Source organism: Carnobacterium maltaromaticum DSM 20342 (assembly GCF_000744945.1).
Taxonomy (GTDB): Bacteria; Bacillota; Bacilli; order Lactobacillales; family Carnobacteriaceae; genus Carnobacterium; species Carnobacterium maltaromaticum.
The window spans coordinates 2,710,559-2,768,229 of sequence record NZ_JQMX01000001.1 but is presented as its reverse complement, the minus strand read 5'-3'; the positions used below and the strand labels follow the sequence as shown (position 1 = coordinate 2,768,229).

The following is a 57,671-nucleotide window of genomic DNA, read 5'->3' as shown; positions in this document are numbered from 1 at the left end:
CCCAAATGTCGTGACTGAATGGAATACTTCAATGGTATACAACAGTGGCGATAAAGTTACTTTTAATAAAGTAACGTATCAAGCTAAATGGTGGACACAAGGAGAAAAACCAGGTAACGCAGCCGTTTGGTCTGTAGTTAAATAAATTGATTCTAGAATAAAATAGGTGTACCTAAAGTGAACATTCACTTTAGGTACACCTATTTTATTTCGTCAGCCTACTACTAGGCTTCATTATAGATTCTTCTGAGTTCTTCACTATCTATCTTCATCATCCCATAGACTGCCTGCGTTACAGCAAGCGCTTTTGTTAAATTTTTTCGATCTAACATTGTATCCATATCCCTTGTAACGGTTTGCCAAGCGACACCAAATCGATCACCCATCCAACCACAGGGCATTTCTGTTCCTTTGCTAGTAATAGCTGTCCATAATCGATCAATTTCCTTTTGATTCTCACAATAAACATAAAAGGAGTTTGCCAAAGAAAAAGTAAAATCATGATCAACAGCACTATCCATCGCCATAAATTCTTGCTGATGCAAGGTGAATTTAGCTAATTTAGTCGTTGAATCCTCATTAGAATAATGTTCTAAGATCTCCCCTGATTGGAATACCTCAATCCATTCTGCTACAGCACGACTAGCATTGCCATATTGTTCACCAGAAAACATAAAGCAAGGTGTAATCTTTTGACTAGAGCTAGATTGATCTAAAGAAAACTGCCAAGATATGCCAAAACGATCTTCAAGCCAACCAAATTGTCCTACTCCTGGATAGATAGCCAAGTTCATCAATAATTTCCCGCCTTCACTCAGTTCCTGCCAAAGAACTTGAAGCTGAGTCTCTGACGTACAAGTAACCATATAGGAAATTGACGGTGTTGCCTTAAACTCTGGGCCACCGTTTAACAAAATAAATTCTTGATTCGCTAACTGAACCGATTGTGTTAAAATATCTCCAATCTTACCATGTGCATCTTCCAAAAAATACAATGTCTTTAATGGTTTCCCATTTTCAAAGACTTTTGTATACAATTCTGTCATTTCTTCCACTTGATTATCTACCCATAAACATGGTGCGAACTTATTTTCCATAAAATAATCCCCCTTTGTCTATCTGGACCCGATTCTCCAAAAACACTAGCATTAAACCATTCTTTAATCACCCATAGTATATCCGAATCCGTTTCCATTTGTCCATTATTAAGCTATTTTTAACAGAATGAAAAACCTGATTTAGCTAACTTACTCATTAGCCAAATCAGGTTTACCTTCAAGCAATAATTCAATCTGCTTTTTTAACATTCTGAAATCTTTTTCCGTTGGCTCACTATTCCATAAAAAAATTGGCAGATTAGAGCTTATATTAACTGGATAATAATCAGATAGAATCAAGTCCACATTCAAATGTGCTTCATCAAAATAAACTTCTAAAGAATTAATCAGCTCAATCCTATTTTGAGTAAATTGTTGTAAAAATTTAGCACCTTGCTTTAATTCTTGGCTATATCCCTTTTCAGAAATAATCGTTACTCGAATCACTTTACTAATCCCACGTAATCTTTCTGAAAACTGATTCATCTGAAAAATGGATTTTAATAAATATTGACGATTTACCTTTAAAAAATAAAAATCGGATTTTTCTTCATATTCACTAATTAAGTCTTCAACCTGTTTTACAAGTTCTTTATTTGCAAATAATTGTTCATTTTCTTCATCAGAAAATAGCTTAACAACAGAGATATCTTGATAAAGCTCGATAGCTGAGAACACGGCAAACATATCCAATAAATAGGCAAATCCAAAATAATTGGTTTTAGGATTTTCATGGAATAGAGCAAAAAGTTCTTTGGCAAGTTGATAACTTTCTGGAACCAATGCCTTAATATTTTTAATGCGGCTCATAGCATTTTCATAAGAAGAATAACGGAAAGGTAACTGAATAATACTGTACAGTATATTTATCCGTTCCGCTTCTTCAATTTTTTTACCAATCTTTCTTTCAAAATTTGAAAATGCATTGTTAAAATTGAATTGAGTTTGATAATATTTCCACGATTCCCATTGGCGCTCAGAAGGTTCCCCATGATAATCATTGCAAGAGCGCTGTAAATTAATAGCCACTGCTATACAAAATTGATACTCACAAACGGGGGAAAAATAAATACCTAATTCCTTTGCTAAATCTTGACTTAGCTGGGCAATGGCCTTGACATTATATTTTGAAAAAAGCCACTCTTCATCAATCAATGACGTGTGTTTAAATAATTGGAAGAATAAAAAACGGATTTGGTGTTCAGAACCTTCAATAGTAATAAACTCCCCACCAGTTACTAATTCCAATTTATTTTCTCTTAAAAAAGCGCGTATACTTTTCATTTTACTATAAACATAGGAAGTACTCATAAAATGGTCAAAAGCCCAACTTTCAATGGATACAATTTTTTCAAATAGAATGGAATAGACAAATTGGTATAAAACAGTTTCTTTCAAGATTATAGCTTTTATAAAAGCGTCATTAATGCTTTTTTTTTCTTTTAATATAATTCCATCACTACTCTTTTCAATTGATCCGTATCTGTCAATCAGATTATCTGCCAATATCAAGGTGTTATTTAAAGTTGGTCTGGAACAGTTTAATTCCTTTGATAAGTCATTTTTAGTTAACGGCACTGACGAATTGTGCAATTGTCTCAATAACAAATACTGTCGACTTAACCCTTTACCAATTTCATAAGACAACTACATAACCACCTTATCTTTGTTTACTATCTTTCAACTAACTATTTATACTTATTATTAATTATGAATCATTCTAATTTTAAAAATACCATTAATAACAAAAAAAATCCATAAAAAAAAACACGAAGTTGGTTTTTTTTTTATGGATTTTAATCTTAAAATAATAACAATAACTAGTCGAATAAACTAGTTGTATACCCCATATATCCTGTAAATAAAGCATAGTGATTATCTACCTCATGCTTTTTTTGGATTTTCATATAATCAATTACATCCGCATCTGATATCACTATCTGATTTGATTTTTGTGCATTGATTAAGAACTCAATAACTGTATCATTAAACTTAAAAAAGTTAAGATAGACTTCTTTATAAGGCGTTGACATGGCTGCTCGATCTTCACCAATACCATAACAAAGAGAATTGATATCAGAATCATTAAGCATCGCTTCTTGTTGCGCTTGAAATAAGTACAAGCATTCCCTTTTATATCCTGTTAAGTAGTTTTTTTCATCTATACGTAACTTATGCTCTTCTGTATGAACATAATAAGTATCCACCCAATAATCAACAAATGCAGTAGCGTTATTATATAAAAAGTTATAAATTGTCTCTTTACTCATTCCTTGATCCACCTCCATAATCTTAACGATTATATTTCAAATCCTAAAAATAGGATTGCTTAGTTATTTTACCATTTTAAGATTTACTTTTGTTAAAAATAAAATAAAGTTTTATAAATACCTAATCTTATTTTTTCCATAGAAAATGGAATTTCTCATACACTAAATTTTTTTTTTCAAAAACCTTGTCTGGATTGGTCTATAGCTTTTTTTTCAAAAAAAAGAAACGCGATTAGAATGAAATTTCGCCACAATCTTGTAACATTTCTTTTGTATACTCTAATCAATAATAAAAAAAGGATGGTCTATATGAAAAAAAAATTAATCATTACTCAAAAAAATAAAAAAATCATGTTAAGTCTACTACTATCTGTCAGTATTATAGGAGCCTTTCTGTTTTTAAATCGCCAACCAAAAGAATACGAATATGTTGCAGCTGAAGAATATTCAACAAAGTATCAAACTGTCTTTATTGATAAGATTGCCGATGAAGCTCAAAATTTGCAAGCTCAAACAAACTTATTTGCTAGCATTACCATTGCACAAGCAATTTTGGAATCTGATTGGGGAAATAGTGAATTGGCGCAAGAATCAAATAACTTATTTGGGATTAAAGCACAAGAATCTGATCAAAGTACAACCTTACCTACCGACGAATATGAGGATGGGGAACGAATCACCATTGATGCTGCTTTTAAAAAATACGACACTGTTCAAGAATCTATGGTTGATCATATTGTCTTTTTAGAAGGCGCTAGTTATGCTCCGGTTAAAACAGCAAAAAATTATATAGAAGCTGCTCACGCTCTTAAAGCTGGTGGATACGCGACAGATCCTAAGTATGCAGAAAAACTAATTGAGCTTATCGAACAATTTAAATTAGATAAATTTGACACCATCTAATTTTAGCTTAAGGTGGCTAAACAATTAGCATTGCTGTATAGTAAAAAGATAATAACCCTATTAAAAGGAGCCTCTTAATCATGAATGTTTTAATCGCTGATGACAATCCAGAAATGCTACAAATTCTTTGTGCATACATGAAAAAAGCTGGATTTACTACTTTTACAGCAACTAATGGCGAAGAAGCCTTGGAAGTTTTTTATCAAGAACAGTTGGATATTGCGATTTTAGACTGGATGATGCCTAAGCTGGACGGTTTGGAAGTCGCTGCCCAAATGAAAAAAGAAAGTCCAATCAAAATTTTAATGTTAACGGCTAAAAATCAAGGCGAAGATGAATTTCACTCATTATCTAATGGAGTTGATGAATTTGTAACTAAACCCTTTCATCCTCAAGTACTAATCTTACGTGTCAAAAAGCTACTTAACTTAACGGATTCCATTCACTTAGCCGATTTAACCATTGACCCCATGACTATGAAAGTCTGGAAAAATGAAGTCCCACTAGATTTAACCAAGAAAGAATTTGATTTATTGATGCTACTCTATAAAAATAGAGGCCATATTCTAACTCGAGAACAATTATTAGTCGGTGTTTGGGGTATGGATTACTCAGGTGTCGATCGAACAGTTGATACGCATATTCGACGTTTACGAGAAAAAGTTGGCGATACAATTATTCACACTAAACGAGGAGTTGGCTATAGTATTGAAGCATAAACCTTATAAAATCAGTACCAAACTCCTTCTGATGTTAACAACTCTAATTGTTTCGAGTTTTCTGCTAGTTATTCTAGTAAACACTTTATTTTTACCTCGTTACTATCTGCATCAAATGGAAGATAAAGTTGCTACTGTTACATCCACATTAAAAAAATCAACTAGCACAGAGCGAACACCTGAAAATTTAAAAGAATTGGCTGAAAATGAACAAGTCACCATTATTGCGGCTGATTTCAACGGGTTAAGCACTGATGATTTAAATGAATCCTTGCACATAGCTCTCTTAAGAGAAAGAGTTGCTTTAAATCGTTTTTGGGTAACTGATGATACCATTCAACAGTTGCAAGCCTCACCGAAATCCATTCAAAAACTCTACGACCAGGGCAAACAAAAATCAAGCTTTTTAGTTCATTTACAAATCTTAGACAATCAACTTTATTTGGTCGGAATCTCGCTAGTTGATTTTTCGGAAACTGCAACGATTATCAACACCTTCACCTTTATTTCTTTAGGATTAATTTTAACGTTAGCACTACTTATTATTTATATTTCTACAAAAAAAATTACGGAACCTTTATCCGAACTTAAACGTGTTACAGAGCAGATAGCAAAATTAAACTTTATTAAAGTTGAGGATATTCCACCCAATGAAATCGGTGAATTAGCCATTCATATTAATAAAATGAGTGCTGATTTAGAGCATTATCAAATAAGTCTATTGAATAAAAATCAACAACTAAAACAGTTTACTGCTGATTTAACTCATGAATTAAAAACTCCAATCGCCTTAATTAAAGCATACGGAAATGGAATTATTGACGATTTAGACGATGGTAGCTACCTTGCTACTATTCTAAAACAGGCTGACTTATTAAGTTTAACTGTTGATCAAATGCTTGACTATGCTAAATTAGAGCAACAAGATTTACAAGTAGAAAAAATCGATGTAAAACAGCTATTTAAAGAACGGCTCAGTGATTTTCAACTCGCAGCAGATACGCAAAAAATCACATTCAACCTCACAGATAAAGTTCCAGCACATCGTTTGATTGATGCTGATAGGATTTTACTAGCTCGAGTCTTTGATAACTTGTTAAGCAACGCTTTAAAATATGCGACTGCACCTGAAATCACTATCACTTGGGAAAAAAATGAAACTGGCTTACAATTTTCAATTCAAAATAAAACATCTCTTTCCGATACTTTTGAGCCACGTAAACTTTTGGAAGCTTTTTATGTAGAGGAAAAGTCCCGTAATAAAAACTTAGCTGGTACAGGTTTAGGCTTAGCGATTGTAAATACGATTATTGAACAACATCAATTTGAGCTAGATGTCTCGATAAAAAAACAAATGATTCAATTTAAGCTACTCTTTCCATTAGCTGATTAAATAAAAAATATAGGCTACAATCATGAATAAAAATAGTCATGATTGTAGCCTATATTTTTCTTGCTTGCCCGTATAGAGAAATCTTATTTTTCTGCATATGGATAAATACGAATCTCACCAGAAATATATTCTGCCATATAAATTTCACCCATGCTATAGCCACGCTGGTTTAATTCTCCTTCAATCCACTGTTGGTCTCTTTGAATCAGGTCTAAAACATCCTCATTCACCTGGCCATCAACCACAATTGGATATTTAATACTTTCATCTCCATATTGAATAATGGTAAATTGTCCATTTTGCTCCATAACAGCTTTTTTGACCGTTGAAACTTCATAAATTCCAGCTGCTCTTAACTTAAAAGACAAATCATTAGCCGAGATACCACATCTTAAACATTCCTTGACAGACACTTCTCCATTAGAAATTAAGGTAATTGGTTTTCCATCAATCAGACGTTTAATATACACATTATTATTTTTAGCGAATTTCATTACTAGCACTAAAATCGTCCAAATAACTAACACGAGGAAAAATTGCAAGATTGTTATGCTTTCATTATAAATAACCCCTCCAATAATGCCCCCTAACACATAATTTTGAACTTGATCCATAGCCGAACTAGGAGCTAAATTCCCTTTACCTAATAAATTGATTTGAATAATCAGGCAAATAAAGCCGAGACCTAACTTAATAATAGCTGAATAATATAAATCCATCTGACTTTCCCCCTTTTATTTTTGGTTCGTTCCGTTAATTTTTATATCTGAATCAACAATGTGAACTTTCATTAAACTGTATGCAGAAAAATCCGAATTAAAATCGACCTGATAATACTCGTTCTTTAGTTTAATCACCATTTCATCTGTCAGAGAAGTTGAATTCACACTAATTTCTTTCGTCTCAGTATCTTCATTAATCGCTACTTGAGTAATGAAATGAACCATTTGTCCTGACTGGGATATACTCGATTGACCTTGTGAATAATTGGTAAATTGTACACCAATGATAAAAACTAGACTTAAAAATAAAATTAAACTTAAATCTCGATACTTAGTTTGAATTCGATTTCGCATATATTTAATGATGACAAATGCTAAAAAAAGAAGGATACAAAAAATAAGAGAATACTTTAAATAGTTATTGCTTTGCGATTGATTGACTAAATAATCAAATGTATAAAATTCCATACGCTGCTCTCCTTACTACATGCTCAGTTATTTTATTAATCAACTAATTTTCATTCGTACTTATTTTAACGCATAACTAGAAATTTAGCTAGATTTCAACAAAAAAGAGACTGCTGGTTATTAAACTAGTCAGAGCCTTAAACTAAAAGTTTATAAATTGTTTATAGTTTTTTTAGTTTGTGTTTATGCCTTCTCCGTAAGCTCTATGCTAAGATATTGCTAAGATAACTAAAAAATAAAAAGGAGCTTGACTATGACAAACAAAACTAGCTTAAAAAAGTATTTTAATTTATTATTGGTGCTGATTCTGACGCTACCTTTACTACTTCCAATTGAAGGGCACGCTGATACTAACCGAGCAAACTCAGATGTATTAGGTTCACAAAATTGGCAAGGGACTACCGTTACCGACCAAAACGGCAATGATGTAACAGATTTAAACACAAGCTTTATTGGTTTAGCAAAATATGAAGCTGCTACAAACCGTTATGAATTTTTTGATGCAGCAACTGGTCTTTCCCGTGGTGACAGCGGCATTTACTTCTTAACGCAAGATCAGAAAAAAAGGGTCCTGATTTCCCAAACGCGAAATTACAATGTCGTTGTCGATATTTTGACTCTAAATAATGAACTCTTTACTTACCGTCGGATGGGAAAACTTGCAGATGGTAGCGAAGGTTTAGTCGATGTTGCGCATATACCTTATCAAGGAACTTTAGACTTTACTACGCCATTAACTGATTTAGTTACTGAAACTGGTGAAATTGACAAAAGCAAGTCTGGACGAGATATTTTAGCAGATACTAAGTGGCAAGGTACTGTTGTTTATGATGAAAATGGCTTGGATGTTTCAGCTTATAATGGAGGATTTTTAGGTCTAGCCCGCTACGAGGCTTCAACCAATCGTTATGAATTTTTTGATAAAGTCAGTGGACAAACTCGCGGTGATTATGGGTATTATGATGTTATTCGTGAAAATAAAATAAGAACTCATGTCTCTTTAGGTATGAACTATGCGGCCGCTTTTGAATTGACTGAAATAAACAGCCAACGTTTTACCTATACTCGTATGGGGAAAAACGCTGAAGGAGCAGACATCAAAGTAACTGTAGAACATGAACCTTATTTAGGAGAATATCCTCTTAATTTTACATTTGGCGAAACAAATCCAGAACCTGAGATCCCTGAAATAGAAAAACCTGAAGAAAGCAAACCTGGTCAAGACTTATTAGGTTCTACAAATTGGCAAGGGACTACAGTCACCGATCAAAATGGCAATGATGTAACAGCTTTAAATGCGGGTTTTATTGGTTTAGCAAGATACGATGCGACTACAAACCGTTATGAATTTTACGATGCTGCAACAGGTCTTTCTCGTGGTGACAGTGGCATTTACTTCTTAACGCAAGATCAGAAAAAAAGAGTCTTGATTTCCCAAACTCGAAATTATAATGTTGTTGTTGATATTTTGACCTTAAACACTGACTTATTTACCTACCAACGAATGGGGAAACTGCTTGATGGTAGTGAAGGTTTAGTCGATGTTGCCCATGTACCTTATGCAGGTGAGTTAGAATTTACCACGCCTTTATCAGAACTAGTTACTGAAACTGGTACAATTGACCAGAATCTACCTGGTCGAGATATTTTGGCGAATACAAAATGGCAAGGAACTGTTGTGTATGATGAAACTGGGCAAGATGTTTCTGCCTATAATAGTAGTTTTTTAGGTCTGGCTCGTTATGAAGCAACTTCTAATCGTTATGAATTTTTTGACAAAGCTACTGGGCAACCGCGGGGAGATTTTGGTTACTATGATGTTCTTCGTGGCAATAAACTTAGAGCTCACGTCTCTTTAGGTATGAATTATGCAGCAGCTTTTGAACTGACTGAATTAAATAATCAAAGATTTACCTACTCAAGAATGGGAAAAAATGCCCAAGGCGAAGACATTAAAGTCACTGTTGAACATGAACCTTATCAAGGTGAATTTGCTCTTGATTTTAACTTTGGTCAACCTATTCCAGTTCCTGAAGTTCCTGAAGTTCCTGAAACAATTCTTCCACCGACTGAAACGCCAGAAACTACTGTTCCTGAGACTCAACTACCTAAAGTTGAGCAACTAACAAATGATCCAAAACAAAAACCAGCTACTGACGCAGCTATTTTTCCAAAGCTAGAATCAGGCTCAACTGATGCTAGTGATTTCCCACAAACCGGTGAAAAAGACTCCAATCTGCCTATTCTTTTAGGATTTATAAGTACACTATTAGGCACAATAGGTTTTGCTTACCGTAAATTCAGATAAGAACACAGAGCATGAAACGAGGAATTAAAAGGGCTGATGCTCATTTAATTCCTCGTTTTTTATAGCGCCATATTTCTGTAACATTCCTCCTATATACTGGTATTTAATCGAGGAGGAGGAATAAATAGTGAATTTCAAAAAAATAGTTACATCACTAGCTTTACTAAGTTTAACGATGACTGGTTGCGGCATTACTGGTCAATCAAAAACAAATAAACCTAGCTTAAAAGTAACTGAACAAGAATTTTCAAAAAATAAAAGCTATGCTAAAAAGGATTTTGATTACAAAGTTGATCCTGAAACCTTTCAATTAAGCCTGACAACCAATGGCAAAACTGAAATTGTGGCACAACCTCAACAGCCACGAAAAATAGCCGATTATCAAGAAACAGCTAGCGAAATTAGTTGGAGCTATCCTGACGAACACGTTGAAATTACACTAAAAAAAGAAAAAGATCATTTAGCTGTCAAGATACTCAATCAAGCAAAAAAAGATAATACCTTTAGTTGGCCTAAAATTGATGCAGAAAATTACACACTCCCAATTGCTGAAGGGAAATCGATTCCTAATAACCAACCAGAATGGCTTAAGTATTTCCTGGGAAATAACGAAATCGACTTACTTGAAGCTTTCTCAATGAGCTTTTTCAGTATTAATCAATCAAACTTTGCCACAACGTTCGTTTTAGATAATACCTTCAATAGCCAAATGATAGCTACTACCGAACCACATTTAAGCTTTGAAACGAGTCATACCTTTGTAGGCTTCGACCCAAATAAAACTTTGAATTATCGTATCTATTTAACCGATAATGATCCAGTTGCGATTGCAAAAACCTATCAAAAAGACCGGGTTGCACTGGATAAATTTAAAACATTAGAACAAAAAGCGCAAGAAAACCCTGAAATTAATAAGATGAATGGTGCTTTACAAATCTACTTTTGGAACAACCGACTACTGACTAGTGACGATGTAAAATGGCAAGCTTTAGCTGCTGAAATAGATGAACCGATTTTCAAATGGATTGGCGAACTATTAGCCAAATATGGCGAAGATGGTGATGAAGAATACCAAAGTATTTTACCTGCTATCAAAGCTGGCGAAGCTTATAAATATGAACAAAATGTTTTCTTAAATTCACTAAACTATGTACTACTTTATCCGGAATTTTACAACTCTGAGATTTTCACCAAGCCTGATGAAGTTGCTAGTAAACTGATTGAAAAAGGCGTTGATAAGTTAACCGAGCAAGAACGTTACACATTAAATCAACATTTAATGGCTGGTACTTTAGGTACAGATGTTACAAAACCACTTGAACAATGGGGACAAAAAGCTTCAACTAATGTTCTAACCGATATGAAAAAAAGTGGAATCAACAAGGCTTGGATTGGCTTGCCTAACTGGGCAAATGGTTTAATGAATCCTAAAATGGTTGCTGAAGCCAATGATAAAGGCTATTTAGTTGGACCTTATGATTCTTATCAATCCATTCAAGAAGATGCTAGCATTGATTGGAATACGGCTTCTTTCCCAAATCCAACATTATATGAAGATGCTACTATTACCAATAAAAAAGGCGATAAAATCCCTGGTTTCTTAGGCAAAGTCCGTAAACTAAATTCTACGTTAATTTTCCCTGACGTAAAAGAGCGTGTAACTGGGATTTTAGCCAATAACATTCCCTTCAATTCTTGGTTCTTAGATACGGATGCAGCTGGCGAAATCTATAACGATTATGATCCTACTCATAAAACAACTCAAGCAGATGATGTTGATGCTAGATTAAAAAGAATGAATTATCTCAATTCATTAGGAATGGTAGTTGGTGCTGAAACAGGGAATGATTTTGCCAGTGAAGGGATGGTCTATGCTCATGGCTTAGAAACGCCTGTCATTATGTGGTCAGACCCTGATATGCGTCAGAATAAAGAGAGTGAGTATTATGTGGGTGATTACGCTGCTGTTGACGGTGGAATTCCATCTAAATACAATAAAGTAGTCCCAATTAAAGATGAATACAAACCAATCTACACGGACCCTTTATACTCTGTCCCTCTTTATAAATTAGTTTATAACCGCTCTGTTATTACTTCACACCACTGGGAATGGGATAGCTATAAAATAAAAGGACTAACCGGTCAACGTCGTTTACAAGAGTACTTGTATAACACTCCACCGATGGTTCATTTAGACCAAGCAACTTGGCAAGATAGAAAAGAAGATATTGTCCAAAATGCCAAGACGTGGACTCCTTTCCAAGAAAAAGCGCTCCAACATGAAATGACTAATTTCAGTTATTTATCAGAAGACCGTCTCGTTCAAAGAACAGATTTTGGAGCTGATTTAAGTGTCGTTGCAAACTTTTCAAAAACTGACTTCCAACTGGGAAAAGAAACAATTCCACCAGGTACAGCTTTGATTATCGAAGGGAATAAAACGACTTTAATCGATACTCGTACTGTCGAAAAATAAGAATACTCAAATAAGTATCAAACAAAAAGGCTGAACAACTAGAAAAATCTAGTTGTTCAGCCTTTTTTAATTTAGAGTTAATCTACCTCAAGTATTTTTAAATGTTAATCCCTAAACCAGCTGCAACACGCGTTCCATACTCTGGGTCAGCTTTTAAGAAATGTTGAATTTGACGAACTTTAATCGCTTCATCTTCAACTGGCTGCATGTGTCCTACAATATTCGCAATCAAGCGTGTTTTACCATCTTCAGATAGTAGACGATATAAATCACCAGCTTGAGTATAATGGTCATCATCGTCATACGCTACTGAATCCGCCATTCCATGAACTTCAAAACTAGCTTGTTTATTTGCTAGCGTTTCAGTTGGTCCACCTAAGCTATTAGGCTCGTAATAAACGGAACTTCCACCATTCGCATCTGAACGCATTGCTCCATCACGATGGTAGTTTTTAACTTCATTTTTCGGGCGATTAATTGGCAATAAGTGGCTATTTGCCCCAACACGATGACGATGAGCATCACCATAAGCAAATAAACGACCTTGCAACAATTTATCTGGTGAAAAATCAACTCCTGGTACAATATTGCCTGGCGTAAAGGTTACTTGTTCTACCTCTGCAAAGTAATTATCTGTATTGCGATCTAAGACCATACGACCAACTTCAATTAATGGATAGTCTTTTTGTGACCAAACTTTGGTTACATCAAATGGATTAAAACGATAATGATCTGCATCGGCTAAAGGCATAATTTGGACACACAATTTCCAAGCTGGTGCGTCTCCATTTTCAATGGCATTAAATAAATCTTCTGTATGGTAATCAGGATTACTTCCAGCCAACTCTTCAGCCACTTCAGCTGTTAAATTTTTAATTCCTTGCTCTGTTTTAAAATGATATTTAACCCAAACACTTTCGCCAGCAGCATTGGTCCATTTAAAGGTATGACTTCCAAAACCATGCATATGACGGAACGTCGCAGGAATTCCGCGATCTGACATTAAAATCGTCACTTGGTGTAAAGATTCTGGTGACAATGACCAGAAATCCCAAATAGCATTATGATTTTTCAAATGTGTTTGAGGATCACGTTTTTGTGTATGGATAAAATCTGGAAATTTGATTGCATCGCGAATAAAGAAAATCGGCGTATTATTTCCGACAATATCATAATTTCCTTCATCAGTATATAATTTTACTGCAAAGCCACGAGGATCACGCAATGTATCTGCAGAACCACTTTCACCTGCAACCGTTGAAAAACGTGTGAATACAGGTGTTTTTTTCCCGATTTCAGATAAGAAATCAGCTTTTGTATATTCCGTTAAATCATTCGTCACTTCAAAATATCCATGGGCACCGGCACCTTTTGCATGTACCACACGCTCTGGAATACGCTCACGGTTAAAATGCGCCAACTTTTCTAAAAGTGCAACATCTTGGATTAAAACTGGACCACGATTACCAGCTGTCATTGAGTTTTGGTTATCCCCAATTGGTGCGCCTGCATCAGTAGTTAAATTCGATTTGTGGCTGTCTAGATTTTTTGTCACAAATAATCACCTCGTTAATTATTTCCATTCCTAAATAAGAATAGCTATAATTAGTATACCGATGAATAATTTGAAGGTCAACCTATCCTTTTTATAAAAACCCATATTATAACAAAAAAATTCTCAAAAACCCTTTCAAATCAAGAATACAAACAATAGAAATAACAAAAATGTTTTTTACTTTCCCACTAAACAAGACCGCTTAAATCAAGCTAAAAAAATAAAAAGTAGAGCTAGACTCTACTTAATAATCTCAAGTAACCGTAATCCATTGAGAATGCCATCGTCCTCTGGTTTATCGGTAATATAATCAGCAATCGCTTTTAATTCCTCACGACCATTTTCCATGGATACCCCTGTTCCCACAATTTTCAACATTTCTTGATCATTAAGCCCGTCACCAAAAGCGACTGATGCTTCTATTGGGAATTCTAAAAATTGCATTAATTTAGTAATTCCAACTGCTTTTGATCCATTATTTGGACAAACATCCACAGAATACGGATTCCAGCGCATAAAACTGCAGTCAGGAAATTCTTGACTATAATAGTCATCGTGCTCTTCAGTTGCATGTAACATACATTGATAAATCAAACGATTCTCATAATACTCTTTCAAAACAGGGCGGTTGCCATGGATTTTATCTGAACGTTTAAAAGCCGCATTTATTAAAAAAGTCGGTGGACTGAAAGGCAAAATTCGACTTAATTTTTTCTGCCATTTGCGGCTTCCTGTTGTAGTTAGTGAATTTCCTGCTATCGTTTCTGAGCCTGCAAAGGCAATGCCTTGTTTGTTTATTTCAGCTGCTTGGGCTAAGCGCTCGACTAAATGGGCTTCCATTGGGTTTTGGTACACAATCTCACCTTTATGCACAACATATTGACCATTTAAGCTAATATGTGTGTCAATTGCTAATTCTTCTAAAATTTCTTTAATTAGAAAAGGTGGGCGACCAGTTGCTATCGCCGGAATAATCCCTTGTTTTTTCAATTCTAAAATAGCTAATTTTGCAGACGCAGGAATTCTTCGCTTCTTATCTAATAAGGTACCATCTATATCAAAAAACACTATTTTTGTCATTGTTTGTCCTCCCTCACTTTGTATTACTTGCCTTTAGTTTATCGTTTTACCAAAGCTGATACAAGGATAAAAAAGTGCCTAGTCACTAAGTACACCTATTCCATCGCGAAATTCTTATCTACACTCTTTAATCAAAGAACTTCTTGGTAAACATCAACCGAAAGAACCTCATGACATCATTAAAGTTTCTTTTAATTATTTTTGCAATTTTATCTATCTCTAATTCCTCATATAAGACAAGCGTCTTATCAATTACGCGGAATAAATTACATTGTTCCACTCTAAATGTCACATAATATAAATAAGCATCTTTCCATTTATCTTCAATCTTCATCAATAATTTCCTCATTTCTATCTAATCGGTTATAAGTAAGAACTTAAAACTAAGTATAATATATTTATCAAATGTTATTTTATTTAAAATTAGATAAATAGTCACTAATTTCATAGAAAATGAGAATGGGTATCTTTTACTCCAAATAAAAAAGCTGAAAGGTTTCCCAATCAGCTTTTCAATCTATTTATATCCAACTATCGTATTTCAGCCAAAATTTTCTGAGCTTGTGCTAAATTTTGATTTTTTGATTTTTTTAATTGCGCTACAACTTCCTCAATTTCAGACTCTGTTGCTCCCGCATGAATCGCTAAAGATTTCATTTGTAAGGACATATGTCCCTTTTGAATGCCTTCAGAAACTAAGGCTTTTAAGGCAGAAAAATTCTGAGCAAGACCAACAGAAACAATAACACTTGCTAATTCACTCGCTTTTTCAATTGCTAAAAGTTGTTGATTAACTTTAACTAACGGTAATACACTAATGGCGCCTCCCACCATTCCTACAGGCATAGGTAACGTCAATTCTCCCACTAAATGACCGACTTCATTAATACTCCAATTAGACATTGCTTGATAACGTCCATTTCGACTAGCATAGGCATGCGCTCCAGCTTCAATCGCTCGAAAATCATTGCCCGAAGCTAACACAACTGCATCAATCCCATTCATAATCCCTTTATTATGGGTCGCTGCTCTGTACGGATCTAAATCAGCATAACGTGTCGCTTCCACAATTCGCTGAGCAATCCATTGTCCATCATAGCTCGAAGTTGTCAGTTGGTTTGGATCAATTTCACAAGTCGCCGTTACTAAAGAGCAATCGCCATAATTGCTCAATATTTCCATCAATACATCGCCTTGAATCCATTCCGTTATCGGTCCAACAGTCGCCTCTAAAATAGTATTAATCATATTGGCACCCATCGCTTCTTGAACATCAATAATCAAATGAACGGTTAAAAATTCAGGCTCAGAGTTTTCATTTAGAATCACCCGCGTTTCAACGCGCTTCACTCCGCCGCCACGTTTCACAATTGAGGGATACGCTAAATTAGCAATTTCAATAATCTCAGCGCTTCTAGCTTGCACTAATTTTTCAGCAGCTAGAACATCTACCAAATTTTGGAAAATCAATTGACCAATCATAGCACGTTCTTTAATAGTTGTCGTAAACCCACCTAATTGGCGAATCACTTTTGCGCCATTACTACTAGCAGCAATCACAGAAGGCTCCTCGACAACCATTGGTACGATGACATCTTTTTGATCGACTAAAAAATTCAAAGCCACTCCCAACGGTAAGGGAAATTGACCGATTTGATTCTCAATCATACTATCCGCAATCGCATCACTTAACAGTGGATTGTTCAATAATTGACGGCCCGCTTCCTGCGTTAAAAAACCTCGTTCCACCAAAAGCTGAATACGCTCAGAGCGGTTTTTTTGATAAAATTTAGAAATAGACGAATCCAAATTACATCTCTCCTTTAATTGACTGTTGATAGCCTTCTTACGCTCCTATCAAATGTTAATGGGCTGAATTAATCTCGCTCAACAACCATTGCCACACCTAGTCCACCACCGATACATAAGGAAGCTATCCCAACTTTAGTATTGGTTTGTTGTAATTCTTGAAGCAAACTGGTCACAACTCGTGCGCCTGATGCACCGATTGGATGACCTAATGCAATTGCTCCACCATAAATGTTTAACTTTTCCGCTGGTACTTCTAAGTCACGAGCAACAGCAATCGACTGAGAAGCAAAGGCCTCGTTTAATTGGAATAAATCAATTTGATCAATCGTATAATCGCCTTTTTCTAAGACTTTTTTTACAGCATAATAAGGTGCATAACCCATAATTTCAGGAGCAATCCCAACTTCAGAAGTTGCTTTTATTGTTGCTAAATAAGGAATTCCTTCTGCAATTGCTCGTTCCTTAGACATTAAAATCAAGGCTGATGCGCCGTCGTTAATGCCTGATGAGTTACCAGCAGTCACGGTTCCATTTTCTTTAAAAACCGTTTTTAAAGTTGCTAATTTTTCAACTGTTGAATTGCCACGAATCGTTTCATCTTCAGTAAACCAAGTTCCGTCAGCTAATTGAACAGGAACAATTTCAGACTTAAATAACCCTTTTTCTTGAGCTGCGGCAGCCTTCATATGGGACTGATACGCAAACAAATCTTGCTCTTCTCGACTAACTTTAAATTTCTCAGCAACATTTTCAGCTGTCACGCCCATTGGATATTCCCCAAAAGCGTCTGTTAAGCCATCATGAAACATGCTATTGATTAATTCTTCTGATTTTAACTCCATTCCGACCGCTGTACTGGCAACCAAAGAAGGGGCCTGTGACATGTTTTCAGTCCCACCAACAACGACAACATCTGCTTCACCCAGTTGAATAGCTTGTCTACCTAACATAATTGCTTTTAAACCAGAACCACAAACTTCATTAATCGTCATAGCAACAGCTTGATAAGGAATTCCTGCTTTAATTGATATCTGACGAGCTACATTTTGACCTAAACCAGCTTGCAAAACATTTCCAAAGATAACTTGATCAACACTCTCTGGATCGATATTAGCACGTTCTAACGCACCCTTTACTACTGTTACGCCTAAATCAACTGCTGAGCTATCTTTCAAACTACCACGGTATTTCCCAATCGGTGTTCGCACTGCATCTATAATAACTATTTCTCTCATAGCAATCTCCCTTTTTAGTCTATTGAACTCGCAATTTTAGCCACATTATAAAAATAAAAAATACCCGAAAAAGTGTTTTTTTTACTTCTATTGGAATTCTGCTTTTTCCTCCCGTGGTTTGCGAGATGAAATGAACCTTAATTATAATCTACTTGCATTATAGCATGGGAATTCTTAAAAATTGTATAAATTTCTGAATTTCCAGTGATTTGACTCAAGCAAATCGAAAATCCCACTATTTAAATCGAAAAAGCAGTTAGGAACTAAAGATTTAACTAAATTTTGACTAGAATCAAGCGAATGTATTGTTTTTTACCAGATTTTCTACTAAACTTAAAGTGTTTCAAAATATATTAACAAAAAGGACGTTCATATGAAAATAGGAATCGATAAACTAAGTTTTTATACCCCTGCTTTTTATGTTGATATGACAGAATTAGCTAATGCGCGCGGTATCGACCCAAATAAATTCACCATTGGAATCGGACAAGACAAAATGGCTTTTGCACCGATTACCCAAGATGCTGTGACCATGGGTGCTAATGCAGCACTTAATTTTTTAACAGAAGAAGACCGCCAAAAAATTGATTTAGTCATCTTAGCGACTGAATCAGGAATTGATCAATCAAAATCTGGCGCTATTTATATCCACCGTCTCTTAAAGTTACAGCCTTTCGCTCGTTCAATCGAGTTTAAAGAAGCTTGTTACGGAGCCACTGCTGGCATTAACTTAGCAAAAGATTATATTGCACAACATCCTGATAGCAAAGTCTTAGTCATTGGTTCAGACATTGCTCGTTATGGACTTGATACGCCTGGAGAAGCGACTCAAGGAGCTGGAGCTGTTGCCATGTTACTTTCTACAAATCCACGCTGTATTGCTTTAGAAAATGACCAAGTTTTCTTAACAGAAGATATTATGGATTTTTGGCGTCCAACTTACTCTGAATATGCTTGTGTACAAGGAAAGTACTCAACTGAACAATACTTACATTTCTTTGAAACCATTTGGGCAGAATATCAACGGAAGTTTTCACAACCTCTAGAAAAATTTGCAGCCTTGTGCTTCCATTTACCCTATACTAAAATGGGAAAAAAAGCTTTAGACTTGATTATTGAAACTGCACCTAGTGACGTTCAAGAACAATTAACTGAAAACTATCGCTTAAGCACATTGTATAGTCGTAACATTGGCAATATCTATACAGGATCACTTTACCTAAGCTTTATTTCACTTTTAGACCATCAACCAAACTTAGCTGCCGAGGATAAAATTGGCTTCTTTAGTTATGGTTCTGGCGCTGTTGGTGAATTTTTCAGTGGAACTTTACAGCCTGGCTTTAAAGAATTCATCACTACTGCTGAACATCAAGACTTATTAACAAATCGCAAAAAATTATCTATTTCGGAATATGAAACACGCTTTAAAGAAGAGCTTCCTAAAGATGGTTCAACATTAGAAATTAGTAGCACTGACGAAGATCCAGCTCCAATTGTCTTAACTGGCATTACTGAGCATATGCGTCAATACAAACGCAAACAATAAAATTTCCATCAAAAAAACCTACCAAATTAGTTTAATTGGTAGGTTTTTTAATAGGTTACCCTTTCAACCACTTGTCTGTGACATCCTTGGCAGAAACAGGTTTCGAAAAATAATAGCCTTGAATAATAAAATTCCCCATCGTTTTAAGAGTGGCTAATTGCTCTTTCGTCTCGACTCCTTCAACAATAACTTGTAAATGCAGTTTATCTGCTAATTGAATAATTGTTTCAGTCACCGCCGTTACCTTCGCATCTAAATTTAAAGCCTCAGTAAAACTTCGATCAATTTTTAAACTTTGAATCGGAAAATCAATCACATAACGTAAAGAACTATAGCCCGTTCCAAAATCATCAATACTTAATTGCACACCCATTTTATGGAGTTGCTTCAAATTCTTTTGGGATTCAGCTAAATCAGCCATTAATACAGTTTCTGTAATCTCTAATTCCAATAAATTAGGTGGTATTTGATGCTTAGCTAACTGCTTCGCAACTAGACAAACCAAAGCATCTCCATGGAAATCATTGGCTGATAAATTCAATGAAACCGGGATTGTAAAACCTAGATTCAACCAGACTTTAATTTGATGACAAGCCATTTCAATTATTTGTTCACTGAGTTGAATAATATGTCCTGTCTGCTCAGCTAAAGGAATAAATTGATCTGGATAGCGTAAATCGTCTTCCCAAGGAACTTGCCAACGAATCAAGGCCTCAACACCATAAAGCTCTTCTGTGTCTGCATGAACCTTAGGCTGGTAGTGTAACAAGAATTCTTTTTTTTCAATCCCCTTCATTAACTCTAGCTCTTTTTGGTACTCATTTTGCAGTTGCTTTTCATATTGTGAATATGAAATAATCAATGTTTTACCTGTTTCACGAACTTGCTGTTTGGCAGAATACATCGCTATATCTACTTTTGTCAGTAATTCCTCAAATTCACTACCATCTTCATATGCCTTCACTAGCCCAATACTGGCTGCCGGAAATAATCGGATTTTTTCAATAACCATTGCTTTACCAAATACTTTTAATAAGTTTTCCCCTACATCTTCCGTTTCCCCAGCGTATTCCTCGATAAACGTTAAGACAAACTCATCGCCTCCAACCCTAGCTAAAAAGTATTCTTTTCCGATATACCGTTGAATTCTCTGTGCCACTTTTGTTAAATATAAATCGCCAATATTATGACCATAGCGATCATTAATTTTTTTCAATTCAGTCATATCAATATAATAAATACTGAGGATTGTCTTTTTTTGAAACGCATACCGTTGCCTCAATTCATTTAAACAATCTTCTATATATTCTTTCATAAAATAACGATTAGGGAGCTTTGTCAGTCCATCATGATAGGCTAAACTACGAATCATTTTTTCCACCTGATTTTCTTTCGTAATATCTGCCCCAACTAAAAATATTTCTGTAATTTTTAGCTCTTCAATTATGATAGGCACAATCTGAATCTTAAATTCCTTGACCGTTCCATCATTAGTTGTGACTTTAGTTTCAAATTGAACATTTTTTCTTTCATTTATTGCTTCAGTAAAATAACTAACTGAACGACAATATTGCTGTGGTTCCATTACTTCTTCAATCCTCGTAATCCCTTGCTCTAATTCCGTTGAAAAAAGCAACTGGGCTGCATCATTTAAACTAAGAATCTCCCCCGCTGCATTAATTAATAATACCGGATCCGGATTACTTTTTAGTAAAGAATAACTCATATCTTTTAACTTACTAATTTCACGACGATTTGTATCAAAGGCAAAACTAACAGCTGAAACCCCAAGAAAACTTAATTGTAGAAGAATGGTAAATAAGCTAATCGTAACAACTAAATAAGTAGCTTCTAGTCCCATTTCTGGTTGTAGAAAATAGTCCGTTTCAAATTGAAGTTCGACTAATCCAAAATAAAATACGGCGCTTAATAATAACGCTAAAACAATCGCTTTTTTAGCATCTTGGATAATACGTAATTGTCCAGTCAATAACTTATTTTGAGTGATAACAATCCAAATAGTGTACATTCCAGAAATGAAACTAAGCAATACTGAACCCATTAAGAATAGTGGATGATATGAAATGCCATTTGAAACGATTGCTCGCATCCCCATATAATGAACACCTAGCAACCCGCCTGTTAACAACAATCCTGCTATGAATAAGTCATTTTTAGTTGTTTTTTTACGACTCATTAACAAAAAAGCTAAATAACAGCCTAAAAAAAGCAATCCAAGTGCGAACCAAGCAAAAAATGGTGTGTAGCTAAAATTTGTGTGATTTAAATAACCCATTAACCCCACATATTGCATCGCACCAATTCCAACACTCATCACGATTGCTTTCACCAAAATCCAACCATTCCGATACAAACTACTTTTATCATCTAATAAACGATTCACACTAACAACATTATATGCTGTAAACAGAGCGATCAAATACGAGCAAATAACTAAAATCGGGATATAATAACCCATTTGCATGTTGAACCACTCCTCTTTCTCTCCACTAATCTATCTAAAGCTTTATCTCATCCTTATTTTAATCTATTTTATTAAAAAAGGTCAAACATTTAATAACGATATATGTATTTTTTTAAAAATAAAAATTAGCCTGATTCACTTAGAATCAACAAGTCTAAGTGAATCAGGCTAAATTTCTGGCTCATTCTATTTTCCCAACTGTTTATTACACATCATACTCTAACTCTTTTATAGCTGCCTCAACAAAGTCATACGGGCTTTTAATCGTTTCTTGTACATATTCTGCTGCACCAGATTTTATCTCAATTTGAACTTGATTCTTAGCTGAAAAATCACTAATTGACTCTTCAAAAAATTCTTTAATCCGTTCTGTTACAACTCTTGCACCTGCTTGATCTGTAAAAAGTAGCAAACCCCAAGTTAAGTTTTCGCGTTCTAAGACATATAAAATATCATTATCTCGAATCGCCTGCTTCATTGTACTTGTAACACGTCCAATAACAGCCGAAATTTGGTCTTCCGACAACATTCGCTGCAATTCATTCCAGTGCTTAACCTGAATCACAACCATTGTTACAGGTAAGTTAAAACGACGTGAAGTTGACATAAACACCTGTGCATCCTCTTTATAGCCTGAATTCCCGGAATTTATAACGAGGGAAGGGCAACGCCTAACGCCTCGTATAATTCCTTCTGCTTCGTCGTAACCTCTCCCAACACGCGACCGTGCCCGGGGGCCTCAAATAATTCAATCATGTCCAGTTCGTCCAGTACACCTTGAAGGGTCCATTGGTTAAATAGCTCGGCATCCTGCATCTTCTTTTTCACGTAGGATAAGTAGATTAAGGCGATGAATTCCACAAAAAGCTTCCCATTCAGGGACAATTCGGATGAAACTTGCATTCTTCTGAAGTTGAGGCGCTCTTTTAAATTGCCGAAGGCTTTTTCAACAACATCCTTGCTGCGATAAAGAGACAACGCTTCAAACGGATCATTGACCTCATTAGAAAGCAAGGCGAAGTAACCATAATTTCTAACCGCATTGCGCATCGCCTCTTCTTTAGGCGTGATTTTCTTCCCTCGTTTAGGTGTCTCAGTAACTTCGAAGTACTTATCATAATCTTTCATACGATAATCTTTTAGTGTATTTTCCTTCAGATCTTGGTGAAGGGCTGTCAGATAGTCGTTCATGTCTACCTGATCTTTAATCGCTTTTTCAGGATTGTAGAACAGATGCAGATACGCGCGCTTTTCCAATTTTATCACATCACCTTTATACGGACGTTCCTGTTCGTATTCCCAGTTTATTGTGCGACATACACCGTAGGTGGTGAACTGTGTTTCGAAGTTTGACCAAAGTTTCAAGTTCTCACGTTCCGCTTCCAACACACCCTTGACATATTTGAGTTTGAGTTGCACTCCTATCACGAATTTCTGGTGGTGTTTATACAAGGCGTTGATATTATCCTTGCTGTAAAAACCTCGATCAAATATCACGTTGACCTTTTTGTAGCCCATTACATCAAATTCCTTCATGAGTTGCCGAACCGTTTTAACATCGGTGATATTTCCGGAGAGCTTGCGGTAATAAAAGGGCAGTCCGGATTGCGCCCCAAACAAGAGTGCCAAGTTGATTTGTGGCAAGCGGTCGTGTTCCTTGTTTCGTCCCTTCTTCACTTGCGATAAGACCTCTGAGTAACTCGATATCGACGTAGTGTCAAATGCCCAATACTCCTTTTCCATCCGGCGGTTGCCTTGTTTCTGAAAGAAGGCCATCCGGCCTTCCTCATCGATTGCTTGGAATAGGTCGCTGCTTCGTTGTGAAGGAATATCCTGGCAATACGGGTGATGATGCAGTTTTTGCCAATGGGAAAAACGACTCAAGGCGTTATTCTCTTCGAGAATCAAGTAATAGGCGATCGACAGAATTTGCTTATAATGCTCCGGGAAGATGGCCTTAAGGTCCGCGTATACGCCTGTCTGCTTGCCAATTTGATCGAGCAGATAACCTGCCCCATAGAAGATTCTTCGGACTTGTGTCATTGGAATCGGCCCTGGCTTAACTTCCGATGAAGTCGGGGCCGGTTTCTTTTTGTACGAACGTGTTGGGACGATTTCACCTGTAACCGGATCGACTTTTCCAATCAGTGTCCTCTTAGCGCGTGATTGTTGCTTTTCCTTATCCCAGTAGGGTTCATTCTGATAGGCATAAGTAATGCCCGTTTTCTTGTTTGTCTGAAAAATAACTGCCATATCAACACTCCTCGTTATACATTATATTATATAACGAGTTATAAGTCTACAAAAAAACCGCTATATATCAATCGTTATAGCGGTTTTTCGAGTGATTATCGTTACACAATTCGGGAATGCAGGTTATAGGCACGGATTGTTCGTAATCTCGTTTCATCATCCAATATTCCTAGCTGACGGTTCTTGCGTTCTAACTGACTATTTTCTGCTTGTAGCTTCTGTGTTCGATAACTAAACATATACAGAGTCACAGATAAAAGAGGTGTCATTACTAACCAAAAATACAAGCTCGCTCCAAATGTTTCACTTGTAGAAATAGATTGGTATAACGCATAACTTCCTTGTAAAAAGATAAAAATTAAATTTAAAATCAAACCAGCTGTAATTGTTGTAAAATATGTGATAATCGCCAATAGTAAGGCCACGTTCATAAAAATAATATTCTGAACAAAACTACTTTGATCAAATGTTGTAAATACGACGATAATAAACATTAATAATAGAAAACCTAATAAGGCTAAATCGGATAATAATTTATTATTTTTCATCATTATCCTCCTTATCTAAACGATTTTTTCTAAATGCTAAGATTAAGGCAATTAGAATTGAAGCTAACACTAAGCCCACTAATCCAAGGTATAACAAAAGATTCGATTCCTTTTTAACTTTATCAACAAAGGTCGTTGCTTCTCCGATATCCCCTTTCTTTTTAAAGCGATAGCTATTAACCCGATTATCTTTATCCACAGTAAAAGCATCTCCACTATGTTTTTGAACTTTATCTTGAGTCGACAGCTCTTTGGAAGCCAAATAAACGGACTGCGGAGTAGCTCCTGTCATAACCAACAACCCATTACTAGCAGTGTACGGTGAGTGTAGTAACTGTCCAGTCCCAATTTGTTGTCCGTAATTAGATTCAATACTTAATTTTTCATTGGATAAAAATCCTGCTCCGTCTTTATCGTATTTAAAATATAACTTCTCATTAATTCCTTTAATAAACGTATTATCTAGAGCTGAACCCATAGTAATAATATTGCTAGATTTTAGCTCTTCTTTCGTTGCTGAACTTGAATAAAAAACAACTTCACCTGTATTATCTTGCGCGTATTTTCCTAGTAAATTAAAAATATTCGTCAGCCCACGATAATAGTCAGCATTCATCTCTTCCGGTAAAACCACTGCTATTTGATTAAAACTCCCATCTTTTAAAAATGGAAATGGATAGTTTTCAAACAATAAGTCTGTCCGATCTTTCGTGTTTACCCTCATCATAGACTCTGGAGAAATATAGGCCCACGGAGTCTCATCCTGTCTAGGGGTGCATTGTAAATCTTTAATTTCTAAATCAAAACTGACGGTCACTGCAAAATTGCCTGACACATCTAAGTCTGGCGGCAAGGTAAAAGTTGCTGTATCGCCATCAGCATATTCCTTCGTTAATTTTTTACTACCAATCGGTATACCACCAATCGAAACAGTCATAAGTGAACGATCAAAATCAAGATTTTTAGCATAACGAAAAGCCAAATTCACTTGACTATTTGCAGCTAAAGAACGATTCGCTGGCAACGACATAAAGTAAGTTTGCTCTTGGTGAAAAGGCCCTTTTAATTCATCTCCTGTACTTGTCATTTGAAAATCCTCTTCAATTTTCAAATGAGACGTTGCCGTATCTAAATCTTTAGACACCTCTTTACTAACTAGTTGTGTTTCAGACATTAGTTCCTCGTTTGCACTATACCGTCCTGCCTTAACTAATGCTTTCTTATCACTAGAAGTGATAACTAACACCGTTTGATTTTCTTTTTTTATCACTTTTAGAATAGCTTGCTCTTTGACACTATTTTTATCAATTTTAGTTTGATAGTCAGCAGGTAAATGATCATACTCTGCTACTAAAACAACAAGTGGCAATTGCGCTAAATGCGAATCATTTAATGTGCCGATTGGAATTTGTTGATCATCTTGTCCATTTGCTTTTGCAGATCCAGATAAGGTATAGGTTGCTGTTTCTAATTCAGTTGGAGTGGCTTTTTCAGGAACGATAACGGCCACCTCTTTATGAACAACAGAATCCATCCCACTAAACCGCTCATAAAAAGCTTGGATTGTTTCTGGCATTTCTTTTTTTGTATAATTTACACCAACATTTGAGCCTTTAAAAATATGCAACCAATCAGCAGGTGTCTCCGTCAAACTACATTGATCTTCACCGTTGGTCGTCATAATTGCGCCTTCTATTTTTAATACATTTGAACCTTGTTTAATTAGTTCTTTAGGTATATCAATCACTAAGTGCTGTTTTTCAAGACTTGTTTCTGTTGGTCGAAAAGAATTGAACTTCATCCCATTAATCGATAACGTCACACTCGAAACATCATTTTTGGTCAATTGAGAAATTTGATAGTCCAAATTAAGTCTGACTTGATCGACTTCCCAATAATCCAATATTTGAAAATATAAATTCGTTGTCGCTGAAACCCCAGTCAAGGAGCTATCTGTATTATCAAATTTGGTAATAAACGTTTGTGGTTCAGCTTCTGCTCCATAAACTACAACTGAGCTTGATACAATACTAAAAATAACAACGAATCCCATTAAAAACCATTTTTTCATCTAACTTTCCTCCACTTCTCGCTAAAACCGCTCTGTTTTATACCATTTGACTTCACGTTTTAGAACTGTTTCTTTAATAAACATTACCATTCCATATGCCGCAACAGCTAACCACATCTGACTGTATGTTACATACATAAGTAAAATAATGCCCAAATTTCCAAACGTCATTTCACCCTTTTCAGTTGTAATCGTAATAAATGTTCCTACGACGAAAAGAATGATTGCTAATAACCACAGCAACCCACTAAAACCAGCCAATGTTGTCGTCACATAGCCCATCAAATTAAGTAACAACAGTACATCTGAAACAACCAACGAAGTCATTAGCAAAAAATAAATGGATAAAAAGTACAAAATATCAAAACGGATTTTACGTGCTTTTGCGTTGAATAATAACGGTGCATTTTTCACAATAACATAAATATTGCCTTTTACCCAGCGTGTCCGTTGACGAAACCAGACCTTTAAGGTTTGAGGTTCTTGCTCCCAAGTTACCGCTTTAGGTTGAAACTTGATTTTATAACCCATCATGTAAATTCGAAAACTAATTTCGGTATCTTCTGCCAAAGCTTTCTCATCCCAACCACCAATTGCTTCAATAATTTCTCGCCTCATGATAAAGTTGGTACCAGGAATCGTACATAATTTGAATAATTGCCAACGACCTGCTTGAGCCATCCACTGAAAAGACAACGTTTCGATATTAATAAAACGCGTCAATAGACTGGCGTTGCGATTTCTAGTTCTAAATTTCCCAACTACGGCACCTAATTTTTCGTCATTGCTCAGTTCTGCTACAAGATAGCGTAATGCTGTTTTTTCTGGCGTATTATCTGCATCATAAATCGCAATTAAATCCCCTTTAGCCTGTTTAAAACCAATATTCAGAGCATTCGATTTACCCTTTCCTCCAACTACAGCATCCGTATTGATAATATGCAGCTGGCGAGTTGGATTTTTGGCTTGAATTGCAGCTAATAATTCTGCGCTATTATCTGATGAATTATCATTAATGACAATAATTTCATAGCGATCTTGTGGGTAATCAAAGCGCAATAATGACTCCACTGTCTTTACAATAACGACGCCTTCATTATGGGCCGGGACCATAATTGTCACCAACGGTGGAACACCCTTAATTTCAGGAAGTTCCTTTCCTTCTATTTTTATATAATAAATGTAGCCCGCAATAATCAAGGCCACATTAACTAATAATAATCCCCAAATAGAAAAAATTGCGACTAGTAATAAATAATCTGCTAGCGTCATATTTTTTCACTCACTTTCTATATTTTCCTTTATATAAATTATAGCCAATAACAAAAAAGATACTTAATACAAATAAAGTGGCACTAATAATAACGATGAAAATTTTGTCCTGTAAATTAAAAAAATCTGTTAAACTACCTGTATCTTTCACTGTTTTTGCTTGCTTTCCTGCTACTGATTTCACCATTGTTTCCGGATACTCACGTTCACCATTAACTGTTAAAATCGCATTTTCCACTTTTATTTGATTGGTTTCTGTCACCACATTGTGTTCTCTCAAATTTATTCCTCGAAATAAAAAAGGCAGCTGATTTAACTCTTTATTGATGTTATCCCATTCTTTTCTCGTGTCCGGTATTTTATAAGTCAAGGCTGTCGGAGTATTAAATTTATGCCTTTCTATTGCTCCCCATTCAACTGCCTTTAGTGAAGAGACTGGCAACCCAAAATAAGTCGTATCATAAATTGGAGCAGTCGTCGTCTTATCTCGGTACTGAAGCTTCTTAGGGTTAGGCAGCAACAGAACTGTCGAACTATAAGACAAGCCATCTTGTTGATATTCTGTATCTTGATTCCAATAGGCCGGCGCACTAATGCCTACAGGAAAAACATTATCTGCCACTAGTTCATCAATTGTTTTCGGCATAATAGCTGCTAAATCGCGTTGCTCTCTACTAACACCCATTACCTCAGGAGTTTTTAAAAGTAGCCCGCCATTTCGAGCCGCTACATAACGTAACATGTCAGTATAATTTTTCATTGCTTTTAAATCTACATTTTGCCAAACGCTTGTTGCACTTAATGCAAAGGGAATCCCTGCATCATATAACTGATCTGCTAAATACTTAATAAGAGGGAGGTTTGAAAAAGGTGTCACATCTGTGAAAACTAACATAGGGTTAAATGTCCCAGTTTGCTTCAACCATTTTTGAATGAGTTGGCTCGTTAAAATAAAACTCAACCCATCTGGCTTTAGATAAGGAAGATAAGCAGAGTTGCCATTTAAAATGCCATAAGGTTTCAATTCATTGTGGTTCTCAAAATCTATTCGTCCAAATTCTTCAGCTGCTTCCGAAATTCCAGCCGCAACCTCAACCGTCAATTCCGTTTCCATGACTTCATTAGCTTTCTCACTAAGACTGACTAAGTTGCCTCGTTCACCATTAATTTGCTCCAATTCAATACCAAGCTGCTTTTGCCATTTCATAGGTAAATTACCACCAATATGTAATTTTAATCCTGTAAAAGCATCACGATCCTTTAAATAAAACGGATTTTCAATAGCCAAGTCTGGTGCATTAATCAATGTAATGATTCCATTAAAATCAGACATTTCGTTTTCATGGTACTCTGCAACTGAAATAGTTGTCACCACAACATTAAAACTAGTGAGCAAACGTTGCAAAGTACTAATTTTTTCTTCACCTGAACCAGATGTATCTAGACTGTCATACACAAGTAATAGTTTCATCTCACTCTCGTCTGGCTTTGTATCAGCAAATACGGATGTCGGATAGGAAAAGCAACTAACTAACCAGAAAAGACAACCTATTGCCATTAACTTATACCACTTTATCATTTAACGCATCCCCCCTCCTGATTCATTTATTTTAGTTTCAGCGAATCAAATTCTGTTTCTTGCTGCCATAAGCGATTGAATAAAATATCGCTTAACGTCATAATTGTTAGAAAATCGAATAAAACAGCTATTAAAAAAAGATGTTTTGCCAAATCGGCGTCTCCATCCCCCACGACAGAAATTAATAGAATTCCAAAAATCATGCCAATACTAGCTAAAATCAACCAATAACGCAATAAGCCTCGTGGATTATTTTGTTGATAAGCTCGGTATGTGCTAGGAAAATAGAGAGCTAAATAGACGAGTGTCCAAATAATTAAAAAACCTAGCGTTTTAGGATAGACAGTACGTTTTAAACGACTATAGAGAGTAAAATAAGTCGCCTGACTTTTAGCTTTTTTCCCAACTTTCTTTTCATAGTTCCCCATTTCAACGGTTTGAACTTCATGAATATCATGAGCAGCGACATCCAAAATATCATAAAATTCTTTAGGATGGGCTAAATAATTTTTTAAAATCCAACCGAATCCATATTTTTCATAAAAATTATCCACCATATAAGGACTATTTACATCAATAGCTGTATATTCTTGAAAATAAATATTTTCTTTTAATAAAGCAAATTGTTCACTAATTCCACCGTCACTAAGTGTTGCTTCTGGATTCTCAGATTCCAGTAAAACACCGCGTGTCATCGATTGAAATTGATTAATTTTGTTAAATTCTGAGGTGATTAACTTATAAGTTGCCACACCCGTCACTAATACTAAAACTAAGCTAAAAACAACCATCATTCGCGAAATCACTGTCTTTTTAATAAATAATAACCCAATATAAATAAATGCAATAAAAACTACTAATGGCGCGTTTTGTTGCTTAGATGTGATTAGTAACATCGAACTAAGGGTTAACAAAACCAATAGGACACCATCATTGTAGCGTTTCCGACACATCAACAATGTCGAAGAAACAATATATAAACACATAATAAACATAATTGGCTCACTATAAAGTGAGTTAAAATAAGCTATATATGCTGTATCTGTAAAGATAATCACTACAAAAAGGGCAATGAAGTAGCCTTTCCAACCTTTGATTCGATAAGTCAGAGCTTCTGTTAATAAATAAATGCTACCTAAAAACAAAACATAATAAATGAAGCTCAAAAAACGGATATCAAAAATAGTTTGGCTATAAAACAATTTATTCAATACCACAGCTAAGTGAATAAAAAGTGGCTCTGATGAAAATAAACTAGCACCATGTTCATTGTAATAGTGCATAATGCCATACTCTTTAATAAAATAACTGAAATATTGGTCACTATATTTTGGTAATTGATACAAGCCATTGCTGTACAACATTCTTAAAAAGTCACCATTATCTGCAATTCCTATTAAAGGTTGAATAAATAATGCAATCCCAGCTACAATGGCTGCAAGAAAGACTGCTAATAACGACGGTGAAATAACAGTCGAAATAGTTATCCCGCTGTTAAGTAACAGCTTCTTTAGTTGTTTCACTTCTTTACCTCCTTATAAAACGTTCTTTTGAGTCGTTTAGGCCTGGCAGAAAAATAGGAAATCCCAGGAAAAGTTGCTCTTTACTTTTTTGGGAATTTATCTTTTTTCCGAAGGACTGGCTCAAAAGAACTAGCCTTGATAAAAAGTTCTTTTAAGCCGTTTAGGCCTGGCAGAAAAATAGCAAATTCCAGAAAAAGTTGCTCTTTACTTTTTTGGGAATTTATCTTTTTTCCGAAGGACTGGCTCAAAAGAACTAGCCTTGATAAAAAGTTCTTTTAAGCCGTTTAGGCCTGGCAGAAAAATAGCAAATTCCAGTAAAAGTTGCTCTTTACTTTTTTGGGAATTTATCTTTTTTCCAAAGGACTGGCTCAAAAGAACTAGCCTTGATATATAGAATCAGATTTTCTTGTAGAATTAATATTGATAGGCTAATAAAGCAATTAAATTATTGAACGAAAATAAAGCATTCGTTTGGCTATCTCCGTATCCACCGTTCAAAGGACTTGCTGGGTCATGAATCTGACTCGCTTCCATTCGATCCATCGCACGATTGTACAATTCTTCATCCCCAACTTCGGAAGCTATCATTGCGCAAATTCCATAAGCTGCAGCCGACTGATTCTGATCTAAAACTTCTCCGGTTTTTGAATAGCGATTATATAAAGTCCCTTTCTCAACATTTTCTTTAATAAAAGCTATACTTTGTGACTTCGTTTTTCCCGCTTCACTTAGATGCAAAATGGATAAGAGTGACTCGATAACATTGATTTCTTCACTAGCAATATAAGCTTTTTGGGTATAATCATAGCGTGTTTGATAGAAAGGAAATTGATCCCCTAGATAGCCTTCTGTTAAAATCATTTCTTGTGCATCTATTAAGGCTTTCTTGTCTTCAACTGCGATTGGCAATAAACTTAATGTTTTTACATCTATATAACACAAAGTAATGGATTTATTGGTTATATCATACTGACTATCTCGAAAATCAACCAGTTTGTTTTGATTAACCATTTTTTTGTAAAAGCGACTACCATATTGTGTAACAAGATTCTCAGACGTTGCACCCGGTATAAATTGTTGAGCTTCTGCTAAACCACGAATAATTCGCAAATCATCGACACTTGCATTAACTGGATACCTTTTTTGCAGTTTTGGACTAAACCGATAACTGAATTGAGTTGATTCATTGAAGGTTGCGACTGTTGTTTCCCATGTTTTTTTAAATAGTGTTTCATCTTGTTTCAAAGCTGCATAGCGTAGCATTAGTCCTGCTGACTCACTAAGGACCTCATGGCCTGTAGCAACCTCTTCATTTTGATCCGTATCTAAATAATTTGTATAAATACCATAATCTCCCGTTAACTTTTCAGCGACGAAGGTTTCTAATTTTTGCTCATTATCCTTGGCGCCTTTACGGTTAGCACCATATTGGTTTGTCTTTTTTATTTTTATTTCCACAGGTGAGCTTTCAGCCTGACTATGCTGCTCCCCAATAAAATTTTTATTGGATTGAATTGGCTGACAACTTAACAAAAAAAAGAAGAGCCCACTTAATCCGCATAACCCAATTGCTTTTTTTAATCTCATAATAGAGTAACTCCCTAACCTTTATTTTCTAACAAAAATTGATTGATTTCATTCTGGTTTTTGAAGTTGGAAAGACGATTCGTTACTTGGCCTTTTTTTACTACCAGAACTGCTGGCACAGATTGAATGTCTGTCACATTAACAATTTTTTCAAAGTTTTTTATATCTGTTTTCTTACCTTCATCCGTATTGTAATACAGAATAGCTTGATTATTCTTTGCAAGTGCCTTTTCAAGCTTTGGCTGAAAAGCCTGACATTTATCACAAGTTGGTCGACCTATATAAATAATTCCATCCTTTTTTTCATCTATTAAGCCCATAATCTCCATCCCAGAAGCGGAAGTAAGAGTAGCCATATTTTCTTTTGTTTCTGTTTTATTCATCATTATAAAAATAAAAAAAACCGTACTCAACAGAACAACCACTCCACTACCAATCAAAACTCCCTTTTTCATTACATAACCTCCATAATCAACTTATTGTTTAGTAGATTCTAGCACAGCTAATAAAATAAGTAACGTTAGAACTATTACCAATAAAAAATTTCTATTTATTTTTTAGTCATTCAATTCAACATTAAAAAATTCGTTTTTTAATTACTCTATCGTACTCTATTTATTCCTATTTATATATAGCCATACAGCAATTTTCCATGCTCTTTTTTATCATCTTTTGTTGTTATCTTAAAAAAAAATGATAAATAGTTAAATAAATTAACAGGGATTCTTCTCTACTCTTTATTTTGCTTCAATTAAACAAATCCGATTTACTTAAAAAATATCAAGATCCACCATGCTTTTTATGCCATTCATAGTTGCACTACAAAAAAATCGTTAAATCAAGAAACTCTCCTGATTTAACGATTTTCACTTTTATTGTTCTTGATTCTCACTTTCACCTAAATTAGGATCCATTTTATTGGCTGCAATAACAAACGGTGCCCAAATTGCAAATGAAGCCAATACACAAACTAATGTGACAATAGGCGCACGCCAGTCAGCTCCTGTTGCTAAGAAGGATAATAGGAACGGAGGAGTTACCCAAACTATTGATTGAGAAACTGGATTCACTAAATCCAACATCGTTGCAAAATAACCAATGGATACTGAAACAACTGGTGCAAGCATAAATGGAATAAATAAAATTGGATTTAAAACAATTGGTAAACCAAACATAACTGGTTCATTGATATTAAAAATACCAGGTCCAAGAGATAAATTAGCTACAGCGCGGTAATCCGCACGTTTAGAGAAGATCAAGATAACAACGATTAAGACAATTGTTCCTCCTGAACCACCAAACATTGAATAAGCATCAAATGAACCACGAACCCATTTATATCCTTCTGCCTTAACTAATTCAACTCCACCTTCTTGGAAGAGATTTAAGTTTTTAAGTTGTGCAACACCAAAGACACCTTCTAAAACGGGTGCTAAAACGTTCATACCGTGAATACCGAAGAACCAGAATAATTGAATCGCGATAGTCACAACAACTACAGCACCAAATCCTTGAGAGAAACCAAGCAAAGGTTTAGCAATTGTTTCTTGAATCCATTCTAAGAACGTCATATTCGGAATCAATTTTGCGAATGCCCAATAAAAAACAGCGACTGAATATAAAGCAACTGTTGCGGGAATAATTGCTGCAAAGGCTTTGGAAACAGCAGGTGGTACTGAATCTGGTAACTTAATTGTCATATCTCGTAACATCAATTTACAAAAAATCATTGTTGCAACGAAACCGATAACCATTGCGGTAAAGAAGAAATTACTATCTAAATTATTTAATGGAATCCAACCCCAACCAGTAGCTGTAATTCCTTGAGAAGTAGCTGACCAACCAGTTGTTGCTGATTCTGCATTGATTGTTTCAACCATTTTAGCTGGAACACTTGTTGCCAAGTTACCAGTAAATGAGAATGTTATACCTGCAATAGATGCAGCTAATGAAACAATCCCACCAGCTAAATCATTGACACCATATGCTCGAGAGAGGTTATAGCCCCAAGAAAAAGCAAAAATTAAACCAGCGATAGCTAAAGTTCCATTCCAAATATAGCCATTTATAGAAATAATTTCCTTAATTATAGGAATATCTCCACCAACATAACCTGAGAAAAATTGCGGGGGTAAATCACGAATTATTGCGTTAATCATAACCGCTACTGAACCGGCCATTGTTGCTGGCATTGTACCAATAAAGGCATCACGTAAAGCGACTAAGTGTTTCTGTGCACCAATTTTTGCCGCAATCGGGAGTAAATGCTTCTCTAGCCAAGCAGATAATGCTTCCATCATATTAAAAACCTCCAATAATTAATTTTATACGCACAAATAAGCAGGAAAACCCTTACATAGTTTTATTCTTTTAACAGCTGGAACTAACCTACTATTAAACCATGTTTTATTTTTACACAACTCCTCCTCCCTCTTATTTAATGCAAGAGTCGTGCCAAATAAATACGCTGTTTATTCCCATTCTATAAAGGTTCACAAAAAAATAGCGCTTACACATAGTTTTAAATAATCTACACAGTTTTAATTTAATTACTTTTTTTCAGCTCTCTATAACAGATCTAAAATGATTCTAATCCTGCCTTATATGTACGTATCGAACAAAAAAAGACTAAGGCATTTTCTTCCCTTAGTCTTTCCCGTATAATTTTTTAAATTAGTTTGTTTTTCCAGATAAACCTTCATATATTTTATCAATGTTCCATTTAATCATATCATAGTAGGTATCGCCATCTTCACCCTTATCTGCTAAAGAGTCAGTAAATATTTTTGCCACAATTGGCACGCCTGTTTCTCTGGAAACGGCCTCCATTGTTTTTGGAGAAATACTAGTCTCCACAAACAATGCTTTTACATCATCCTTTTTAATACGCTCTACAATTCGTTTCATTTGTCCTGGTGTTCCTTGACTGTCTGTATTAATCTCCCAGATATACTCAGCTTGTAGCCCATATTGTTTTGAGAAGTATTTAAAGGCACCCTCACTGCTAACTAAGATACGATTTTCTTCAGGAATAGACAACATTTTTTCTTTTGCCTGCGTGTCTAATTCAGTTAATTTAGCTACATAGGCTTCTTTATTTTTTTCGAAATAATCTGCATTTTCTGGACTGATTTTGCTTAATTCATCGGTTATATTCTCAACGTACTTAATCCCATTTTGAACATTTAACCATGCATGTGGGTCTTCTTCTGTTTCTTGACCTGCTTCGCTTAAATACATTGGTTCAACACCCTTACTAACAGCAAATGTCACATCTTCCTTACGACTATTAGTAATAACTTTATCAAACCAGCCCTTACCTGTTTCAAGATTTAAGCCATTGTAAAAAACAATGTCCGCTTTTTCAACAGCTTCTGTGTCTCTAGGGGTTGGATCATAAATATGCGGATCCGTTCCAACTGGAACCATACTGTATACATCAACTTTATCCCCGCCCACATTCTCAATCATATCTGCAATAATTGAATAGGTTGCTACAACTTGAATTTTCCCTGTCGAGTCTGCCTTTTTTTTATCTTGGTTACTACTACCTGCAGAACAACCTGCTACAGTCAGCAATATAACTGCTAATCCGACTAAATAAATCATTTTATTTTTCATATCGTTATCTCCTCTTTTCTTCGTTTTAAGAATCCATTTTTTGGTGACAGTATAAATGAGATGGTGAAAAAACTCGCTCCGACTAAAACAATAGCTGCACTGGTTGGCAAATCATAGCTAAAACTAATTAGTACTCCAATAATTCCACTGATTGTGCCTAATGCTGATGCCATTATCATCATATGAAGTAATTTATTTGACCAAAGATACGCCGTTGCTGCTGGAGTAATTAATAAAGCAACAACTAAGACAATCCCGACTTGTGACAGCGCAGAGACAGTAAAAACTGTCAATAATAACATCAATAGATAATGATAGAAATTATTCTTCAATCCGTATGCTTTTGACATTACTGGATCAAACGAGGTAATCAATAATTCTTTATACAATAATGTGACTGTAACTAGTACTAAAATGAGAATAATCGCTGATGTTCCTATTTCTTGTGGTGTAACAGCTAAGATATTCCCAAATAAAACATGGTTTAAGTCAAGTCCACTATGGGCTTTTGTTATCAAAATGATTCCTAGTGCAAAAAACGTACTCAAAATAATTCCAATTGACGTATCCGTTTTAATTTTGCTTTTTTTGATAATAAACTCAATTAAAATTGATGCTAAAAGTCCAAAAAATGTTGCACCAACCATCATATTAACGCCAAACATATATGACAGTGCCACACCTGGTAACACGGCATGAGATAAAGCATCTCCCATTAAAGAAAGCTGTCTTAAAACAATAAAACTTCCGATAATGCCTGAAATTAAACCTAAAATAATCGATGACAACAAGGCGTTAATCATTGTGACTGACAGACCCGTTGCATCTGAAATTGAAAATAAAATATCCATACTTACCCCTCCACTCCTTTTATAACGATATCCCCTAGAGAATCACCATACGCTTCTTGGATAAATTTCGCCGTAAAAGCTTTATCAATTTGATCAGAGACAATCAACTTTTTATTCAAGATGACTAAGTGGTCAAAGTAATCCACGACTTTATGCAAATCATGATGGACGGTTAAGACTGTTTTCCCCTGTGCTTTAAGTTCATTGAGAATATCGATAATGATTTTTTCACTAACCATATCAATCCCAACAAAAGGTTCGTCTAAAAAGTAGTAATCTGCATCTTGTGCAAGTGCTCTAGCGATAAAAACTCTTTGTAATTGTCCACCAGAAAGGTTGCCGATTTGTTTCTTAGCAAGATTACTTAACCCAACTTTTTCTAAAGCCAGTTTTGCACGTTCTTTCTCTTTTCTCCCTGGAAAAACAAACAATTTTAAACTTGGGTATGTTCCAGTTAGAACAGTATCAAAGACGGTAATTGGAAAAGTTAAATCAATCTCACTCCGCTGAGCTACATAAGCAATTTTCTTTTTGAATCCTGAAATAGGTTGGTCGTTTATGTAGACTTCACCCGAATCTTTTTTGATTACACCTAACATCGATTTAAGTAAGGTCGATTTCCCAGCTCCATTTGGACCAATAATTCCAATCGACTGCCCTGTCGGTATTGTTGTTGTAATATCTGATAATGCATTATGTCCAAAATAGGACACATTAATATTTTTTAATTGAATCACTATATACACTCCTCGTATAAAAAGTTTGTTGAGCCGTATAGCTCTGGCAAGAAAATAGGGAAATTTGATGTGACGTTTTTTGTCACCTCAAAATTTCATCTTTTTCTCGAAGAGTTGGCTCATAAGAACTAGCCTTGATAAAAAGTTTGTTGAACCTTTTAGCTCTGGCAAGAAAATAGGGAAATTTGATGTGACGCTTTTTGTCACCTCGAAATTTCATCTTTTTCTCGAAGAGTTGGCTCATAAAAACTAGCCTGATAAAAAGTTTGTTGAGCCGTTTAGCTCTGGCAAGAAAATAGGGAAATTTGATGTGACGCTTTTTGTCACCTCGAAATTTCATCTTTTTCTCGAAGAGTTGGCTCATAAAAACTAGCCTGATAAAAAGTTTGTTGAGCCGTTTAGCTCTGGCAAGAAAATAGGGAAATTTGATGTGACGCTTTTTGTCACCTCGAAATTTCATCTTTTTCTCGAAGAGTTGGCTCATAAGAACTAGCCTGATAAAAAGTTTGTTGAGCCTTTTAGGCCTGGCAGAAAAATAGGAAATTTCAAGAAAAGTATCTTTTTACTTTTTTAGGAATTTATCTTTTTTCCGAAGGACTGGCCCATAAGAACTAGCCTTGATAAAAAGTTTGTTGAGCCTTTTAAGCTTGGCAATTTTAACTACTTTAGAAAAATAAGAAATTCTCCAAAAGGAAAGTTCCATTTTTTGTTTTAAGGGGCTTGCGAATAAAGTTAACCTTATCTTGATATTCTTATTATAGCATCTATATAAGGTTAGTCAAACATTATTTTTAGCCACGCCTAACTTTTTAAGTATTTAATAAAATACTAAGGCATTTACAGTGAATTTATTAACTATACATAATTTTCGAATCTTAATTATCTGACATAAAAGGTTACCCTTATTTTACTGAACACTAAAAAACCCAATCCAAAAATTCAGGATTGGGTTTTCGCTTGGTGGTTACTAAAATTAAGCGTTCATTATTTTAGTAATTCCCCTTTTCTTCTTTGAACTATATAAGCTAACATAGCTGTCATTACCACTAAGCTTCCTATAACCATCCATTTAACAGAAGGATTTTCTCCTGTTTTAGGTAGCGTATAGGTATTATTTTTTGATACTGATGTTCGTGGTAAAGTCTTATTATTTAGTTGATCATTGTATTTATCTACCGTAATCAAATCACTACCTTGAGCAATAGAAAAGTTCATTGGCGTTTGTTCCAATTTATAGCCCGTTGGAGCTTTGGTTTCAACCAATTGATAGTCTCCATTAGCTAAATCTGAGATTTCTAAGGTTCCATTTTCTCCTGTTTCCAGGTTCTTCTGGATAACTTTTCCATCCTTATCTTGTAAGTCAAAGATAGCTCCTGCTAGTAATTCATCTGTTTTAGCATCTTTCTTTTGGACCCTAACTGTTTGCTGTTTCGCTTTATTTGTTTTAGATAGTTGAAGCGCAGAAGATTGCCCCTTTTCTACTGTAAAAATAACTGGCTCTTGGTCTAATTGATAACCAGCTGGGGCTTTCGTCTCAACTAACTGATAGTCATTTGCTTTTAAATCATTGATAGCTAATTTTCCAGCAGCATCGGTTACCATATGTTGAATCAATTTATTCCCTTGGCTATCTTGTAAATCAAATTCTGCACCTGCTAATGTTTCGCCACTGCGCTCATCAATTTTTGTTAAGACCACAACACCTGCAATCAACTCATTTGAAACCGTTATGTTAACAGCTTCAGTCTGGTCTTTTTCAAGCGTAAAGACAACCGGTTCTTGATTTAATTGATAGCCTGTCGGAGCTTTGGTTTCAACAAATTGATAAGAACCAGGTTTTAAACCTGAAACAGCTAATTTGCCTGAAGCATTAGTTACTAAGTCCCTTTGAAGAACCTTTCCACTTTGATCTTGCAACTCAAAAATCGCTCCTTGTAAAACCGTCCCTGTTTGACTATCCACTTTAGTTAATAGAACGCTACTAGGATTAGCTTTATTCGTGATAGCTATTTTTAGAGCTTCCGTTTGACCTTTTCCAATTTTAAATGGAACTGGAGTTGCATCTAATTGGTAGCCTACTGGGGCTTTGGTTTCAACCAATTGGTATGCATTTGGAGCTAAATCATTGACGGAGATTTTACCAGATTCATCCGTTGTTAACGTACTTTGAACTTGTTTTCCTTCACTATCTTGCAGCTCAAAAACGGCTCCTGCTAAAACTTCACCAGTTTGATCGTCAGTTTTAGTAATCACAATACCACTAGGCGTTAGTTTATTTGTCATTGTGACTTCTGTTGCTTCACTTTGATTTTTTGCAATCGTAAATTCTACTGGTGTTGTATCTAGTTCATAACCTGTTGGCGCTTTTGTTTCAACAAACTGGTACGAACCAGGTTTCAATTCATCCACAGCTAATTTACCCAAATTATCAGTAGTTAATCCACTTTGAATCACTTCTTTGTTATTCTTTTGAAGCTCAAAGACGGCTCCTTGTAAAGTTTCACCTGATTGTTCATCGGTTTTAGTTAGTACGACACCACCAGGGAGCAACTCGTTCGTCATTGCCACTTCAACACTCTCTGTTTGGCCCTTTTTGATTTCAAATGTCAATGGAGTTTCATCTAATTTATACCCAGTTGGAGCTTTGGTTTCAACAAATTGATACGATCCAACTTTCAAATCTTGTAATGTTAAGGTACCATTCACATCCGTTGTTAATGCACTTTCTAAAGGAGTGCCTGTTTCATCTTGTAATTCAAAAACAGCCCCTGCTAAAGATTCATTTGATTCTTTAGCTGTTTTTTTCAAAGTAACACTATTTAAAAAGGTGCGTTCATTTGTCACTTTAATTGGAAGCATCGACTCAGTTAAACTGATCAATTTACCTGTTTTATATTCTGGATTAATGTCATAACCAGTTGGTGCTTTGGTTTCTTTTAGTTGATAGTCTCCCAAAGGCAAACCAGTAAAGGTTAATTCACCTTGTGCATCTGTATCACCTTTCAACCCAGTTTCAGTTCCATCAGCTTTTAAAATTTCAAAAGTAGCGCCAGCTAATAATGTGCTTTCGTCTAAATTATCGACTTTTAAAATCGTTAAATCAGCGGTTTTTACAATTCCAGAACCACTCCCACTGGAGAAACCTAAATTAATCGCAGCTTCAGCTTGTCTGTAATACGCATTTAAACCAACATAACTAGCTGAATCAACCTGCGCTTTACTTTTTACTCCACCTGGAAATTCGCTAATTGTATTATAAGTTACTTGAATATTACTTTCAGCTTTATAATCTGTAAATGTTATTGTAAAAGTATTCCCCGTAATTTTCAAGCTATAGTGATCACTACTTATTTTTTCACCTGTTGCCGTATTTTTAACGACAAATGAAATTGGATCGTAAGCCGCATTCGTACTGCCATTATCCAAAGTATCAGAAATCACCGGATTTTCAACTGGCAAGTTTGTTGAAATACTTTTAGTTGTGACTGTCCAATTCGCTACATTTTCTTTAGCACTATCTAAAGTAACTGCCTTAGTTAAAGCCATTTCATAGTTGTATGCATAAACGGTTGTTTCATATTCTGCCGTTTTGGTGTCATACTTGACTACCGCTTTATTTTTCAATTGATTGTAGGTGTACCAATCTTTTTTCACTCGTGTTTTATATTTAACATAGACACGTTTACTACCCAGTTTATTAAATTCTAAATTAAGAGCATTGTTTTCTGTATCAATTTTTGTTGGATAAACATCATCTCCAACTGGAACTAAATTGTAATCATAGCGCAAGTAATTTCTCATGTTATCTAACATCGACTGGCTAGTTACTTCCTCAAATCTCAATGAGCCTGGTACAAGTTCACTACCTAATGGCAACGTATCCGATAGACTTGTTTGATTAAAGTTACTTCCTTTAGAGTTCACTAAAATCAACCAATTTTGGTATAAATACTGACCATCTGAGACAGCTGCTTCACCCATTTTTTGCCCGCCTGTGTAGTAAGGATCTATAAATGTCCCTTTAGCTTCATACTCGATTACACCGGGAACATCCCCATAATTTAGCGTAGCTTTATTTTTAATTTCTGTTTCTTCTTCTGAAGTATTTAATTTCGTATTGATAGTCACAACTAGGGTATCTTTCAATTGAGCGTATTCCCCAAGAAGGTCAATCCGAACTCCACCATTGAAACTTGCTGGCGCCCCATTTACATTGGGTTGTGCACCCACTGGCGACCCTGTTTCATCAAAAAGAGTGACTTTATAATCAATTCCTTCCGTCAAGTTTTCAAATTGTGTTTCTGACAACTTTTTCTTAACGGTTAAAGAGGTATGACTGACCACTGAATCAATAAAATAGTCATGAATAACAGGATTTTTCATGGTATATTTTTCAGCATTGATTGTAATACTCCACTCCATTGTCTGGTTAAAGACATCAATTTTACCTGACTCTTTTTGGAGTAAATTTGGAATTAAACTAATTTTTGCTTCTTTTTGCGTAGTGCCATCACTGATTTTATTCGTAATCACGCGTTCAGTAGGATCAGTGATTTTAGTTGAATAGGTTACACGGTACGCTTGATTTGTAGCACCGTTGGCATTCATTTGGATCGTGCCATTAGTGTTGATGCTTGGGGTTCCCCACTGATCAGCACCATCCCCTTGTTCAATGACTGTATAGTTATTTCCACTAATATAGTTAAATCCAATTTTTTCAATTTTTAAAGAATCAGGAATATACTCAACTCCTTGATTGGCCAGATCAGTTGTTAATTTCGACATCGTTGTTAACGGTTGTTCGTTAAAATTATAATCAATTGTCCAATCAATGAATCCTGTCTCTTTATTGATTTTTCCACTAGTTGTTAATGGCTGAACCGTGTAGAAATTTTGACTAGCAAATGAATACTGTGAATTTTTCCCATCTTCATATGTGTAAGAATATGAATAAAAATAATTGTACTCATTGCCACTAGTTGAATCATCTATATAAGATTTTCCATTAATTCCTGAGAGGGAAGATTCAACAATAATCGCTTTTTTATTTAACTTATTCGTTAATTTTATTTCTGCTGTTGCTTGATAAGTTCCACTATTTTTTTTCGTAACTTGAAAGTCGACGCCTTCCGTCAACTCCGTTTTTTCTCCAACTAGTACCCCATTAAAGTCTACATCACTAGTTGAAACTTTTACTGAATCAAAAACTAATTTACTATCACTTTGGTAAGGCTCAACTGTAAATCGACGATTCGCGCTATCTGTCCGATCCAAATTAAATATTGATTCTATTTTAGCTGTTTTTGGATTAAAATCCCCTACTGTAATAGCTGTGCTACTTTTTCCTGAATCAATGTTTGAGGTAACTTCTAAATGATAAATCGTTTCATTTGGAGTCGTTGTAAATATAATTTCTTGGTTTTCTTCAGCACTATTTGATACTTTTTCTAACGAAGTAATTAAACTCAATTTGTACTCTTCTGAGGCAATATTATCTTCTAAAAAAGTAATTGTTAATTTTTTTGTGGCTGCATTAATCGCCCATTTTGCTGATGTCATCGGACTGAAATCACCAGATAAATCTTTGGCAATCGCTATTTGAGGCGGCAACTGAGTCGTAAAAGTATCTCCTGTTTGATAATTTTTATTTGTAAAAGAAAAGGTCATATTTAATTTAATTCCCGACATATTCGGAATAATATCATTTTCTTTAACTTCGTCTCCATTGATTTTATACATTTTTATATTCGTAAATAAATTATCTGTAATAGCTAATTTTGGTGCCTTTTCTATTAAAGTTTCAGGCTGTTTGTTAGTAGTCTCAGGCTTAACTTCATTAGATTCTACTGGTTGATTTTCTTCAGCTTGAGTTGAAGTTGGTACTTCTTCTGGCTTAGTAGGTGTATCTACTTCAGTTGAATTTTCTTCATTTTCTACCTGCGTAGTAGGTTCTTCAACTGGTGCAATTCCTGTTGGCAACGAACTTTCTGCTGTTGCAGGAATCTCAGCATCGTGCTGGCTAGAGTTGGTTTCAGTTGCCGTTCCTTCCGCATAAATAAGTGCTGGGCTTGAAACTTGAAAAACCAGCATTGTGACTAAAAACAACGTAATGATCTTATTTTTCATTCCATATTTCCTCCTAATTATTACTATAAGATTGATTGAACTGACTAAATAAGGTAGAAAACACATACAATGTATCTTTTCTCGACGGATTGGCTCATAAAAATGGGCTTTTAGATATTTAGATACAACTATGAACCTTGATAAGCTAAGTATAATTGAGATTTTCCCCTATATTATCCACTATACAGAACTTAAAAACGGTCATTCACTTTAATTTTCTAGATAACTGTTGTATTTTGACAAAAAAAAGTGATTCGTTACTAATTTTTTTATATTTAGCTAATACTTTTTTTAACTTTCAGTTCCTATAAATTGATTCATGCGTTAAAACCTGAATTCCCGGAATTTATAACGAGGGAAGGGCAACGCCTAACGCCTCGTATAATTCCTTCTGCTTCGTCGTAACCTCTCCCAACACGCGACCGTGCCCGGGGGCCTCAAATAATTCAATCATGTCCAGTTCGTCCAGTACACCTTGAAGGGTCCATTGGTTAAATAGCTCGGCATCCTGCATCTTCTTTTTCACGTAGGATAAGTAGATTAAGGCGATGAATTCCACAAAAAGCTTCCCATTCAGGGACAATTCGGATGAAACTTGCATTCTTCTGAAGTTGAGGCGCTCTTTTAAATTGCCGAAGGCTTTTTCAACAACATCCTTGCTGCGATAAAGAGACAACGCTTCAAACGGATCATTGACCTCATTAGAAAGCAAGGCGAAGTAACCATAATTTCTAACCGCATTGCGCATCGCCTCTTCTTTAGGCGTGATTTTCTTCCCTCGTTTAGGTGTCTCAGTAACTTCGAAGTACTTATCATAATCTTTCATACGATAATCTTTTAGTGTATTTTCCTTCAGATCTTGGTGAAGGGCTGTCAGATAGTCGTTCATGTCTACCTGATCTTTAATCGCTTTTTCAGGATTGTAGAACAGATGCAGATACGCGCGCTTTTCCAATTTTATCACATCACCTTTATACGGACGTTCCTGTTCGTATTCCCAGTTTATTGTGCGACATACACCGTAGGTGGTGAACTGTGTTTCGAAGTTTGACCAAAGTTTCAAGTTCTCACGTTCCGCTTCCAACACACCCTTGACATATTTGAGTTTGAGTTGCACTCCTATCACGAATTTCTGGTGGTGTTTATACAAGGCGTTGATATTATCCTTGCTGTAAAAACCTCGATCAAATATCACGTTGACCTTTTTGTAGCCCATTACATCAAATTCCTTCATGAGTTGCCGAACCGTTTTAACATCGGTGATATTTCCGGAGAGCTTGCGGTAATAAAAGGGCAGTCCGGATTGCGCCCCAAACAAGAGTGCCAAGTTGATTTGTGGCAAGCGGTCGTGTTCCTTGTTTCGTCCCTTCTTCACTTGCGATAAGACCTCTGAGTAACTCGATATCGACGTAGTGTCAAATGCCCAATACTCCTTTTCCATCCGGCGGTTGCCTTGTTTCTGAAAGAAGGCCATCCGGCCTTCCTCATCGATTGCTTGGAATAGGTCGCTGCTTCGTTGTGAAGGAATATCCTGGCAATACGGGTGATGATGCAGTTTTTGCCAATGGGAAAAACGACTCAAGGCGTTATTCTCTTCGAGAATCAAGTAATAGGCGATCGACAGAATTTGCTTATAATGCTCCGGGAAGATGGCCTTAAGGTCCGCGTATACGCCTGTCTGCTTGCCAATTTGATCGAGCAGATAACCTGCCCCATAGAAGATTCTTCGGACTTGTGTCATTGGAATCGGCCCTGGCTTAACTTCCGATGAAGTCGGGGCCGGTTTCTTTTTGTACGAACGTGTTGGGACGATTTCACCTGTAACCGGATCGACTTTTCCAATCAGTGTCCTCTTAGCGCGTGATTGTTGCTTTTCCTTATCCCAGTAGGGTTCATTCTGATAGGCATAAGTAATGCCCGTTTTCTTGTTTGTCTGAAAAATAACTGCCATATCAACACTCCTCGTTATACATTATATTATATAACGAGTTATAAGTCTACAAAAAAACCGCTATATATCAATCGTTATAGCGGTTTTTCGAGTGATTATCGTTACACAATTCGGGAATGCAGGTTAAAATAAAGAAAAAGAGTCCTATTATTATGGCTAGCTCTTTTGAACCAACTCCTCGGAAAAAAGATGAATGGAAAAAATGACAAAAAGCGCCATTCCTCCCATTCCCTATTTTTCTGCTGGAGCTAACCGGCTCAACGAGCTTTTTATTAGGCTAGCTCTTTTGAACCAACTCTTCGGAAAAAAGATGAATGGTAAAAATGACAAAAAAAGCATTCCTTCCATTTCCTATTTTTCTTTCAGAGCTATCAGTTTCAAGGAGCATTTTATTATAAGGAGGTTGCTATGATTACAATTGGTTTAACAAATTGGAAAGGTCACGAATCTTTGCTCGTAGATAAAAATAAAGAATTAGAAAATTATACAGCACATTTTCCTTTTGTTGAAATGGATACTAGTTTCTATTCCATTCAGCCCGAAACGAATATTGTTAATTGGATGGGGAAAACACCTGATGGTTTTCAATTTATTCCAAAAGCTTTTCAAGCTATGACTGCCCATCGAGAATGGGGAGATTACTTTCCAAGTGAAAAAGCGATGTTTCAAGCTTTTATTGCTTCTTTCACACCTATGCTCGAGGCCAATCGCATTAAGGCTTTTTTATTTCAATTTCCGCCTTATTTTGCTTGTACCAAAGAAAATGTCGATTATTTACGAAAAATTCGGTATTGGATGGGTGAATTGCCTGTCGCAATTGAATTTCGAAATAATAGTTGGTTTTCGGAAAATCATTATGGAGCAACACTTAAATTTTTAACTGAATTACAGTTTATCCAAACAACAGTTGATCAACCTCAAACTCAGACAAATAGTATTCCAATGGTTCTTAACGTAACCAATCCATCACTGACTCTTTTACGTTTGCATGGTCGGAATTTTACAGGTTGGTTGGAGTCCAGTAGTCCCGATTGGCGAAAAAAAAGGACCTTGTATAATTATTCTCCAACAGAAATTAAGGAACTCAAAGGATATGTAGAAACCTTAGCACTCGATGCTAAAGAAGTTGCCGTTATATTCAATAATAATTCTGGAGGGCACGCGGCTCCAAATGCAAAAGCTTTACAAAAAGAATTAGACCTAAGCTTTGAAAACTTAGCCCCACAACAATTAGGCTTAGATTTATTTTAACTTTTTAGATTTGGCTGTAAGGATTTGAATATTTGCATGAATATAATAGCAAGGTGGAGGGAGGGGTGATAGAAAGAATTGAAAAAGAAACCATGCATCAACATAGTTTCTTTTAAAGTAAAATTGTTCAAAAGACTATGACTACTATGATAGTACTATTAAACCATCTAACTTGCCAAAGTGTTTAGATGGTTATTTTTTTTCGTTAGATTTTAGGATCGCGATAACTCGCAAACTGAAATTAATCATTAATACTGGTGTATCGAAAATACTGCTAACTTATATTTGTAACATAAAATTAGTTTCTATTCTCAGTTGCAATAAAATTCACCCACACTCAATTATTTGAGCATGGGTGAATTTTTTAATTCGCTTATTTTATAACTACCTTTAGTCTTCTAAAGGCACTTTATTTGCAGCTAAGACAAATGGCATCCAGATAACCAATGCTACTCCTAAGTTAACTAGAGTTAAGATAATTGCACGCCAATCACCACCCGTGGCTAAGAAACCACTGATTCCCGCTGGCATTACCCAGATTACACTAACCACAACCGGATTGACCAGCCCTGCCATTGTTGCAACATAAGCAACAGAAGCTGTTGCCATAGGTGCTAAGATAAATGGAATCATGTAAAGTGGATTTAAAACGATTGGCATACCGAACATCACTGGTTCATTAATGTTGAAAATACCAGGTCCTAAAGCTAATTTACCAACTGTTCTAGAATCTGCTCGTTTAGAGAAAATTAGAATTGCCACAATGAGCATCAATGTTACTCCTGCTCCACCTGGCCAAACAAATGCTTCAAAACTTCCTGCTACCCATTTGTAAGGAATCATTTCTTTTCTTTGATAAGCATTCATGTTTGTTGTCATTGCACTACCATAAATGGTTTGTAAAACTGGTGCCATTACGTTTGTACCGTGGATTCCGAAGAACCATAATAAATGAACTAAGAAAACAATTAAAATTACGGCACCAAAACCTTGCGATAAGGCTAATAATGGTGTTTGAATTGTTTCTGTAATCCAGTCAATAATTGGTTGACCAGTTAAGGTTGTGAAACCATAGTTAATAATTCCACAGATATATAATGCCACTGTCGCTGGAATAATAGCAGCAAAAGCTTTAGCAACTGCCGGTGGAACAGAGTCAGGCATTTTAATTGTAATTTTTGCTAGCATTAATTTAGAAAAGATAATTGTTGCGATAAAACCGAAAATAATTGCTGTAAATAATCCTGTACCACCCATGTGTTTGCCGAAGTTAAAGAATCCCCAAGCTTCTGCACTGATAACATTACCATCTGTAACAGTTCCACCAGCTGCTGTAATCATGCTGATTGCTTTTTTAGGTAATTCACCATCGAGCGTTAAAGCTGTTGATGCAGTTTGAGTTAGACCCATAAAAAATGATGTTAATGATACTACAGCGCCAGATAAAGCATCTACATTATAAGCTTTAGCTAAATTGTAACCTAAAGTCATTGAGAAAACGACCGCCATAATTGCTAAAGTACCTGTCCAAACAAACCCATTAACCGCTACCACAGGCTTCATAAATTCAACGAAACCTAACCAACCCCATTCAGTTGGGAAATCACGGAAGAAGGCATTTAGTAAAACAGCTACTGAACCTGCCATGGTTGCTGGCATCGTAGCAATAAACGCGTCCCGTAGCGCTACTAAGTGTTTTTGAGAACCAATTTTTGAAGCTACTGGAATGATATATTTTTCTAACCAATTCATTAATCCATTCATGTATATTCTCCTCCAAAGATGTATTTTTAGGATGTCGCTTTGGCCACCCTTTTCTAGCATTTTTCACCTTATTGATACTACTTTCTTACCTATAAAATTGTAACCGCGTTCATTAAGTAGTTTTCGCTTTCTCTACCTTTTTCTGACTCCTTTCTTTTTATTTATTCATTAAAGCTAAGGCTTGATCCAAAACTTTTTCGCCATTCATCATACCGTAATCTTGCATATTGATGACATCTAGTGGGATTCCCTTAGCAGCAACTTTCGGTTCAAATTGTGCTTTCATAAATCGAACTTGAGGACCTAATAACATTACGTCAATTTGTTTTGTTTCAAGATTTCCATCAGCTTCTGACGCTGACACTGCAAAAATCTCAGCCTCCATTCCTCTAGCAATAGCTGCTTTTTCCATTTTTGTTACCAATAAACTCGTACTCATACCTGCTGAACAAACTAACATTATCGTCTTTTTTTCCATTTTCCTTCTCCTCCATCTCTCTTTCACTTAAAATAGATTAGCCAATTGACTTACTCACTATACTATATAGCAAATAGCGTGCCAAAGATTATAATGTTACAATCTTTGATTTGACTAGGTTTTACTAGACTTATTTATTACACACTTAATTGACGCCGCTTACACAAATCGTTTTATGGCTACACACTCCTTAAAAGGCACATAAAAAAGCCAGATAATGAACTATCTGACTTTTATAATCTATTTTAATTAGAAGTAATTTTCTTTTTCAACTCAGCATTTCTTTATTCCCAATAGCAATAACCTTCTAATTTAAATTCTCGCATATTTTTTTTAATCGCTTCACTAATGATTTTATTTTCAGTTAACTTTGCAAATGAAGCTGCATGAAAATAAAATTCAGTTGCTTCTTCTATCCGATCTAACTTAGCTAAATTAAAGGCTTTTTCATAATATAAGCGATCTAATTCATAGTTGGTATGTTTCATTTGCTGCAATGTGATGCCTAATGTACAAAGGTTGACAGCTTTTTCGTAGTTTCCAATGTGAGAATAAAATTTCGCACTGTTAAAATAAATAATGGTAATCTCGGCACTATCATTTATCTCTCCTAAATCCTCAATTAGTTCATCTAATTGTACCAGAGATTTTTCATAATAAGTTAGTGCCTTGTCAAGTTCATCTTCTAATTCATAAGCTATTCCAATACCGTTTGTAGCTAAAACATCAATCAAATCTAACTTACTGTCTGATTTGTCTGACAATACTAAGTTAAAATAATAATGGGCATCAATAAAATTGTGATGACCTGCTAATGTTGTTAATCCTAAATAGTAATAATATTTTTTTCTTTCATAGGCTGTTTCAACTTTTTTTATATCTATTTCATTTTTTAGTAATGTATAGGCTTCTTCATGCTGATAAGCCGCACATAATTGTTTGACTTTATTAAAAATACGGGAAGTCTGAGAATTAACACTAGTTAAGGCATAACCAGAAAGCTCACTAAATTCAATATTTAGTCGGTTGGCAATTGCTAATAAAATAGACATCGTGGGCATTCTAGATTTATTTTCCAGATTACTAACAGTCGCTTGTGTACAGATTCCCTCTGCCAATTCACTTTGCTTTAGTCCTTTAGCTAAGCGCTTCTCTTTTATTATTTCCCCTAGTGTGCTCACTATTATGACTTCCTTTCTATCATTAAATCCAGATTTATTGATTAATTGTACCTTACATTGTATTATTAGAGTAGTATTTTGTTTTTATTTTATTACTAAAGGAGGTACCACATTATGAACAGTGCAGATATTATTGCTATTTCAGCTGGATTCCCTATCACAACACCATTTGGAGATATTCCTCATGGCTAAATAATCTGACCATGCTTATATAAACCTAGTGCTTTAAATTAGCACTAGGTTTATTTTTTTATATTCGTTTACTACTTATCTTCTCCAATAATTCGCACTTCAGTCTCTAATTTAACTCCAGTGTTTGTCAGGATAACTTCCTGAATATAGGCAATCAACTCGATGTAATCTGTTGCTGTTGCTTCATTAATATTTACAATAAAACCGGCATGTTTTTCTGATATTTGAGCCCCACCCCAAATTTTACCTTGTAGTCCAGCTTCTTGAATCAATTTACCTGTAAAATAACCTGTTGGGCGTTTAAAAACACTGCCACATGATGGGAATTCTAAAGGTTGCTTGGCTTCACGTAAGGCTGTTAGCTCATCCATTCTTGTTTTAATCGTAGCTTTGTTTCCTTTTTTTAATTGGAAGACAGCTTCTAATATAATTCCGTGATGTTTTTGGATAGAGCTATAACGATAACTAAAATCCAAATCTTCATTACTTAAACGTGTAACTTCACCTGTTTCAGAAATCACTAGAGCACTCTCTAAAACTTCGCTAATTTCACCCTCGTAAGCCCCTGCATTCATAAAGACCGCTCCGCCAATACTACCAGGAATACCACAAGCAAATTCTAATCCTGTTAAGCCTTCTGACCAGGCACGATAAGAGGTATCAATCAATTTAGCGCCACTTTGGACGGTTAATTTTTCTTTTTTCACTTGCATTTGGTTCATTTCTGTTAAAATCATTACTACGCCGCGAATTCCGCCGTCTTTAACAATTAAGTTGCTTGCATTTCCTAACACTGTTAAGGGTAATTGTTGTGCTTTTATCCAAGCAACTAATTTAACAATCTCATCTTCTGTTTTTGGGAAAGCCAGTATATCTGCCGGACCACCTGTTTTAGTGTAGGTATAGAAGGACAGAGGTTCATTTGCTTTTATCAGCACCGTTGGAAATTCTTTTATCATTTCATTTAAGATCATTTTATTTCCCTCACAAACTTTTGTTTTTCATATTTCCCATTCTAACATGAGAAGTCCTACTTTAACAGCATTTGGATGATATTTATACGATCTTTAACAAATGGCGATTGAATTTAGTTTAGTTGAATATTCTTTGCTATTTTTTGATAATTTTCATAAGAAGGATGTTGCATTAAACTTTCATCTAGCTGTTCAAAATTTTGAGATTTGATAATTTCCTCTCCTAACTGATCAGAAAAAGCAACAAAATTATCCCCACTAATTTTCTGGTAATCTAGTGAATAATATTTTGATTGGCGGTATAGAGGTTGAAGTTTTTCTTCACTAATTGACTCTTTTTTATCAGCAAAATATTCATCATATCTAACTGTATCTATTTTTCCATCTTCTGTTGTCACTTGTAAACGGCCAACAATCCCATTCCCAAAATCTTCTGCATAACCATAATAGTATGATTTATATGGTGTTCGAATCCAATCAGCCATTTCAGCTGCGATCGGCATAAACCCATTTCGAGCACTTGTTGAGGAGCCTTTTACCGTTTCAAATGCGCCATCTACTCGATTTTCTTCACGCATTTGTTTTTCTAAAAAGGTAATTCCGTTTACAACAGTCACTAAGGTTTCATCTGTTCGCGTATTTTGGGCTTGGAAAAAAGCATAGTCTGAAAGTCGTTTCGATTTCCCTGCATACTTCGGTTCATAATAATTTTCAGAAGCAAATTCATTGAATTCAACATGTAAAATCTTGCTATCATCGTCTGTTACAACTTCAACAATCCCACGATAATCACCGTCAAAACGCCGTTCATTTCGATAATAATTTCCTTCAATTAAGCCCAATGGCGGTTGTGTAGACCAAAACATCTTATCCAACTTTTCTTCATAAGTCATCTTAGCTGCCGGAGTAGTCCCGAAGGTTGTTTTAGTCGCAGAAGTTACGACATCGTAATCGTACTCATAGTTATCAAAACTGACTTGATTTTTTTCATTCTCTTCTATATTAGAAGAATCATTTACAACTTGTGATTCTTTAGGTTCTATAGTTGTTTGATTTTCTGAATTTTTTTGCTCATTTCCCCCACAAGCTGCAAGTAGAAAAAAGCTACTCACTACGAACATACTGATTCGCCATTTTTTAGTCATCATCATATCACTCCCCTATTTTTGCTGATTAAATCGATAGCCACTTCCCCAAATAGTCTCAATATAAAGTGGTGAACTACCTGTTTGTTTCATTTTCTCTCGAATTTTTTTAATATGCACAACTACAGTAGCCACATCCCCACCATAAATTTCCATTCCCCAAACCTGTTGGAACAGTTGCTCTTTACTTAACACTTGGTTGGGATGCTCCATTAAGTAAACGAGTAAATCAAACTCCTTTGTTGTAAAAAATTGTTCTTCCTCAAATACAAAGACTTTTCTGGCTCGCTTATCAACATTGATTCCATCAATTTCAATTGTTTCTGTTGGTTGATGGCTAGCTGTTAAACGCTCATAACGAGCAAGGTGTGATTTCACACGAGCAATTAATTCCCCTGGACTAAAGGGTTTCGTCAAGTAATCATCCGCCCCTAAACCAAGTCCACGAATTTTATCTATTTCTTCTTTTTTTGCTGAAACCATAATAATTGGAATATCTTTGACTTTACGCACTTCTTTACAAATTTCGAAACCATTTAATGTTGGTAACATCAGATCTAAGAGAATTAAATCAAAATTATCATTCAAAGCTAACTCTAACCCTTCTTGACCATCTACACTGATAACTGAGGAAATGCCGTTAATTTCTAAATAATCTTGCTGTAATTCAGCGATGCTTCGTTCATCTTCAATAAGCAAAACTTTTTTCATTTCCACTCACTCTTTCTCTACTAGTTTATTTAAACAAAAGGCAATTTTTGTCCCTTGGCCCTTAATACTATTTAATTGCAACGTTCCGCCATGAGCTTCAACTAATTGTTTGACAATAGCTAATCCTAAACCCGATCCACCCATTGCAATGTTACGTGAACTTTCACCACGATAAAAACGATCAAAGATAAAAGCCTGTTGCTCTTCGTCAATTCCAATGCCATTATCTTCAACTTCAATCCAAACCTTACTTTCTGTTTGAGTCAAACGAAGAATAACTTGATTGAATTCTTTTCCCATATCTCTAAAATTCAAACTATTTTGGATTAAATTTCCTAATATCCGGTTTACTTGTTCTCGATCAATAAGACAATAGGCATCTTGCTCCTCACCAAATTCAGTGCTTAAATGTGTCCCTTGATTAGCCAACTCCATCTGATATTCTTCACTAATATGAACAAGAAATTGTCTGATATTGACTTCCTCAAAATTAAAGCCAATTTTTTGTAAGTCTAATTTAGAATAAAGAAACAACTCTTCAATTAAATGATTTAGACTTGTCGCTTTTTTATGAATTGTCGCTAAATATTGAGCTTCTTTTTCTTTTGTTGTAGCAACCCCGTCCTGCAAACCTTCGACATAACCGATAATGGAGGTAATTGGTGTTTTTAAGTCATGAGAAATATTGGCAATTAATTCTTTCCGATTTTCTTCATACCTTTTTTGTTCAATAGCCGATTGCTTAACTTGCAAACGCATCTCTTCAAAACTATCTGCTAACTCTTTAATTTCATTGGCTGCGTACTCATTATCTAATGGAACTTCTATACTTTCCAAATTTCCAGTTTTCATCGTTTCAGTGCTTTTTTTCAGCTGATCTAACGGTTCAATAATAGTTTTTGTAATCGACCGATTAAAGAGTTGTACAAAGATTAAAGCAATTAGTATAATTAAGCCACTAATCAGCAGTCCCCATTTTTGTAAGAACTCCACAAAGGTATTTTCTTTTTTCAAAACCATCACACTGTTAGCCATCTGACTACTGTCTTTAAAATCAAATTTCATGTAGCGATATAAGCGACCAGCATTATCAATCGTACCATTAACTTTTAAATTATTGGGTTCATATATTGGGAAATGAGCCAAAAGCGATTTTTCAACAAGTCCATTAGAATAATAAGAAATATCCTCGCCTTGACGAATAACAACTGCTAAATTCTGCTTTTCAATTTCTTGAATAATTTTTACTAATTCAGGATTCTCTAAATTTTTTAAGCTATCTGGTTCATTTTTTGCCAATAAACGTAGTTCTAAAAAAGCCCCTTCTTCCTCAAGACTTAATGAACGTTCTCTGGTAATCATTTTATATAAATTATTGGGTGATGGAACACTCCCTGTTACAACAAAAAGTGTGATTGAGCTAATTAAAAATAAAGACAATAGCGTCACAATGATGCCGCCTAAATAAGAAATTAAAAACCGCATTTTTATCGTCATCCCGAACCTCCTTGTTTAAGTTCCTCTTTTTATCTATCCTAACATAAAGTTTAAAATTAATTAGTTAATCTACCTCTTTAGCATACCAATTAGACATAAATCTCACCTAAAATAAGTATAAACATTTGATAAACTTTTATGTAAAAAAAGCTCGTTGAGCCGCTTAGCTCCGATAAGAAAATAGGAAAAATTGATATGGCGCTTTTTGCCATCTCGAATTTTTATCTTTTTCTCGAGGAGTTGGCTCATAAGAGCTAGCATGTAAAAAAGCTAGTCTAATAAAAATAGTTATTAGCAAATTCACTAATAACTATTTCTATTCTATAGAGTATGTTTAATGTCACCCATCACAATTTGATGGCATAGTTGATGGCTAATATAAGCAGATTCAGTACTTACTGGTTGTTCACCTGTCGATAATCCAGAAATAAATTCACGAATTAAAGGAGCAAATCCTCGTTTTTCTAGAGTTGGAGTCCAATCTCCAAAGTGTTGGATCATCTCTTTTCCTAGTTCATTACTTGAATACTCCGTCAGATTCAATACGCGATGCGTTCCAGTTGGTGACATGACTTCCATTACTTCAGAATTAGCTCCTGAAACATAATTCATCGAAGCAACACAAACTGTACTAGCTGTAATTAGCTGCATGATACAATTTTTCAACTGACCTTTTTCTTCAACTAGATGATAGCTGCTTTTTAGAATAGGTTCATCTAATAAATACGTAGCTGTATCCAAAACATGAATAAACATATCATAAATTCCACGTTCGACACTACCGCCACCATTTTCTTTATTTTTTTGGACGAAAACCATATTTTTATTAGGTACAGCTTTTAATTTTTGAACCATTGGTGCAAAACGACGGTTGAAACCAGTCACTAGCTGTAAATTTTTACTTTCAGCCAACTGAATCAATTCTTTTACTTCAGCTATATTCTCACTGATTGGTTTATCTACATAAACATGAAGATTATGCTCTAGTAATTGGCGAATAATCGCACCATGAGTTTCAGTGGCAGTATGCACAAAAGCTGCGGTTATTCCACTTTCAATTAAGGCTTCAATGCTTGGATAGGTATGTTCAACACGATATTGTTGGCTAATTTCTGTTAGTCTTTCTTGATTTCGTGTATATAAATGCCATTCTACTTCTTGTCCCATTGCCATCATAACAGGTAAATAAGCTTTTTGAGAAATACCACCTAAACCAATAATACCAATTTTTTTCATTAAATTGCCTCATTTCATTTATTTTTTGAGCCTATTCTTTATGTTTAACTTACAGTTCTAGTTTACCAAATTTTATAAAGAAAGAGTACTTATTTATAAGCGCTTCAATTTACTATTGATCTTCCTTTGAGTACAATAGAGGAAGGAAACTTTATTTTCTTTATTAAAGTTGAAAGAATCGCAACATTAGATGAAGGAGCTGTATGTATGAAATTAATCTCATGGAACGTCAATGGTTTACGAGCTGTTGTGAAAAAAGGCTTTATCGATATTTTCAACCAATTGGATGCTGATTTTTTCTGTCTCCAAGAAACTAAATTACAAGCTGACCAAATTGATCTTGAGCTACCCGGCTATCATCAATACTGGAATTATGCTGAAAAAAAAGGCTATTCGGGAACAGCTATTTTTACCAAACATGAACCTGATGACGTTTTTTATGGATTAGGCAAAGAAGAACATGACCAAGAAGGACGAGTCATTACTCTTAGTTATCCTGACTATTATGTTGTAACTTGCTACACACCTAATTCACAAAACGAATTAAAACGCTTAGATTACCGCATGACTTGGGAAGAAGATTTCTTGGCTTATTTAAATCAATTAGATGCTGAAAAACCAGTTATTGTATGTGGTGATTTAAATGTAGCTCATGAGAATATTGATATCAAAAATTGGAAAACCAACCGGAAAAATGCTGGATTTACAGATGAAGAACGTGGCAAATTCACTGAGTTTTTGGAAAATGGTTATATTGACACTTTTCGTTATTTTTATCCAGAACTAGAAGGGGCTTATTCTTGGTGGAGCTATCGTTTCAATGCTCGCGCTAATAATGCTGGATGGCGCATTGATTATTTTATTGTTTCTGAACGTTTACAAGAAAAACTCGTTTCTGCTGCTATCCTAAATGAAGTTGTTGGAAGTGATCATTGTCCCGTTGAGCTACAAATTAATCTATAATAGCTTAGCTTATAAGGAGGGAAAATAATTTTATGACTAATGTTGAACATTTTATGAAACGCGCGCTTGAACTAGCAAGTACAGCTGCCAA

Annotated in this window: 45 protein-coding genes (2 of these 45 running past the window's edge); 11 read left to right on the top strand and 34 right to left on the bottom strand. The window is 35.3% G+C overall.

The window, feature by feature from the left end:
* Nucleotides 1–145, top strand: the 3' end of a protein-coding gene (locus tag BR77_RS13000) for a lytic polysaccharide monooxygenase (RefSeq protein ID WP_015077580.1). 1,316 nt of this gene lie to the left of the window's left edge; the window shows 145 of its 1,461 coding nt (coding positions 1,317–1,461); its start codon lies beyond the left edge, outside the window; it ends in the stop codon at nt 143–145.
* A gap of 79 nt (nt 146–224) precedes the next feature.
* Here the strand turns inward: BR77_RS13000 and BR77_RS12995 are convergent, their stop codons facing one another.
* From BR77_RS12995 to BR77_RS12985, 3 genes are all read right to left on the bottom strand, one after another.
* On the bottom strand, nt 225–1,097 hold the full coding sequence (locus BR77_RS12995) for a VOC family protein (protein WP_015077581.1): 873 nt from the start codon (nt 1,095–1,097) through the stop codon (nt 225–227).
* 150 nt (nt 1,098–1,247) lie between these two features.
* On the bottom strand, nt 1,248–2,744 hold the full coding sequence (locus tag BR77_RS12990; protein WP_035065301.1) for an AcpB/EbpR/MafR family transcriptional regulator: 1,497 nt from the start codon (nt 2,742–2,744) through the stop codon (nt 1,248–1,250).
* A gap of 173 nt (nt 2,745–2,917) precedes the next feature.
* Nucleotides 2,918–3,367: a hypothetical protein gene (locus BR77_RS12985; RefSeq protein WP_015077586.1), complete on the bottom strand. Its 450-nt coding sequence runs from the start codon at nt 3,365–3,367 to the stop codon at nt 2,918–2,920.
* A gap of 309 nt (nt 3,368–3,676) precedes the next feature.
* Between BR77_RS12985 and BR77_RS12980 the strand changes: the two genes are divergently transcribed.
* The 3 genes from BR77_RS12980 to BR77_RS12970 all read left to right on the top strand — a co-directional run bounded on the left by BR77_RS12980 (nt 3,677) and on the right by BR77_RS12970 (nt 6,382).
* Nucleotides 3,677–4,270, top strand: coding sequence for a glycoside hydrolase family 73 protein (locus BR77_RS12980; RefSeq protein WP_010052624.1), 594 nt, complete (start codon nt 3,677–3,679; stop codon nt 4,268–4,270).
* Between the two features lie 80 nt (nt 4,271–4,350).
* On the top strand, nt 4,351–4,989 hold the full coding sequence (locus BR77_RS12975; RefSeq protein ID WP_010052623.1) for a response regulator transcription factor: 639 nt from the start codon (nt 4,351–4,353) through the stop codon (nt 4,987–4,989).
* 31 nt (nt 4,990–5,020) lie between these two features.
* Entirely contained in the window at nt 5,021–6,382 is a 1,362-nt protein-coding gene (locus BR77_RS12970; RefSeq protein WP_257613328.1) for a sensor histidine kinase, read from the top strand.
* Nucleotides 6,383–6,465: 83 nt separating this feature from the next.
* Here the strand turns inward: BR77_RS12970 and BR77_RS12965 are convergent, their stop codons facing one another.
* Both BR77_RS12965 and BR77_RS12960 read right to left on the bottom strand, forming a co-directional pair.
* Entirely contained in the window at nt 6,466–7,101 is a 636-nt protein-coding gene (locus tag BR77_RS12965) for a DUF421 domain-containing protein (RefSeq protein ID WP_010052620.1), read from the bottom strand.
* Between the two features lie 15 nt (nt 7,102–7,116).
* Complete coding sequence (locus BR77_RS12960; protein WP_010052618.1) at nt 7,117–7,572, bottom strand: DUF3290 domain-containing protein; 456 nt, start codon at nt 7,570–7,572, stop codon at nt 7,117–7,119.
* 253 nt (nt 7,573–7,825) lie between these two features.
* Here BR77_RS12960 and BR77_RS12955 point away from each other — a divergent pair, with 253 nt between their 5' ends.
* Complete coding sequence (locus BR77_RS12955) at nt 7,826–9,880, top strand: DUF4822 domain-containing protein (protein ID WP_015077588.1); 2,055 nt, start codon at nt 7,826–7,828, stop codon at nt 9,878–9,880.
* A gap of 127 nt (nt 9,881–10,007) precedes the next feature.
* A complete protein-coding gene (locus BR77_RS12950) occupies nt 10,008–12,356 on the top strand; it encodes a glycoside hydrolase (RefSeq protein ID WP_015077589.1) in 2,349 nt (782 codons plus the stop codon).
* A gap of 97 nt (nt 12,357–12,453) precedes the next feature.
* Here BR77_RS12950 and BR77_RS12945 read toward each other — a convergent pair whose 3' ends face one another.
* The 5 genes from BR77_RS12945 to BR77_RS12925 form a co-directional block, all read right to left on the bottom strand.
* Nucleotides 12,454–13,833: a catalase gene (locus BR77_RS12945; RefSeq protein WP_202883478.1), complete on the bottom strand. Its 1,380-nt coding sequence runs from the start codon at nt 13,831–13,833 to the stop codon at nt 12,454–12,456.
* Between the two features lie 318 nt (nt 13,834–14,151).
* A complete protein-coding gene (locus tag BR77_RS12940; RefSeq protein ID WP_015077591.1) occupies nt 14,152–14,991 on the bottom strand; it encodes a Cof-type HAD-IIB family hydrolase in 840 nt (279 codons plus the stop codon).
* 127 nt (nt 14,992–15,118) lie between these two features.
* A complete protein-coding gene (locus BR77_RS12935; RefSeq protein ID WP_015077592.1) occupies nt 15,119–15,325 on the bottom strand; it encodes a hypothetical protein in 207 nt (68 codons plus the stop codon).
* 197 nt (nt 15,326–15,522) lie between these two features.
* Complete coding sequence (locus BR77_RS12930; protein ID WP_035065294.1) at nt 15,523–16,800, bottom strand: hydroxymethylglutaryl-CoA reductase, degradative; 1,278 nt, start codon at nt 16,798–16,800, stop codon at nt 15,523–15,525.
* 68 nt (nt 16,801–16,868) lie between these two features.
* Nucleotides 16,869–18,038 carry a thiolase family protein gene (locus tag BR77_RS12925; RefSeq protein WP_010052607.1) on the bottom strand — a complete coding sequence of 390 codons (1,170 nt, stop codon included), beginning with the start codon at nt 18,036–18,038 and terminating at the stop codon, nt 16,869–16,871.
* Between the two features lie 373 nt (nt 18,039–18,411).
* Between BR77_RS12925 and BR77_RS12920 the strand changes: the two genes are divergently transcribed.
* On the top strand, nt 18,412–19,584 hold the full coding sequence (locus BR77_RS12920) for a hydroxymethylglutaryl-CoA synthase (protein WP_010052606.1): 1,173 nt from the start codon (nt 18,412–18,414) through the stop codon (nt 19,582–19,584).
* 55 nt (nt 19,585–19,639) lie between these two features.
* Here the strand turns inward: BR77_RS12920 and BR77_RS12915 are convergent, their stop codons facing one another.
* From BR77_RS12915 to BR77_RS12830, 16 genes are all read right to left on the bottom strand, one after another.
* Nucleotides 19,640–22,069 carry a bifunctional diguanylate cyclase/phosphodiesterase gene (locus BR77_RS12915; protein WP_035065291.1) on the bottom strand — a complete coding sequence of 810 codons (2,430 nt, stop codon included), beginning with the start codon at nt 22,067–22,069 and terminating at the stop codon, nt 19,640–19,642.
* A gap of 205 nt (nt 22,070–22,274) precedes the next feature.
* Nucleotides 22,275–22,676, bottom strand: coding sequence for a diguanylate cyclase domain-containing protein (locus tag BR77_RS12910; protein ID WP_257613327.1), 402 nt, complete (start codon nt 22,674–22,676; stop codon nt 22,275–22,277).
* A 41-nt stretch (nt 22,677–22,717) separates the two neighbouring features.
* On the bottom strand, nt 22,718–24,322 hold the full coding sequence (locus BR77_RS12905) for an IS1634 family transposase (RefSeq protein WP_034558278.1): 1,605 nt from the start codon (nt 24,320–24,322) through the stop codon (nt 22,718–22,720).
* A gap of 101 nt (nt 24,323–24,423) precedes the next feature.
* Nucleotides 24,424–24,870, bottom strand: a complete 447-nt coding sequence (locus tag BR77_RS12900; RefSeq protein ID WP_236700872.1) for a hypothetical protein — start codon at nt 24,868–24,870, stop codon at nt 24,424–24,426.
* Entirely contained in the window at nt 24,860–26,941 is a 2,082-nt protein-coding gene (locus BR77_RS12895) for a cellulose biosynthesis cyclic di-GMP-binding regulatory protein BcsB (RefSeq protein WP_015077596.1), read from the bottom strand. The genes BR77_RS12900 and BR77_RS12895 overlap by 11 nt, the downstream gene beginning before the upstream one ends.
* Nucleotides 26,942–26,962: 21 nt before the next feature.
* A complete protein-coding gene (locus BR77_RS12890; RefSeq protein WP_010052599.1) occupies nt 26,963–28,213 on the bottom strand; it encodes a glycosyltransferase family 2 protein in 1,251 nt (416 codons plus the stop codon).
* Nucleotides 28,214–28,223: 10 nt separating this feature from the next.
* Nucleotides 28,224–29,792, bottom strand: coding sequence for a hypothetical protein (locus BR77_RS12885; protein WP_035065288.1), 1,569 nt, complete (start codon nt 29,790–29,792; stop codon nt 28,224–28,226).
* Between the two features lie 26 nt (nt 29,793–29,818).
* Complete coding sequence (gene wsfD, locus BR77_RS12880) at nt 29,819–31,315, bottom strand: glycan biosynthesis hexose transferase WsfD (RefSeq protein ID WP_010052595.1); 1,497 nt, start codon at nt 31,313–31,315, stop codon at nt 29,819–29,821.
* Between the two features lie 414 nt (nt 31,316–31,729).
* Nucleotides 31,730–32,902 (bottom strand): hypothetical protein, encoded by a 1,173-nt coding sequence (locus BR77_RS12875; protein ID WP_015077599.1) that lies wholly within the window; start codon nt 32,900–32,902, stop codon nt 31,730–31,732.
* Between the two features lie 14 nt (nt 32,903–32,916).
* The gene (locus tag BR77_RS12870) at nt 32,917–33,357 is read right to left on the bottom strand and encodes a thioredoxin family protein (RefSeq protein ID WP_016356651.1); all 441 of its coding nucleotides are present in this window, start codon (nt 33,355–33,357) and stop codon (nt 32,917–32,919) included.
* Nucleotides 33,358–33,774: 417 nt separating this feature from the next.
* Nucleotides 33,775–35,199 carry a PTS sugar transporter subunit IIC gene (locus BR77_RS12865; RefSeq protein WP_016356652.1) on the bottom strand — a complete coding sequence of 475 codons (1,425 nt, stop codon included), beginning with the start codon at nt 35,197–35,199 and terminating at the stop codon, nt 33,775–33,777.
* A gap of 376 nt (nt 35,200–35,575) precedes the next feature.
* Nucleotides 35,576–36,523: a metal ABC transporter substrate-binding protein gene (locus BR77_RS12860; RefSeq protein WP_035065284.1), complete on the bottom strand. Its 948-nt coding sequence runs from the start codon at nt 36,521–36,523 to the stop codon at nt 35,576–35,578.
* The gene (locus BR77_RS12855) at nt 36,520–37,374 is read right to left on the bottom strand and encodes a metal ABC transporter permease (protein WP_010053567.1); all 855 of its coding nucleotides are present in this window, start codon (nt 37,372–37,374) and stop codon (nt 36,520–36,522) included. Before BR77_RS12855 ends, BR77_RS12860 begins: the two co-directional genes overlap by 4 nt.
* A gap of 2 nt (nt 37,375–37,376) precedes the next feature.
* On the bottom strand, nt 37,377–38,111 hold the full coding sequence (locus BR77_RS12850; protein WP_015077605.1) for a metal ABC transporter ATP-binding protein: 735 nt from the start codon (nt 38,109–38,111) through the stop codon (nt 37,377–37,379).
* Between the two features lie 984 nt (nt 38,112–39,095).
* A complete protein-coding gene (locus tag BR77_RS12835; protein WP_015077607.1) occupies nt 39,096–44,237 on the bottom strand; it encodes a SpaA isopeptide-forming pilin-related protein in 5,142 nt (1,713 codons plus the stop codon).
* Nucleotides 44,238–44,583: 346 nt separating this feature from the next.
* A complete protein-coding gene (locus BR77_RS12830) occupies nt 44,584–46,188 on the bottom strand; it encodes an IS1634 family transposase (RefSeq protein ID WP_034558278.1) in 1,605 nt (534 codons plus the stop codon).
* 193 nt (nt 46,189–46,381) lie between these two features.
* Between BR77_RS12830 and BR77_RS12825 the strand changes: the two genes are divergently transcribed.
* Nucleotides 46,382–46,600, top strand: a complete 219-nt coding sequence (locus BR77_RS12825; RefSeq protein ID WP_015077608.1) for a hypothetical protein — start codon at nt 46,382–46,384, stop codon at nt 46,598–46,600.
* On the top strand, nt 46,597–47,439 hold the full coding sequence (locus BR77_RS12820; RefSeq protein ID WP_015077609.1) for a DUF72 domain-containing protein: 843 nt from the start codon (nt 46,597–46,599) through the stop codon (nt 47,437–47,439). Before BR77_RS12825 ends, BR77_RS12820 begins: the two co-directional genes overlap by 4 nt.
* A gap of 390 nt (nt 47,440–47,829) precedes the next feature.
* Here the strand turns inward: BR77_RS12820 and BR77_RS12815 are convergent, their stop codons facing one another.
* The 8 genes from BR77_RS12815 to BR77_RS12780 form a co-directional block, all read right to left on the bottom strand.
* On the bottom strand, nt 47,830–49,203 hold the full coding sequence (locus tag BR77_RS12815) for a PTS sugar transporter subunit IIC (RefSeq protein WP_035065281.1): 1,374 nt from the start codon (nt 49,201–49,203) through the stop codon (nt 47,830–47,832).
* Between the two features lie 157 nt (nt 49,204–49,360).
* Entirely contained in the window at nt 49,361–49,681 is a 321-nt protein-coding gene (locus BR77_RS12810; protein WP_015077611.1) for a PTS sugar transporter subunit IIB, read from the bottom strand.
* 284 nt (nt 49,682–49,965) lie between these two features.
* Nucleotides 49,966–50,862 carry a helix-turn-helix domain-containing protein gene (locus tag BR77_RS12805; RefSeq protein WP_016356654.1) on the bottom strand — a complete coding sequence of 299 codons (897 nt, stop codon included), beginning with the start codon at nt 50,860–50,862 and terminating at the stop codon, nt 49,966–49,968.
* Nucleotides 50,863–51,125: 263 nt separating this feature from the next.
* Complete coding sequence (gene murB, locus BR77_RS12800; RefSeq protein ID WP_010053560.1) at nt 51,126–52,028, bottom strand: UDP-N-acetylmuramate dehydrogenase; 903 nt, start codon at nt 52,026–52,028, stop codon at nt 51,126–51,128.
* A gap of 113 nt (nt 52,029–52,141) precedes the next feature.
* Nucleotides 52,142–53,173, bottom strand: a complete 1,032-nt coding sequence (locus BR77_RS12795; RefSeq protein WP_035066183.1) for a hypothetical protein — start codon at nt 53,171–53,173, stop codon at nt 52,142–52,144.
* A gap of 15 nt (nt 53,174–53,188) precedes the next feature.
* Nucleotides 53,189–53,884: a response regulator transcription factor gene (locus BR77_RS12790; RefSeq protein WP_015077615.1), complete on the bottom strand. Its 696-nt coding sequence runs from the start codon at nt 53,882–53,884 to the stop codon at nt 53,189–53,191.
* 6 nt (nt 53,885–53,890) lie between these two features.
* Nucleotides 53,891–55,381, bottom strand: coding sequence for a sensor histidine kinase (locus BR77_RS12785; protein WP_015077616.1), 1,491 nt, complete (start codon nt 55,379–55,381; stop codon nt 53,891–53,893).
* A 321-nt stretch (nt 55,382–55,702) separates the two neighbouring features.
* Nucleotides 55,703–56,617 (bottom strand): Gfo/Idh/MocA family protein, encoded by a 915-nt coding sequence (locus BR77_RS12780; protein WP_015077617.1) that lies wholly within the window; start codon nt 56,615–56,617, stop codon nt 55,703–55,705.
* 207 nt (nt 56,618–56,824) lie between these two features.
* On the opposite strand from BR77_RS12780, the gene BR77_RS12775 reads away from it, so the two are divergent.
* Together BR77_RS12775 and BR77_RS12770 are read left to right on the top strand one after the other, a co-directional pair.
* Nucleotides 56,825–57,580, top strand: coding sequence for an exodeoxyribonuclease III (locus BR77_RS12775; protein WP_015077618.1), 756 nt, complete (start codon nt 56,825–56,827; stop codon nt 57,578–57,580).
* Nucleotides 57,581–57,612: 32 nt separating this feature from the next.
* Nucleotides 57,613–57,671: the beginning of a nucleoside deaminase gene (locus tag BR77_RS12770; RefSeq protein WP_010053551.1), read on the top strand. Its footprint extends 391 nt past the window's final position; the window shows 59 of its 450 coding nt (coding positions 1–59); the start codon lies at nt 57,613–57,615; its stop codon lies off the right edge, out of view.

Bases quoted from the DNA above. Each gene is read 5' to 3' on its own strand.
- BR77_RS12995 (WP_015077581.1), bottom strand. From the start codon at position 1,097: ATGGAAAATAAGTTCGCACCATGTTTATGGGTAGATAATCAAGTGGAA.
- BR77_RS12985 (WP_015077586.1), bottom strand. From the start codon at position 3,367: ATGAGTAAAGAGACAATTTATAACTTTTTATATAATAACGCTACTGCA.
- BR77_RS12980 (WP_010052624.1), top strand. From the start codon at position 3,677: ATGAAAAAAAAATTAATCATTACTCAAAAAAATAAAAAAATCATGTTA.
- BR77_RS12975 (WP_010052623.1), top strand. From the start codon at position 4,351: ATGAATGTTTTAATCGCTGATGACAATCCAGAAATGCTACAAATTCTT.
- BR77_RS12970 (WP_257613328.1), top strand. From the start codon at position 5,021: ATGTTAACAACTCTAATTGTTTCGAGTTTTCTGCTAGTTATTCTAGTA.
- BR77_RS12965 (WP_010052620.1), bottom strand. From the start codon at position 7,101: ATGGATTTATATTATTCAGCTATTATTAAGTTAGGTCTCGGCTTTATT.
- BR77_RS12960 (WP_010052618.1), bottom strand. From the start codon at position 7,572: ATGGAATTTTATACATTTGATTATTTAGTCAATCAATCGCAAAGCAAT.
- BR77_RS12955 (WP_015077588.1), top strand. From the start codon at position 7,826: ATGACAAACAAAACTAGCTTAAAAAAGTATTTTAATTTATTATTGGTG.
- BR77_RS12945 (WP_202883478.1), bottom strand. From the start codon at position 13,833: ATGACAGCTGGTAATCGTGGTCCAGTTTTAATCCAAGATGTTGCACTT.
- BR77_RS12940 (WP_015077591.1), bottom strand. From the start codon at position 14,991: ATGACAAAAATAGTGTTTTTTGATATAGATGGTACCTTATTAGATAAG.
- BR77_RS12935 (WP_015077592.1), bottom strand. From the start codon at position 15,325: ATGAAGATTGAAGATAAATGGAAAGATGCTTATTTATATTATGTGACA.
- BR77_RS12925 (WP_010052607.1), bottom strand. From the start codon at position 18,038: ATGAGAGAAATAGTTATTATAGATGCAGTGCGAACACCGATTGGGAAA.
- BR77_RS12920 (WP_010052606.1), top strand. From the start codon at position 18,412: ATGAAAATAGGAATCGATAAACTAAGTTTTTATACCCCTGCTTTTTAT.
- BR77_RS12915 (WP_035065291.1), bottom strand. From the start codon at position 22,069: ATGCAAATGGGTTATTATATCCCGATTTTAGTTATTTGCTCGTATTTG.
- BR77_RS12910 (WP_257613327.1), bottom strand. From the start codon at position 22,676: ATGTCAACTTCACGTCGTTTTAACTTACCTGTAACAATGGTTGTGATT.
- BR77_RS12905 (WP_034558278.1), bottom strand. From the start codon at position 24,322: ATGGCAGTTATTTTTCAGACAAACAAGAAAACGGGCATTACTTATGCC.
- BR77_RS12900 (WP_236700872.1), bottom strand. From the start codon at position 24,870: ATGAAAAATAATAAATTATTATCCGATTTAGCCTTATTAGGTTTTCTA.
- BR77_RS12895 (WP_015077596.1), bottom strand. From the start codon at position 26,941: ATGAAAAAATGGTTTTTAATGGGATTCGTTGTTATTTTTAGTATTGTA.
- BR77_RS12890 (WP_010052599.1), bottom strand. From the start codon at position 28,213: ATGACGCTAGCAGATTATTTATTACTAGTCGCAATTTTTTCTATTTGG.
- BR77_RS12885 (WP_035065288.1), bottom strand. From the start codon at position 29,792: ATGATAAAGTGGTATAAGTTAATGGCAATAGGTTGTCTTTTCTGGTTA.
- BR77_RS12875 (WP_015077599.1), bottom strand. From the start codon at position 32,902: ATGAGATTAAAAAAAGCAATTGGGTTATGCGGATTAAGTGGGCTCTTC.
- BR77_RS12870 (WP_016356651.1), bottom strand. From the start codon at position 33,357: ATGAAAAAGGGAGTTTTGATTGGTAGTGGAGTGGTTGTTCTGTTGAGT.
- BR77_RS12865 (WP_016356652.1), bottom strand. From the start codon at position 35,199: ATGGAAGCATTATCTGCTTGGCTAGAGAAGCATTTACTCCCGATTGCG.
- BR77_RS12860 (WP_035065284.1), bottom strand. From the start codon at position 36,523: ATGAAAAATAAAATGATTTATTTAGTCGGATTAGCAGTTATATTGCTG.
- BR77_RS12855 (WP_010053567.1), bottom strand. From the start codon at position 37,374: ATGGATATTTTATTTTCAATTTCAGATGCAACGGGTCTGTCAGTCACA.
- BR77_RS12835 (WP_015077607.1), bottom strand. From the start codon at position 44,237: ATGAAAAATAAGATCATTACGTTGTTTTTAGTCACAATGCTGGTTTTT.
- BR77_RS12830 (WP_034558278.1), bottom strand. From the start codon at position 46,188: ATGGCAGTTATTTTTCAGACAAACAAGAAAACGGGCATTACTTATGCC.
- BR77_RS12825 (WP_015077608.1), top strand. From the start codon at position 46,382: ATGGAAAAAATGACAAAAAGCGCCATTCCTCCCATTCCCTATTTTTCT.
- BR77_RS12820 (WP_015077609.1), top strand. From the start codon at position 46,597: ATGATTACAATTGGTTTAACAAATTGGAAAGGTCACGAATCTTTGCTC.
- BR77_RS12815 (WP_035065281.1), bottom strand. From the start codon at position 49,203: ATGAATGGATTAATGAATTGGTTAGAAAAATATATCATTCCAGTAGCT.
- BR77_RS12810 (WP_015077611.1), bottom strand. From the start codon at position 49,681: ATGGAAAAAAAGACGATAATGTTAGTTTGTTCAGCAGGTATGAGTACG.
- murB (WP_010053560.1), bottom strand. From the start codon at position 52,028: ATGATCTTAAATGAAATGATAAAAGAATTTCCAACGGTGCTGATAAAA.
- BR77_RS12795 (WP_035066183.1), bottom strand. From the start codon at position 53,173: ATGACTAAAAAATGGCGAATCAGTATGTTCGTAGTGAGTAGCTTTTTT.
- BR77_RS12790 (WP_015077615.1), bottom strand. From the start codon at position 53,884: ATGAAAAAAGTTTTGCTTATTGAAGATGAACGAAGCATCGCTGAATTA.
- BR77_RS12785 (WP_015077616.1), bottom strand. From the start codon at position 55,381: ATGACGATAAAAATGCGGTTTTTAATTTCTTATTTAGGCGGCATCATT.
- BR77_RS12780 (WP_015077617.1), bottom strand. From the start codon at position 56,617: ATGAAAAAAATTGGTATTATTGGTTTAGGTGGTATTTCTCAAAAAGCT.
- BR77_RS12775 (WP_015077618.1), top strand. From the start codon at position 56,825: ATGAAATTAATCTCATGGAACGTCAATGGTTTACGAGCTGTTGTGAAA.